Origin of the sequence: Pseudomonas idahonensis, from assembly GCF_037903935.1 — a bacterium.
Lineage (GTDB): Bacteria > Pseudomonadota > Gammaproteobacteria > Pseudomonadales > Pseudomonadaceae > Aquipseudomonas > Aquipseudomonas danubii.
The window spans coordinates 3,439,497-3,497,167 of sequence record NZ_CP149586.1 but is presented as its reverse complement, the minus strand read 5'-3'; the positions used below and the strand labels follow the sequence as shown (position 1 = coordinate 3,497,167).

The 57,671-nt window shown below is 64.7% G+C and carries 45 protein-coding genes (1 of these 45 only partly in view); 13 read left to right on the top strand and 32 right to left on the bottom strand.

What is annotated here, in order from left to right; genetic code table 11:
- The 3 genes in view from WIN67_RS15750 to WIN67_RS15740 are tightly spaced (at most 20 nt apart) and all read left to right on the top strand, a layout consistent with a single transcriptional unit that may run on beyond the window.
- Nucleotides 1–779 carry the 3' portion of an acetyl-CoA C-acyltransferase gene (locus WIN67_RS15750; RefSeq protein WP_339069151.1) on the top strand. It extends 412 nt beyond the left edge of the window, so only the last 779 of its 1,191 coding nucleotides appear in the window; the start codon falls outside the window, past its left edge; the stop codon is at nt 777–779.
- A gap of 12 nt (nt 780–791) precedes the next feature.
- On the top strand, nt 792–1,919 hold the full coding sequence (locus tag WIN67_RS15745) for an acyl-CoA dehydrogenase (RefSeq protein WP_110595731.1): 1,128 nt from the start codon (nt 792–794) through the stop codon (nt 1,917–1,919).
- Between the two features lie 20 nt (nt 1,920–1,939).
- A complete protein-coding gene (locus WIN67_RS15740) occupies nt 1,940–2,713 on the top strand; it encodes an enoyl-CoA hydratase (RefSeq protein ID WP_102863560.1) in 774 nt (257 codons plus the stop codon).
- A 120-nt stretch (nt 2,714–2,833) separates the two neighbouring features.
- Here WIN67_RS15740 and WIN67_RS15735 read toward each other — a convergent pair whose 3' ends face one another.
- A complete protein-coding gene (locus tag WIN67_RS15735) occupies nt 2,834–3,598 on the bottom strand; it encodes an SDR family oxidoreductase (protein ID WP_339069148.1) in 765 nt (254 codons plus the stop codon).
- Between the two features lie 271 nt (nt 3,599–3,869).
- Here WIN67_RS15735 and WIN67_RS15730 point away from each other — a divergent pair, with 271 nt between their 5' ends.
- A complete protein-coding gene (locus WIN67_RS15730) occupies nt 3,870–6,035 on the top strand; it encodes a T6SS effector phospholipase Tle3 domain-containing protein (protein ID WP_339069146.1) in 2,166 nt (721 codons plus the stop codon).
- Nucleotides 6,035–7,621, top strand: a complete 1,587-nt coding sequence (locus WIN67_RS15725) for a type VI lipase adapter Tla3 domain-containing protein (RefSeq protein WP_339069144.1) — start codon at nt 6,035–6,037, stop codon at nt 7,619–7,621. The genes WIN67_RS15730 and WIN67_RS15725 overlap by 1 nt, the downstream gene beginning before the upstream one ends.
- A gap of 398 nt (nt 7,622–8,019) precedes the next feature.
- On the opposite strand, the gene WIN67_RS15720 is transcribed toward WIN67_RS15725, so the two are convergent.
- The gene (locus WIN67_RS15720) at nt 8,020–9,171 is read right to left on the bottom strand and encodes an acyl-CoA dehydrogenase family protein (protein WP_110595727.1); all 1,152 of its coding nucleotides are present in this window, start codon (nt 9,169–9,171) and stop codon (nt 8,020–8,022) included.
- A 4-nt stretch (nt 9,172–9,175) separates the two neighbouring features.
- Nucleotides 9,176–10,282, bottom strand: coding sequence for an enoyl-CoA hydratase/isomerase family protein (locus tag WIN67_RS15715; RefSeq protein WP_339069142.1), 1,107 nt, complete (start codon nt 10,280–10,282; stop codon nt 9,176–9,178).
- Nucleotides 10,283–10,545: 263 nt separating this feature from the next.
- Here WIN67_RS15715 and WIN67_RS15710 point away from each other — a divergent pair, with 263 nt between their 5' ends.
- Complete coding sequence (locus tag WIN67_RS15710) at nt 10,546–11,409, top strand: LysR family transcriptional regulator (protein ID WP_102879304.1); 864 nt, start codon at nt 10,546–10,548, stop codon at nt 11,407–11,409.
- A gap of 193 nt (nt 11,410–11,602) precedes the next feature.
- Here WIN67_RS15710 and WIN67_RS15705 read toward each other — a convergent pair whose 3' ends face one another.
- The 11 genes from WIN67_RS15705 to arnB form a co-directional block, all read right to left on the bottom strand.
- The gene (locus tag WIN67_RS15705) at nt 11,603–12,307 is read right to left on the bottom strand and encodes an HPP family protein (protein WP_102879305.1); all 705 of its coding nucleotides are present in this window, start codon (nt 12,305–12,307) and stop codon (nt 11,603–11,605) included.
- 287 nt (nt 12,308–12,594) lie between these two features.
- A complete protein-coding gene (locus tag WIN67_RS15700; RefSeq protein ID WP_102879306.1) occupies nt 12,595–13,110 on the bottom strand; it encodes a GNAT family N-acetyltransferase in 516 nt (171 codons plus the stop codon).
- 42 nt (nt 13,111–13,152) lie between these two features.
- Nucleotides 13,153–14,778, bottom strand: a complete 1,626-nt coding sequence (locus tag WIN67_RS15695; RefSeq protein ID WP_339069139.1) for an ArnT family glycosyltransferase — start codon at nt 14,776–14,778, stop codon at nt 13,153–13,155.
- Complete coding sequence (locus WIN67_RS15690; protein WP_110595722.1) at nt 14,779–16,143, bottom strand: UDP-glucose dehydrogenase family protein; 1,365 nt, start codon at nt 16,141–16,143, stop codon at nt 14,779–14,781.
- Nucleotides 16,140–16,553 carry a 4-amino-4-deoxy-L-arabinose-phosphoundecaprenol flippase subunit ArnF gene (gene arnF, locus WIN67_RS15685; protein WP_110595721.1) on the bottom strand — a complete coding sequence of 138 codons (414 nt, stop codon included), beginning with the start codon at nt 16,551–16,553 and terminating at the stop codon, nt 16,140–16,142. Before arnF ends, WIN67_RS15690 begins: the two co-directional genes overlap by 4 nt.
- Nucleotides 16,550–16,894, bottom strand: a complete 345-nt coding sequence (arnE, locus tag WIN67_RS15680; RefSeq protein WP_102879310.1) for a 4-amino-4-deoxy-L-arabinose-phosphoundecaprenol flippase subunit ArnE — start codon at nt 16,892–16,894, stop codon at nt 16,550–16,552. The genes arnF and arnE overlap by 4 nt, the downstream gene beginning before the upstream one ends.
- Nucleotides 16,891–18,540: a lipid IV(A) 4-amino-4-deoxy-L-arabinosyltransferase gene (arnT, locus tag WIN67_RS15675; protein WP_102879311.1), complete on the bottom strand. Its 1,650-nt coding sequence runs from the start codon at nt 18,538–18,540 to the stop codon at nt 16,891–16,893. The genes arnE and arnT overlap by 4 nt, the downstream gene beginning before the upstream one ends.
- Nucleotides 18,537–19,421: a 4-deoxy-4-formamido-L-arabinose-phosphoundecaprenol deformylase gene (gene arnD, locus WIN67_RS15670; RefSeq protein ID WP_296408349.1), complete on the bottom strand. Its 885-nt coding sequence runs from the start codon at nt 19,419–19,421 to the stop codon at nt 18,537–18,539. The genes arnT and arnD overlap by 4 nt, the downstream gene beginning before the upstream one ends.
- Nucleotides 19,421–21,427 carry a bifunctional UDP-4-amino-4-deoxy-L-arabinose formyltransferase/UDP-glucuronic acid oxidase ArnA gene (arnA, locus tag WIN67_RS15665; RefSeq protein WP_110651790.1) on the bottom strand — a complete coding sequence of 669 codons (2,007 nt, stop codon included), beginning with the start codon at nt 21,425–21,427 and terminating at the stop codon, nt 19,421–19,423. The genes arnD and arnA overlap by 1 nt, the downstream gene beginning before the upstream one ends.
- Nucleotides 21,424–22,443 (bottom strand): undecaprenyl-phosphate 4-deoxy-4-formamido-L-arabinose transferase, encoded by a 1,020-nt coding sequence (gene arnC, locus WIN67_RS15660; protein ID WP_102864990.1) that lies wholly within the window; start codon nt 22,441–22,443, stop codon nt 21,424–21,426. The genes arnA and arnC overlap by 4 nt, the downstream gene beginning before the upstream one ends.
- A 5-nt stretch (nt 22,444–22,448) precedes the next feature.
- On the bottom strand, nt 22,449–23,588 hold the full coding sequence (arnB, locus tag WIN67_RS15655; RefSeq protein ID WP_339069129.1) for a UDP-4-amino-4-deoxy-L-arabinose aminotransferase: 1,140 nt from the start codon (nt 23,586–23,588) through the stop codon (nt 22,449–22,451).
- A 477-nt stretch (nt 23,589–24,065) separates the two neighbouring features.
- On the opposite strand from arnB, the gene WIN67_RS15650 reads away from it, so the two are divergent.
- Entirely contained in the window at nt 24,066–25,010 is a 945-nt protein-coding gene (locus tag WIN67_RS15650) for a site-specific integrase (protein ID WP_339069128.1), read from the top strand.
- A gap of 11 nt (nt 25,011–25,021) precedes the next feature.
- Here WIN67_RS15650 and WIN67_RS15645 read toward each other — a convergent pair whose 3' ends face one another.
- The gene (locus WIN67_RS15645) at nt 25,022–25,234 is read right to left on the bottom strand and encodes a FecR/PupR family sigma factor regulator (RefSeq protein WP_339069126.1); all 213 of its coding nucleotides are present in this window, start codon (nt 25,232–25,234) and stop codon (nt 25,022–25,024) included.
- Between the two features lie 224 nt (nt 25,235–25,458).
- Here WIN67_RS15645 and WIN67_RS15640 point away from each other — a divergent pair, with 224 nt between their 5' ends.
- Both WIN67_RS15640 and WIN67_RS15635 read left to right on the top strand, forming a co-directional pair.
- Nucleotides 25,459–25,914: a glucosaminidase domain-containing protein gene (locus WIN67_RS15640; protein WP_242553852.1), complete on the top strand. Its 456-nt coding sequence runs from the start codon at nt 25,459–25,461 to the stop codon at nt 25,912–25,914.
- Nucleotides 25,908–26,378 (top strand): hypothetical protein, encoded by a 471-nt coding sequence (locus tag WIN67_RS15635; RefSeq protein WP_102864995.1) that lies wholly within the window; start codon nt 25,908–25,910, stop codon nt 26,376–26,378. Before WIN67_RS15640 ends, WIN67_RS15635 begins: the two co-directional genes overlap by 7 nt.
- 18 nt (nt 26,379–26,396) lie before the next feature.
- Here the strand turns inward: WIN67_RS15635 and WIN67_RS15630 are convergent, their stop codons facing one another.
- The 5 genes from WIN67_RS15630 to WIN67_RS15610 all read right to left on the bottom strand — a co-directional run bounded on the left by WIN67_RS15630 (nt 26,397) and on the right by WIN67_RS15610 (nt 30,261).
- Nucleotides 26,397–26,714, bottom strand: a complete 318-nt coding sequence (locus WIN67_RS15630; protein WP_102879316.1) for a hypothetical protein — start codon at nt 26,712–26,714, stop codon at nt 26,397–26,399.
- Entirely contained in the window at nt 26,711–27,421 is a 711-nt protein-coding gene (locus WIN67_RS15625; RefSeq protein ID WP_339069119.1) for an AzlC family ABC transporter permease, read from the bottom strand. Before WIN67_RS15625 ends, WIN67_RS15630 begins: the two co-directional genes overlap by 4 nt.
- A gap of 125 nt (nt 27,422–27,546) precedes the next feature.
- Nucleotides 27,547–28,017: a sn-glycerol-3-phosphate transporter gene (locus WIN67_RS15620; protein ID WP_102880054.1), complete on the bottom strand. Its 471-nt coding sequence runs from the start codon at nt 28,015–28,017 to the stop codon at nt 27,547–27,549.
- A 91-nt stretch (nt 28,018–28,108) separates the two neighbouring features.
- Nucleotides 28,109–29,587, bottom strand: coding sequence for an alpha/beta hydrolase (locus WIN67_RS15615; RefSeq protein WP_339069117.1), 1,479 nt, complete (start codon nt 29,585–29,587; stop codon nt 28,109–28,111).
- Nucleotides 29,584–30,261 carry a helix-turn-helix transcriptional regulator gene (locus tag WIN67_RS15610; RefSeq protein WP_180988385.1) on the bottom strand — a complete coding sequence of 226 codons (678 nt, stop codon included), beginning with the start codon at nt 30,259–30,261 and terminating at the stop codon, nt 29,584–29,586. Before WIN67_RS15610 ends, WIN67_RS15615 begins: the two co-directional genes overlap by 4 nt.
- 214 nt (nt 30,262–30,475) lie before the next feature.
- Here WIN67_RS15610 and WIN67_RS15605 point away from each other — a divergent pair, with 214 nt between their 5' ends.
- The 3 genes from WIN67_RS15605 to WIN67_RS15595 all read left to right on the top strand — a co-directional run bounded on the left by WIN67_RS15605 (nt 30,476) and on the right by WIN67_RS15595 (nt 33,966).
- Nucleotides 30,476–31,891, top strand: a complete 1,416-nt coding sequence (locus tag WIN67_RS15605; protein ID WP_339069114.1) for an MFS transporter — start codon at nt 30,476–30,478, stop codon at nt 31,889–31,891.
- 36 nt (nt 31,892–31,927) lie between these two features.
- Nucleotides 31,928–33,268 (top strand): DUF6687 family protein, encoded by a 1,341-nt coding sequence (locus tag WIN67_RS15600; RefSeq protein ID WP_339069112.1) that lies wholly within the window; start codon nt 31,928–31,930, stop codon nt 33,266–33,268.
- A gap of 80 nt (nt 33,269–33,348) precedes the next feature.
- On the top strand, nt 33,349–33,966 hold the full coding sequence (locus tag WIN67_RS15595; RefSeq protein WP_339069110.1) for a class I SAM-dependent methyltransferase: 618 nt from the start codon (nt 33,349–33,351) through the stop codon (nt 33,964–33,966).
- Between the two features lie 108 nt (nt 33,967–34,074).
- Here WIN67_RS15595 and WIN67_RS15590 read toward each other — a convergent pair whose 3' ends face one another.
- The 5 genes from WIN67_RS15590 to WIN67_RS15570 form a co-directional block, all read right to left on the bottom strand.
- Entirely contained in the window at nt 34,075–34,554 is a 480-nt protein-coding gene (locus WIN67_RS15590; RefSeq protein WP_306399546.1) for a copper chaperone PCu(A)C, read from the bottom strand.
- Complete coding sequence (locus WIN67_RS15585) at nt 34,554–35,159, bottom strand: SCO family protein (RefSeq protein WP_102880055.1); 606 nt, start codon at nt 35,157–35,159, stop codon at nt 34,554–34,556. Before WIN67_RS15585 ends, WIN67_RS15590 begins: the two co-directional genes overlap by 1 nt.
- Nucleotides 35,160–35,387: 228 nt before the next feature.
- On the bottom strand, nt 35,388–35,804 hold the full coding sequence (locus WIN67_RS15580) for an NUDIX hydrolase (protein ID WP_339069105.1): 417 nt from the start codon (nt 35,802–35,804) through the stop codon (nt 35,388–35,390).
- A gap of 190 nt (nt 35,805–35,994) precedes the next feature.
- Nucleotides 35,995–36,630, bottom strand: a complete 636-nt coding sequence (locus WIN67_RS15575) for a LysE family translocator (RefSeq protein ID WP_339071716.1) — start codon at nt 36,628–36,630, stop codon at nt 35,995–35,997.
- 85 nt (nt 36,631–36,715) lie between these two features.
- A complete protein-coding gene (locus WIN67_RS15570; protein ID WP_102879324.1) occupies nt 36,716–37,525 on the bottom strand; it encodes an AraC family transcriptional regulator in 810 nt (269 codons plus the stop codon).
- 164 nt (nt 37,526–37,689) lie between these two features.
- Here WIN67_RS15570 and WIN67_RS15565 point away from each other — a divergent pair, with 164 nt between their 5' ends.
- A complete protein-coding gene (locus WIN67_RS15565; RefSeq protein ID WP_265073156.1) occupies nt 37,690–38,514 on the top strand; it encodes an enoyl-CoA hydratase/isomerase family protein in 825 nt (274 codons plus the stop codon).
- A gap of 20 nt (nt 38,515–38,534) precedes the next feature.
- Here the strand turns inward: WIN67_RS15565 and WIN67_RS15560 are convergent, their stop codons facing one another.
- The 7 genes from WIN67_RS15560 to WIN67_RS15530 form a co-directional block, all read right to left on the bottom strand.
- The gene (locus tag WIN67_RS15560) at nt 38,535–39,767 is read right to left on the bottom strand and encodes a hypothetical protein (RefSeq protein WP_339069100.1); all 1,233 of its coding nucleotides are present in this window, start codon (nt 39,765–39,767) and stop codon (nt 38,535–38,537) included.
- The gene (locus tag WIN67_RS15555; RefSeq protein WP_339069098.1) at nt 39,764–40,762 is read right to left on the bottom strand and encodes a DegT/DnrJ/EryC1/StrS family aminotransferase; all 999 of its coding nucleotides are present in this window, start codon (nt 40,760–40,762) and stop codon (nt 39,764–39,766) included. Before WIN67_RS15555 ends, WIN67_RS15560 begins: the two co-directional genes overlap by 4 nt.
- Nucleotides 40,753–41,301: a hypothetical protein gene (locus WIN67_RS15550; protein WP_110651757.1), complete on the bottom strand. Its 549-nt coding sequence runs from the start codon at nt 41,299–41,301 to the stop codon at nt 40,753–40,755. Before WIN67_RS15550 ends, WIN67_RS15555 begins: the two co-directional genes overlap by 10 nt.
- A gap of 67 nt (nt 41,302–41,368) precedes the next feature.
- A complete protein-coding gene (locus WIN67_RS15545) occupies nt 41,369–51,793 on the bottom strand; it encodes a hypothetical protein (RefSeq protein WP_339069093.1) in 10,425 nt (3,474 codons plus the stop codon).
- A gap of 15 nt (nt 51,794–51,808) precedes the next feature.
- Nucleotides 51,809–53,176, bottom strand: coding sequence for a hypothetical protein (locus WIN67_RS15540; RefSeq protein WP_213666383.1), 1,368 nt, complete (start codon nt 53,174–53,176; stop codon nt 51,809–51,811).
- Nucleotides 53,173–56,730, bottom strand: coding sequence for a hypothetical protein (locus WIN67_RS15535; protein WP_339069087.1), 3,558 nt, complete (start codon nt 56,728–56,730; stop codon nt 53,173–53,175). The genes WIN67_RS15540 and WIN67_RS15535 overlap by 4 nt, the downstream gene beginning before the upstream one ends.
- Before the next feature lie 2 nt (nt 56,731–56,732).
- Complete coding sequence (locus tag WIN67_RS15530) at nt 56,733–57,662, bottom strand: hypothetical protein (RefSeq protein WP_339069085.1); 930 nt, start codon at nt 57,660–57,662, stop codon at nt 56,733–56,735.
- Nucleotides 57,663–57,671 lie beyond the last annotated feature (9 nt).

Genomic DNA, 57,671 nt, shown 5'->3' with positions numbered 1-57,671 from the left:
TGGGCCACGGCAAGGTCCTCGACCACATGTTCCTCGATGGCCTGGAAGACGCCTACGACAAGGGCCGCCTGATGGGCACCTTCGCCGAAGACTGCGCCGAGGCCAACGGTTTCACCCGTCAGGCTCAGGATGAATTTGCCGTGGCCTCCCTGACCCGTGCCCAGCAGGCGATCAAGGACGGTCTGTTCAAGGACGAGATCGTTCCCCTGCAGGTGATGATCGGCAAAGAGTCGAAGCTGATCAGCGATGACGAGCAGCCGCCCAAGGCCAAGCTGGACAAGATCGCCACCCTGAAGCCGGCGTTCCGCGACGGCGGCACGGTCACCGCGGCCAACTCCAGTTCGATCTCCGACGGCGCCGCGGCCCTGGTGCTGATGCGTCGTTCCGCAGCCGAGCAACGTGGCCTCAAGCCCTTGGCGGTGATCCATGGCCACTCGGCCTTTGCCGACACCCCGGGGCTGTTCCCGGTGGCGCCGGTGGGTGCCATCGAGCGTTTGATGAAAAAGACCGGCTGGTCCTTGCAGGACGTGGACCTGTTCGAGATCAACGAAGCCTTCGCTGTGGTCAGCCTGGTGACCATGAACAAGCTGGACATTCCCCACGCCAAGGTCAACGTCCACGGCGGCGCCTGCGCCCTGGGCCATCCCATCGGCGCCTCCGGTGCGCGGATTCTGGTGACCCTGCTGTCGGCCCTGCGCCAGAAAGGTCTTAAGCGTGGCGTGGCCGCGATCTGCATCGGCGGTGGTGAAGCCACGGCCATGGCCGTTGAATGCCTGTAACGAGGAATCCCGATGTTGCCCAATGACGAACAACTGCAGATCAGCGACGCGGCCCGGCAATTTGCCCAGGAACGCCTCAAGCCTTTCGCCGCCGAGTGGGATCGCGAGCACCGCTTTCCCAAGGAAGCCATTGCCGAGATGGCCGAGCTGGGTTTCTTCGGCATGCTGGTGCCTGAACAGTGGGGTGGCTGTGACACCGGCTACCTGGCCTATGCCATGGCCCTGGAAGAAATCGCCGCCGGTGACGGCGCCTGCTCCACCATCATGAGCGTGCACAACTCGGTGGGCTGCGTGCCGATCCTCAAATTCGGCAATGACGAGCAGAAAGAGCGTTTCCTCAAGCCCCTGGCCAGCGGCGCCATGCTCGGCGCCTTCGCCCTGACCGAGCCCCAGGCCGGCTCCGATGCCAGCAGCCTGAAGACCCGGGCCCGTCGCGATGGCGATCACTATGTGCTCAACGGCTGCAAGCAATTCATCACCTCCGGGCAGAACGCCGGGGTGGTGATCGTGTTCGCGGTCACCGACCCGGCGGCCGGCAAGCGCGGCATCAGCGCCTTTATCGTGCCCACCGACTCGCCGGGCTATAAGGTCGCGCGCATCGAGGACAAGCTCGGCCAGCACGCCAGCGACACCTGCCAGATCCTTTTCGAGGATGTGAAGGTGCCGCTGGCCAACCGCCTGGGGGAGGAGGGCGAGGGCTACAAGATCGCCCTGGCCAACCTTGAAGGCGGGCGCGTGGGCATTGCCTCGCAGGCGGTGGGCATGGCCCGGGCGGCGTTCGAAGCGGCGCGTGACTACGCTCGTGAGCGCGAGACCTTCGGCAAGCCGATCATCGAGCACCAGGCCGTGGCGTTCCGCCTGGCGGACATGGCTACCCAGATTGCCGTGGCGCGCCAAATGGTGCACTACGCCGCCGCCCTGCGCGACAGCGGCAAGCCGGCCCTGGTGGAAGCCTCGATGGCCAAACTGTTCGCCTCGGAAATGGCCGAGAAGGTCTGTTCGGCGGCGTTGCAAACCCTGGGCGGTTATGGCTACTTGAGCGACTTCCCGCTGGAGCGCATCTACCGCGACGTGCGCATCTGCCAGATCTACGAAGGCACCAGCGACATCCAGCGCATGGTCATTTCGCGCAATCTCTGACTTTTAGCAGGAGCTGATTCATGAGCTACGAAACCATTTTGTTGGACATCAAGGACCGCGTCGGTCTGATCACCCTCAACCGTCCCCAGGCGCTGAACGCCCTCAACGCGCAGATCGTCGGTGAAGTGAACCAGGCCCTGGACCGCCTGGAAGCCGACCCGCAGATCGGCTGCATCGTCATCACCGGCTCGAAGAAAGCCTTCGCCGCCGGTGCCGACATCAAGGAAATGGCCGAACTCACCTACCCGCAGATCTACCTCGACGACCTGTTTAGCGACAGCGATCGCGTGGCCAACCGGCGCAAGCCGATCATCGCCGCGGTCAACGGCTTCGCCCTGGGTGGCGGTTGCGAACTGGCCTTGATGTGCGACTTCATCCTGGCCGGCGACAACGCCAAGTTCGGCCAGCCGGAAATCAACCTTGGCGTATTGCCGGGCATGGGCGGCACCCAGCGCCTGACCCGCGCCGTGGGCAAGGCCAAGGCCATGGAAATGTGCCTGACCGGACGCTTTATCGACGCCGTGGAAGCCGAGCGTTGCGGCATCGTCGCGCGCATCGTCCCAGCGGACGACCTGGTGGAAGAGGCCCTGAAAGTCGCCGCCCTGATTGCCGCAAAATCGATCCCGGTGAGCATGATGATCAAGGAAAGCGTGAACCGCGCTTTCGAAGTCAGCCTGTCCGAAGGCGTGCGCTTCGAACGCCGGGTGTTCCACGCGGCGTTCGCCACCCAGGACCAGAAAGAGGGCATGGCCGCCTTCATCGCCAAGCGTGATCCGCAGTTCAAGGATCAGTAAGCGCACCGCCCCTGGCAGGACGCGGCGTTCATCCAGCGTCCCTGCAGCCTCAACCGCAGCGCCTAGGGGCTGTTCCCGTTTGGCCCAGCAACGCGGCTCGTCACCAAACGGGAACAGACCCTAGCTGCGGTTGATGGAGGCTCCCCCCTCAACCAGCATCGCCGTCCCGCTGACGAAACTGGCGGCGTCCGACGCGAGGAACAGCGCCGCACGGGCAATTTCCTCGGGACGGGCGAGGCGCTTGAGGGCATGCAGGTTTTCGACAAAGGCGCGTTTCTCTGGCGTGTCGGTGGCTGCTCGGCCCATTGGCGTGTCGGTGCCTCCGGGCAGTAGCGCGTTGGCGCGAATGCCATGGGGGCCTTCTTCAGCCGCGATGACCTGGGTCAAGCCGATCAGCGCGGCCTTGCTCGCGGCATACGCCGCCATGCCGGGAAAACCGACGTGGTGCCCGACAAAGCTGGAAGTGAAAATGATCGACCCTGCGCCCCGGCTGCGCAGAGCAGGCAACTGGTACTTGGCCCCAAGAAAGGCACTGGTCAAGTTGCAGTCGAGCACGGCCTGCCACTGGCCCAGGGTCAACTCGGAGACGGACCGGGTTTCACCGGTCATTCCGGCGTTGTTGAACGCGATATCCAAGCCACCGAAACGCTCCAGCGCTAGCGCCACAAGACGTTCGGCCAGTGCCTCGCTGCGAATGTCACCGGCAACCCCGAGTGCCTCGCCACCGGCTTGCTGGATCTGGGCGACCAACGCATCCAGGGCGTCGCCCCGACGGCCGGTCACTATCAGGCGCGCGCCCTCTTGGGCGAACAGCCGGGCGGCAGCCTGACCGATTCCCGACGTGGCCCCCGTCACAATCGCGACTTTGTCTTGCAGTTGTTTCATGATTGACCTCCTTTGCATGAGCGTTGGGCCAACCCTAGGCCGCGGCGAACGGCGCTGAACTCCGGATCTTGCGTTGAATATTTTTTTCAACGCACCGCGCTGATCGCCGGCAAATCGATGTTTTTTGCCTCGGCGGCACCGGTGACAATCAGGCGCCCCGAGTCCGAGCGCCTTTCAGAGAACTCCTAGATTTATCGTCCTGGTCCTTTGTTATGGTGCGGCGCCGGCTTTGTTTTGCGCCGCATCAGTGCCATCAAGGAGGACTAGCACGATGAATGACGCCGTTCGGATGAGGACCATTTGCACCGCTGAAGCGATCACCCTGCCAGGCGGTGGCGATGTGCACCTGATCGCGCCGCCCCCCAAGCCCTGCGTGACCATCGTGGTGCACGGCGTCAACGACCTGGCCGGTTGCTACGAGCGCATCGAGCGCGGCCTGTGCGAGGGGCTCAACGAGCGCCTGGACATGGCGCCGACCCTGCCCAATGGCGTGAGCAATCCGGGCTTTCTGCGTCCGGCCAGCTACAGCCTGCCCGAGGACGATGAGGGCAAGGCCCGCAACCCTGACGCGGTGTACTACCGGCGCAAATTCGCCGCCGCGGCCAATGGCACCGACGCCCGCAGCGTGGTCATTCCGTTCTACTGGGGCTTTCGCGAGGAAGAGCGGCACATCATCAAGGATGCGCCCCACGGCGAGTGGATGGATCGCAACAGAAACCGCCTGGACAAGGCGGGCACCCTGGAGGGTGGGCACTTCGTCAATGCCACCACCAACCTGCCGGACATGTGGGGCAAGGGCTTCAACGGCAAGTTGTTTGGCTTCATCTCCCTGAATCTGCTTGCCGGCGAGCTGACTCACCCATTGTTCTCCGCCCCTGGACGTCGCTACATGGTGCTGGCGGCGATGCGCCTGGCGATGCTGATCAAGATCATCCGCAAGCGCTACCCCAACGACACGGTGAATGTGGTGGGCCACAGCCAAGGCACGCTCATCACGTTATTGGCCCATGCCTTTCTCAATGAAGACAAGGTGCGGCCGGCCGACGGCGTGGTGATGATCAACTCGCCCTACAGCCTGCGCGAACCCAACATGGAGAAGCTTCAGGGCTTCGGCGCGCAGCAGACGGCCGAGGCCCGCCTGGCGACGCTTGACGCCATCCTGAAGTTCATTACCGCAGCGCCCAATCCGTACCCGGCCTTGTCGAGCATCGCCCTCAAGAACTGCCAGGGTTATGGCGCTATTGGCGGGCCTGGCTGGAGCGGTGGCAGCGCCTGCGAAACCACGATTGACGCCAAGCGCATTGCCTTCAACGAGCGCGATAACCGAGGCAGTGTCTACCTGTATTTCACCCCACAGGACCAGACCGTTGGCCTGGCCAACGTCCAGGGAATCGGCTGGCAGGGCGTTGACGAGCAGCTGTATGGCAAGCCATTGCGCCGGACCTTACCGCTGAGTTTCCACCAGCGAATCTTTACCCTGCGCAAGCGCGGTGGCGAAAAGGAACTGATCGGTTTGCACACGCCGCCCCATGCCTACCCATTGCTGCTTCAGGGGGAGGACACCTGGGAAGACACCGGTCTGCCTTGCCTGCAGCGGATGTCCGTGGCCCGCGCCTCCCTTGAGCAAGGGAAGTCGGTGATGCTGACCGCACCGTTATTGCCAGTGCCCGTTGAAACCAACTTTGACGCCGATGGCACAGTGGTCATGCCGGGAGCGGACTCCAACAGCGGTGTCTATCAGATCAAGGACAAACTGGCGCCCATCGACGCCGCCATTGCGATCAGCAATAAAGCCTGGACCCCCGAAAGCACCCGGCACAGCCGGCTGGAGGCGATCGACGAGGCCGTCGCCTTCAAGCACGGACGCGACATTGGTAGCGTTCAAAAGGCCCTCAACGAAGGCAAGGAGATATCTGAAACCACCCACGTGTTTGCCGCCCGAGCGACCGATGACGGCAAGGTGCTGGTGACGCGTTCGGAAACACCCTACGAGGCACGCATGCGCCTGCAAAGTGGCGGCAAGGACAAGGAGCACGAAGAAGCGCTGTCTTTCCACTCGGCCATTCCAAACAACCCTGAACATAGCCGGCGAGTGCTGGCGTATGACGTGGCGATAGGGGCGGGGGAGAGTGTGGATGATGTGACGTTTTATGCGTATTTGTGTCGGGTGGCGGATTGGCGGTTGGATTGGGAGAGAACACGAGCTAGTGCCAACTCTCAGTTTGAGACAGAACAGGACCTTCCAGATGAAGCGGTATCGGAATTCTTTCTTCAAGAAGACGCTAGTAGCCGCGAATTGATTAACTCCACAGTAACGTACCGTAAGAGTGGTGCATTGCCGATGGCTGTCGGAGATGACATGCCTTCCTTGGTAGCAGCACAGTCTCTAAAGGAGCAAAGAGCGGGACACTCCGTTCGTTTTGGGGGAAGCGCCTGATGCGTCGAGAGCTTAAATTTTGGTTTTTCACTGCTGTGTTGCTGACCTGCCACTTGGTTCAGGCAGCCGAAACTTCACTGACATCGACTCGTTGTTTTGCCAGTGCGGCCACGTCTGTGACTACTTATACCTCGTCCAGGAAGGACTCAATCATGACCGTTGAACCTCGTTACCGTGCCCCCACTACGTCGCCTCGTTTGGAAACCCTGGATGTACTCAGCATTGGCATAAGTCTGGATGTGTTCAGGCAGGGGCAGATTTGGAACGAGTTGCAGAAAAAAAACTTAAAACAAGAGGAAACACTACATGTAGGGAGCATCCTACCTATGGATCCGAAGAAGTATCCAATAACCGCCGATGATAAGGATATGGCCTATGACAAGCGGGAAACGGATGCACTGGAGCTGGGATTAAGGGATTTTTTAGAGAAGTGGCCGATTCCCACTATTACTGTGGTTTCAGGTTGGAGTCCTAAAACTCCGAACCTTCGTTTTACACCTGAAAGAACCCGGGGCAGCTTATCTGTCATGGTTAATGACATGCGAATTCCTGCGGGACTTCATTGGCATCGTATTCGTAACCTGCAGGATGGCATCATCTGTAATGACACTCCTGAAACTTTGCTGGAAAACCTGTTCCAACTGTTCGAGCGTAACCCTGACCTTCCTGCTGTATTGGTCTACACCAATGAAGGCTTCAGCATGTCCTATGCGCTTTCTGCCAAAAAAGCCCCATTGATCGGTGGACCAGGGCCACGTAAGCCAGGTGAACTCACAGATTCAATGGTCGCCCTGGTCGTCGGTCGCCCCGAACGTGTCGAATGGCTGCGCTATTACGCCCCCTTCACCAAGGTCAACCAGAACAAGATCGATCCTGAATTCAGCGGTTGGGGCTGGCGTAAACCGGCGGTGGAGTTCCAACCTTCGGAGTTCATCCCGCAGCCCTGGACCGAGCGCGCTTTTGAACAATGGGACGCCTTGCCAGTGCTGGCCAGGATTCATCGCCCGGTCACGGTTTCCCTGCAGCGCCCGGACAACGGCGAGCGCCTCAAGCGCGAAGCCTTGACCACTCAACTGGCCGCTGGCTGGAAAAAAGCCACTGATGCCGTTACGCCCGCACCGGCCCGGGTGTTCTACGACGGCGGCCTGAACAGCACGCCACTGGCCGAGCTGCTTCCTGCTCTGACGGCTGCCCACAGCTCTCTGGATTTGCTCGACTCCCGCGAGGGTTACGACCTGACCCTGCGCCTGGGCGATACCGGCGCCGCCTCGCCGTTCGTGGGTATCGCGTTGGCGACCATGGCCAGTTACCAGAATGCCGACACCAGCGTGGTCATGCCTCTGCGCCGCAAGGATCAAGCGACCCTTATCACCATCACCTCGCCGACACCTGGGCAAAAGCCCGTTGGCAACAAATTTGGCATCAACCTGATGCCCCAAACCGCCAGCAGCGATGACGGTGCCTCGGTAAAACCTGCAACGGCTGCTCCTGCCACATCGCGGATGCCGGTTGTGGAAGAGGATTACACGCTGGAAGAGTTTCTGGCTGAGCTGAGGCCCAAGGACAACTGGATGGATGATCTCTAGCGCTGGCTGATCAAGCTGCGCTGAAGACCCGGGTCAAAGGGAGAGGGCTGTTTCGATGCACCGCATATTGTTGTTTATTGGCTGCCTGTCGTTACTCAGTCACTGGGTTCAAGCCGCTGAGCAGCCTCTGAACTATGGACGTTGCTTTGCCAGTTCGGCCCCGCCCGTGACGGCCTGTACCTCAGCCAGAAAGGCTTCCGCCATGACCGTTGAACCTCGCTTGTTGTAGAAAGCCGCTTGCGAAGGGGCAGGCTTGTGTAGGCGCTGGCTTGCCAGCGATGGCGTCCAGCAGGGCGACGCCACGCTCAAAGGCTTCTTCGCCGGCAAGCCGGCTCCGGGGGAGCAGCCACAAAAAAATCGCAGCCTGGGCTGCGATTTTTTGTGGTCGCCACTGGTGCCTAGAGCTGATAGTGCTTGAGCTCGCGGGCAATCAGCAGGCGCTGGATCTCGCTGGAACCTTCGTAGATCTGGGTGATCCGCGCATCGCGGTAGTAGCGCTCCACCGGATAGTCCTCCAGATACCCGTAGCCGCCATGGATCTGCATCGCCGAGGAGCAGACCTTCTCGGCCATTTCCGAGGCGAACAGCTTGGCCTGGGAGGCTTCGGACAGGCACGGCTGGCCGGCGCTGCGCAGGCGCGCGGCATGCAGGATCAGCAAGCGTGCGGCATTGAGTCGGGTGTGCATGTCGGCCAGCAGGTTGGCGATGCTCTGGTGTTCGATGATCGGTTTGTCGAACTGCACCCGTTCCCGGGCGTAGGCCAGGGCCGCTTCAAAAGCCGCACGGGCGATGCCCAGGGCCTGGGCGGCGATGCCGATGCGGCCGCCTTCGAGGTTGGACAGGGCAATGGCCAGGCCCTTGCCCCGTTCGCCCAGCAGGTTGGCTTCGGGGATCGTGCATTGGTTGAGGGTCACGGCGCAGGTGTCGGAGGCGCGAATACCCATCTTGTGTTCGGTGCGGTCGACGATGAACCCCGGGGTGTCGGTGGGCACCAGGAACGCCGAGAGGCCTTTCTTGCCCAGTTCCGGGTCGGTCACTGCAAAGACGATGGCCAGTTGGGCGCGCTTGCCGTTGCTGACGAACTGCTTGGCGCCATTGATCACCCACTGGCCATCGCGAAGTTCGGCGCGGGTGCGCAGGTTGTGGGCTTCGGAACCGGCCTGGGGCTCGGTCAGGCAAAAGCAGCCGATGGCTTCGCCGCTGGCCAGTCGCGGCAGCCACGCGTGCTTCTGTTCCTCGCTGCCGTAGTTGAGGATCGGCCCGCAGCCCACCGAGTTGTGGATGCTCATCAGCGCGCCGGTTGCGCCATCGCCGGCGGAGATTTCCTCCACCGCCAGGGCATAGGCCACGTAGTCCAGGTAGCTGCCGCCCCATTCTTCGGGAACCACCATGCCCAACAGGCCCAGTTCGCCCATCTTGCGCACCAGGGCGTCGTCGATCCAGCCGGCCTTTTCCCAGGCCTGGGCATGGGGCGCGATCTCGCCCCGGGCAAAATCCCGGGCCATGTCGCGGATCATCACTTGTTCTTCGGTCAATTCGATGTCGTGCATGAGTTCAGCTCCCGCTGCCGTCGAAACCGCTGAAGAAACTCGCTACCCGTTCGGCCTCAAGGGCTGCCAGGGTCGGCGGATTCCAGCGGGGGGTCTTGTCTTTGTCGATGATCAGGGCACGTACGCCTTCCATCAGGTCACCCCGCTCGAACCATTGACGGTCCAGGTGCAGCTCCAGGGCGAAGCACTGTTCCAGGCTCAAGTGGCGGCCGTGGCGCAGCATCTGCAAGGTCACGGCCATGGCCAGGGGCGAGCGGATTTCCAGCAAGTCGGCGGTGGTCTTGGCCCACTCGTGGCTGTCGGCAATCGTCACGCTGCGCAATTGCTCGACGATGCTGGCCATGTCCGGCAGGGCGAAGAAGTGGTCGATGGCCGGGCGCAAGGCTTGCAGTGGCGCATCGGGCAAGGTCTGTACCGCCAGCTTGGCCAGCAGGCCCTGCAGGTCCTTGAGCGGTGAGTCGCTCCAGTGCAGGCGATCCAGGCGTTGGTCCAGCAGGCTCAGCTTGTCGCTTTCCAGGTGCCAGTCCGCGAGGCCGCAGTACAGGGCATCGGCGGCGCGGATCTGCACGCCGCTGACCCCAAGGTAGATGCCCAGTTCGCCGGGAATCCGTGAGAGGAAGTAGCTGCCGCCCACATCCGGGAAGTAACCGATGGCCACTTCCGGCATCGCCAGGCGGCTGCGCTCGGTGACCACTCGCAGGTCGGCGCCTTGCACCAGGCCCATGCCGCCGCCGAGGACAAAGCCGTCCATCAGGGCCAGCACTGGCTTGCGGTAATGGTGGATGGTCAGGTCCAGGGCGTACTCCTCGACGAAGAAATCCTCGTGCAGGCTATCGCCGCTCTGGTAGCTGTCGTACAGCGAGCGGATGTCGCCGCCGGCGCAGAAAGCCTTTTCACCGGCGCCGCGCAGCACCACCGCGTGAATCAGCGGGTCCTGGGCCCAGGTGTCCAGTTGTTGCTGCAAGGTACGCACCATCGACAGGGTGATGGCATTGAGACCGGCGGGGCGGTTGAGGGTCAGGTGACCGATGTGGTTGCGCACCTCGACCAGCACTTCGTCGGGGGTAGCGTCGAGGTCCTGTATCGCCTGGGATGAAACCTGAGCAGTCATCACTAACTCCCTGCTTTTATTGTTTTTTATATGAGGCTCGCGCGCGAGCATCGACGGATCGTAACAGTGCAATTTTGCCCAGTACAACCCCGAAAACTGCAGGTTGACTGTGCATTTTTGCATGTTGAAAAAGCCGCCCTCAATCTTGCGCCAGCGCTCTGGCCCGCAGCGTCGGTGCCGATCCGGCGAATGTCCGCGGCCTAGGGGCACGACGGTGCGAGCGCCGCTACAATGGCGCTCGAATTTTTTGCCGGCGAGGCACCATGGACATCGATCTGGCCCGCACCTTCCTGGAAATCGTCCGCAGCGGCAGCCTGATCGCCGCCGCCGAACGCCTGCACCTGACCCAGACCGCCATCAGCGCCCGGGTGCAGAACCTGGAAGGCCAGCTCAACTGCAAACTGCTGGTACGCAACCGCGCCGGCGCCCGACCCACCGCCGATGGCGAGGCCTTTATCGCCTATGCCAATCAGCTGGTGCAGACCTGGGAGGCCGCCCAGCGCGACCTGCCGTTGCTGGCGGGCTATCGCAACGTGCTGCACATCGGCGGTGAGTTGAGCCTGTGCAATCCGCTGATGCTCAATTGGGTACGAGGCCTGCGCCAGGCACTGCCCAACCATGCGGTGCGCACCCAGATCGCCGAAGGCGCGAGCCTGCAACGGCAACTGGAGTTGGGCGTGCTGGACGCGGCGCTGGTGTTCCAGCCGCTGTATTGCGCGGGATTGCAGGTCGAGCAACTGCTGGAGGAGAAATTGATCCAGGTGCGCCTGGCGGGGCGTCCCGAGCCTTATGTGTACATCGACTGGGGCGATGATTTTCGTCGTCAGCACGACGCCGCATTGCCGGAACAGGCCAAGGCCGCGGTGGGCTTCAACCTTGGGCCCCTGGCGCTGCAGTTCATCCTCGACGCCGGTGGCAGCGGCTATTTTCGCACCCGGGTGGTGCAGAGCTACCTGGACAGCGGTGTGCTGGAACGGGTGGAAAAGGCCCCGGAATTCAGTTTTCCCACTTACCTGCTGTATGCCCGGGAGCGCGACTCGGCGCAGCTGCAGCAGGCTTTTGCGGTATTGCGCGAGGTGATTGAACAAGACCACGACTGGTCCCAGCGCTGGTCGCCGATGGTTTGAACCCACTGACTTGAGCCTGGCACCGCACTTGAGCGCGCCTGCGCTGGCCAGCCAGTGGCTGCGCCTGGCGCGCAATCGACGATGCCCTTGCAGGAACCGGCTTGCCAGCGAACAGGCCCTTGACGCGTGCGCCGCTTCTGAAGCGGTCTTGGCTGGCAAGTCAGCACCGGCGAGGGCGAAGGTTGGGGCGCTATCAGGGCCGCGAGGACAGGACCTGGCCAATGCTGCGCCGGCGGGCGTGGGCTTCGCTGGCGTGGATCAGTTGCTCAAGGTCTTCAGGGGTGACGTCGAAGAATTCTTCCATCTCGGCCAGGGCCTGCTTGAGGTCTTCGGCGGTGATCGCCAGGCTGTCGGCGGGGGCCGCCGAGGGCAGCAGCACCGGAGTATCGCTCGGGCCCTTGGGGTAACGAATCCGCGTCAGGTTGTTGTAGGCCAAGGCACTGGCCAACAGGCTGGCCGCCGCGAGCATCACCGGACCCAGTTCCCGCCACTCCAAAGCCACGCTGGCCGGGTCTGCCAGCACCAGGGTCAGGGCCAGGGCGCCAGCCGGGGGATGCAGGCAACGCAACCAGCACATCAGCACCAGGGCCATGCCAGCCGCGAGGCAGGCGCTGCCCAGGGTCCGGCCCAGGACATGAGCCACCAGCAAGGCCACGACCCCGGCGCACAGGTAGCCGCCGAGGATCGACCAGGGCTGGGCCAGGGCCCCGGAAGACACGGCAAACAGCAGCACCGCCGAGGCCCCCAGCGGACCGATCAGGTGCAGCGCCACCGGCATGCCGAACACCTGGGCGCAGAGCCAGACACTGAACAGGGTGCCCAGGGCCATGCCGATGGCGGCGCGGCTCCATTCCAGGGGGCGGGTATTGATGGCGGCGGGTTTCCAGCGGGCAAACATCGGCAAGAAGGGTCCAGGGCTAAACGACGGGCAAAAAGAAGGGCTTGCCTGGATCACCAGAAAGCCCTTGAACGTTCCAACATTTGGGGGAGGAACGGGCACAGTGTGCCGAGCATTGGTGCTGCTGACAAATTCATAATAATGCCGTTTAAGTGCATTTATTTTGTTGTATTGCACCCCGCGTAGGAGCCGGCTTGCCGGCGAAAGGGGCTTTGAGTCGAGTGCTGGGTCTTGAGGGCGCTTTCGCTGGCAAGCCAGCTCCTACAGCCAGCTGTGGCAGTGCGTTTTTACAAGCTCAGGCGCATGGCGCAGCGGCGTGATTCGGGCAGGCCGTGCTGTGTTTCATCGGCCAGGACCTGGCGCAGGCGCGGGCTCAGTTGTGCAGGTTGCAGGGTGACAAAGCCCTGGCGCTGGTAGAAAGGTTCGTTCCACGCCAGTTCGCGGAAGGTGCTGAGGGTCAGGGCCGTGAGCTGCTGTTCCAGGGCGAACTCGCGTGCCGCCTGCAACAGGCGCTTGCCAATGCCTTGGCCCTGGTGGCCAGTGGCAACGGAAATTTCCCACACATGCAGTTCCAGGTCGCAGACCTGGGCATTGAGAAAGGCGCAGCGGGTACCGTCCTCTGTCAGCGCAACCCAGACCGGGTGGTGTTGGATGTTTTCTCGATGGCTCTGGGCATCGGCCACCTCGGCGTCGGCCAGCCAGGCCAGTTGCGGATCACTGCGGAACAATGCCGCAGCCGAGGTTTCAATGGCGGGGAGGAAGGCCGCGTCAGCCACCCGCGCCCGGCGGATCTGAATAGTCATGGGCGCGAGTGTAAGGAGCCGCCAGGGGGTTGCGCAACGCTTTCAGGGTGGCGTGGCAGCGCTCTTGGGCAGGTGCAGCAAGACGAAGTCGTTCTTGTCGAAACGCCCGCTCAGCACCGGAGTCAGCCCGGCCAGGGGCGTGCCTTGCAGGCTGGGCAGATCGCTCTGATCAAGAATCACCCAGGCCGGGGCCGGCACTTGGGCCAGGGCGGCAGCCTGATCGGTGAACTGTGGCTGCAGGTCCCGATCCAGGTTGACCATGAACTTGATCGCCTTGGCGTCCTTGCCCATGCGGTGCAGGACTACCGGTGCCGGGTCGGCCTCGATCAGTTGCATGGCGCCGAGGCTGAAGGCGCGAGTGTCATAGAGACGGTGCTCCACCGGTTCGAAGACCCCGATGTAACAGGCCCAGACCGCCAGCACCGCGCTGTAGGCCAGGCCCACGGCGCGCCACTGGCGCTTGAACAGCAACCCCAGGGACAGCGCTTGCAACAGGCCGAGGATCAGCAGCATGGGCAAGAGGTGGGTGAGCTGTTCAGGGAATTTGCGCCGCAGTACCAGCAGTCCCACCATCAGCAACCCGGGCAGCAGCAGCCACAGGCCCTGGATCAGCCCCCGCAGCCAGCCTATGACCCGCCCGCGTCCGGCCTGGAATGGATAAGCCGCAACGATCGCCGCCATGGGCAGCATCGGCAGCAGGTAGCGGGCCTTTTTCGCCTGGGGAATCGACAAGCCGATCATCACGATCAACCCGGCGGCGGTGCACAGACGCAGCAGTTTCAGGGCCGGGCCCTGTTCCGCAGGGCGATTGAGCAACACCGCAACCCAGGCGAGGATCGCCAGGGGATAGGCCAGGGCGTAGTTGCCCAGGGAACTGGTGAAGTAATAGAAGACGTCGCTGGAGCCTTCGCTGCCGTCCATGCGTCCCATGAACTGCATGCGGATCACCTCGTCGACAAAGGCCTGGCCACCGCTGAGCTTGGCCAGCCACAGCAGCAGGCCGACGCAGGCCACCAGCAGCAACAGCGCGCTGAAACCGACGCCGAACAAACGGCGCCATTGACCGCCCAGCAGGTAGTAGCTGCACAGCATGCCGGTGGGAATCACCAGGCCGATGGGGCCGCGAATGGCAAAGCCCAGCACCAGCAACAGGAAGATCCAGCCCAGGTGCCGGCGGGCACCGAAATGGTCGTGGGCATAACCCAGGTAGAACACTGCCAGGGATACCGCGGCGAGCATCTGGTCCAGGGAGACAGCACGGGTTTCGCTGATAAAGGTATTGCTCAGCAACAGCAAGGCGACGCTGAGCAGGGCCCAGGTGCGGGAGTAGGGCGCCAGCAGGCGATAGATCAGGCTGACGATCAGCGCTGAAGCAATGGCCGTCGGCAACCAGGCGGTAAAGCTGGTGACCTGCCCGGTGGGCAGGGAAAACAGCCACACCAGCAGGGTCGAGGCGCTGGAATAGTCAGCGTAGGGCTGGCCATAGGTGGTAGGAAAGAACCCCGGCCCATGGCGCAGCATCTCCTTGGCGAAAAGCACAAAGCGCGAGTCGAAGCCGATGACCGAATCGTGGCCGGCGCCGGCGCAGAACAGCAGCAAGGCCAGCAGCCCCAGCCCCAACGATTGCCAAAGTAATGTGTTCGCAGGGGAACTGGAGTGCGGGTTCATTCAGGCCTCGGTGGACCACTGCTGGTGCGGAATCGGCAGGTTGCGCGATTCACCGCGACCGATCGGGAAGTAGGTGAAACCGTTGCGCGCCAGGCGTTCGGCGTCGTACAGGTTACGGCCGTCGAAGATCACCGGGGCCTTGAGACGCTGCTGGATCAGGTCGAAATCCGGCGCCTTGAACTGCTGCCATTCGGTGCAGATGATCAGCGCGTCGGCGCCATGGAGCACCGATTCCGGAGTGCCCATGAGCATCAGGCGCGATTCGTCCGGGTACAGACGCTGGGTTTCCTGCATGGCTTCCGGGTCGAAGGCCCGGACTTCAGCACCGGCCGCGAACAGCGCGTCCAGCAGCACCCGGCTCGGTGCGTCGCGCATATCGTCGGTGTTGGGCTTGAACGCCAGGCCCCAGAGGGCAAAGGTCTTGCCTTCAAGGTCGCCTTTGTAGAACGCCTTGATGCGTTCGAACAGCTTGTGTTTCTGCCGCTCGTTGATGGCTTCCACCGCTTGCAACAGGTCACTGGAGCAGTGGGCTTGCTCGGCGCTGTGGATCAGGGCACGCATGTCCTTGGGGAAGCAGGAGCCGCCGTAGCCGCAACCGGGGTAGATGAAGTGATAGCCGATCCGCGAGTCGGCGCCGATGCCCAAGCGCACCGATTCGATGTCGGCCCCCAGGTGCTCGGCCAGCTCGGCGATCTGGTTGATGAAGCTGATCTTGGTGGCCAGCATGCAGTTGGCCGCGTACTTGGTCAGCTCGGCGCTGCGCAGGTCCATGAACATGATGCGGTCGTGGTTGCGGTTGAACGGCGCGTAAAGGTTGCGCATCACGTCGCGCACTTCCTCGCGTTCACAGCCGATGATGATCCGGTCCGGACGGCGGCAGTCGGTGACGGCCGAGCCTTCCTTGAGAAATTCCGGGTTGGAAACGATATCGAACTGCAGCGGGCGGCCGTCCAGGACCTTCTCTATGTGCGCCTTCAAGGTGTCGCCGGTGCCCACCGGCACCGTGGATTTTTCCACCAGGATCACCGGCTTCTCACGGTGGCGGGCCACTGCGTCGCCTACCGACAGCACATAGCGCAGGTCCGCCGAGCCGTCTTCGCTGGACGGCGTGCCCACGGCAATGAACAGCACCTGGCCGTGTTGCACCGCGAGTTTTTCATCGGTGGTGAAGTGCAGGCGCTTGGCTTCGAGGTTTTCCTTGACCAGGCTGGCCAGCCCCGGCTCGAAGATGCTCACGTAGCCTTGTTGCAGCTGTTTGACCTTTTGCTCGTCGATGTCCATGCAGATGACATCGTGGCCGACTTCAGCCAATACGGCGGCTTGTACGAGGCCGACGTAACCACTTCCAAATACACTGATTTTCATGGGGTATTCCTGGGACTTGTCGCGGGTGCAGATCGAGAGTTGATGGTGATGACCCCAAGGATGACCAGAGCCACCCCGAGGCTTTTGGCAAGCGTGAAGGGTTCGTTGAACAGCGGCAGGCTGGCGGCCAGCAGGTAGACCAGGGCGTAGCTGATGCTGAGCAGCGAATAGGCCCGGCCCAGGGGCAGGTCGCGCAGGGCCAGGAGCCAGCAGAGCATCGACAGTGCGTAGGCACCGATGGCTGCGATCACCACCCCCAGGGCGGCCAGATCGACGCTGCCAGCACTCAGCGCCGACAGCCACTGATCCGGGGCGGGCAGGCGGGTCATGCTCCAGCGCATGCCCAACTGGGCGCCGCTGACCAGAGCCACACTGCCCAGGGCGAAGGCAAAACCCTTGACCCGGCTCATGCGTGGCGACTCAACAGCAGCACGCCACCGATTACCAGGGCCACGCCGAGCCAATGGCGACGGTCGATGGGCTCATGGAAGACGAAGCGGGCGATCAGGGTGATAAACACGAAATTCAGGCTGAGCATCGGGTAGGCCACGCCCACCTCCATGCGTTGCAGCACCAAAAGCCACACCAGCAGGCCCAGGCCAAGGCTGAACAGGGCCAGCCACAGCCAGCCGGAACGCAGTTTTTGCAGGATGCCGGAGGGCTGGTCACGCCAGCTTTCCACGGCAAACTTCTGCGCCACCTGGCCCAGGCAGGTCAGCCCGCAGGCGAGCAACAGCAACAACAGGCTCATGGCTGACTCTGGGGAATGATGAAGATCACGATATTGCCTTGCTCGTAGCGCTTGGCATCCTTGGGCAGCAGCTCGACTTCATGTTCCTCGTCGCTGCTCTTGACCCGCATCACCACGCCGATCGAGCCTTGCTTACGGGCTTGCTCGATCCACGGCTGGACTTGGTTCAGGTCGACCTTGCGCGCCGCAGTGTCCTCGTAGCCCAGGCCGTACTTCACTTCGCCCTGGGTGTTGTAAAGGGTCACGTCGGGGCGACGCAGGCGCCAGGCCAGCGCAGCGGCAGCGCCCAGGTCGTTGCTCAGCAGGGCCTTGGCCTGACCCAGTTCGGCCACGTGATCGATGATGAACTGGTCGGGAATCTTGTTGTAGACCACCTTGTTCGGCAGCGCCGCCGGGGCCAGGGCCACCAGCAGGAAGCTGCCCAGGGCCGGGGCGGCCCACAGGCTCAAGGGGCGCATGGCCTGCAACAGGTTGCTGATGATCCAGCCCAGCAACAGGATGTACACCAGGACCAGGTGCTGGGGTTCGTCCACATACACCGGCTTCTTCAGCTGGAAGTACACCAGGGCCAGCAGGGCCAACAGGCCGGCCAGCAGGTTGAGCACACCATTGAGGCTGAGGATCCGGGTCGTGCCGGTGGCCAGACGGTCCATCAGGGTGTGGCCCATCAGCAGGGCCACAGGCAGCAGGCAGGGCAGAATGTAGGCCGGCAGCTTGCCTTTGCTCAGGCTGAAGAAGGCCAGGGGCAGCACCAGCCACAGCAGCAGGAAGCCGCTGCTGTTCAGCCGCCGTTGTTCCCAGGCCTGCTTCAGGCTGGCCGGCAACAACAGCACCCAAGGCACGCAGAAGCCCACCAGCAACGGCAGGTAGTACCACCAGGGCGAGGCGTGCTGCGCGTCTTCACCGGCAAAGCGGCGGATGTGCTCGTGCCAGAAGAAGAACCGCCAGTAGTCCGGCTCCTGGGCATGCACCGCCAGGGCCCAGGGCAGGCTGACCAGGATCGCCACCAGCACGCCGATGCCGCCATAGGTCAGCAGCGAGCGCAGGCGCTTCTGCCAGATGGCGTAGGGCAGGGCCACCAGCACCGGCAGCAGCCAGGCCAGAAAGCCCTTGGTCATGAAGCCCATGCCGCAGGCCAGCCCCAGCAGCACCCAGGCGCCGATCTGTCCGCGTCGGCTCTGGCAGTCGAAGGTGAACCACAGTGCCACCAGGCTCAGGTTGACCCAGAAGGTGAACTGCGGATCGAGGTTGGCGTAGCCGGCCTGCAGCGCCACCACGGTAAAACTCATGTAGAGCAGGGCGCTGGCCAGGCTCTTGCGCGGGTCGTTCCACAGGCGCCGGGCCAACAGGTAGGCCAGGACCACGCTCAAGCCGGTGCTCAGGGCCGACGCCACGCGCACGCCAAACAGGTTGTCGCCAAACAGCGCCTGGCCTATGGCGATCATCCAGTAGCCGGCCACGGGTTTTTCGAAATAGCGGATGCCCATGAAGTGCGGCGACGCCCATTTGCCGGTCAGGAGCATTTCCTGGCTGATCTGCGCGTAGCGGGTTTCATCGGGAATCCACAGGCCGTGGGTGGCCATGGGCAACAGGTAGAACAGACCGAAAGCGATCAGCAGCAGCGGCAGAGCCCAACGTCTGGTCATGCGCCTTGCACTCCCAGCCAGCCTTCACGACCTTGCAGCGCGCCACGCACGACCTTGCCCGCCGGCAGGCTGGCCAGATCCGCCGGGAGCATCTGCCCCAGGGGTTGAAAGTGGATGTCGCGTTGCTTGGCGCTGGCCAGCAACTGGCGGAAATCATTGGCCATGAGAATCCCTTCTACTTCTGCATGCACGGTGTAGACATTGAGTTTGTCCGGACTGAACCGGTCGAGGATGTAGCGGTTGAAATCCTTGGCGGCCACCACCGGCCCGACCACTTCGTCGAAGGTCGGCAGGTCCACCGGAATCTGTGGGGCGCCCAGGCTGCCGTCCGCCAGTCGTGGCTGGAACAGGCTCTGGCCGCGGCAGTCGCTGTTGTAGCGAAAGCCGAACTGTTGCTTGGCTTCGATGACGCGTTCATCGGCGCGCCAACCGGCAGACGCCGAGCAGCTCACCGCTTGCCCGAGAATATCGTTGAGGCTGTCGACGCCACGGCGGATCTGTTCGATCAGCTGTGCCTGACTCCAGCGCCCGGTGTTGGCCTGCCAGCCGTGATGATCCCAGGCGTGCAGGCCGACTTCATGGCCGGCGGCCAGGGTCTGGCGCATCAAGTGCCCCAGGTCGCGGCCGATGGGTTTGCCCGGCCAGGCGGTGCCGGCCAGGAGAATGTCCCAGCCGTACAGGCCCGCGGCATTGGAGCGCAGCATTTTCCAGAGGAACTGCGGACGGATCAGGCGCCACAGGTGGCGCCCCATGTTGTCCGGCCCGACGCTGAAGAAGAACGTGGCCTTGACCCCGGCTTCGTCCAGCGATTCGAGCAGCCGTGGCACCCCCTCCCGGGTGCCGCGGTAGGTATCGACATCAATGCGCAGACCTGCTTGCATCAGCGAGCTTCTTCTTTGGAGCGATCGGCGATTTCCAGCATCGCTTCACGCAGGAAGAAGTCCAGGGTATTGCCGATGGTTTGGCTCATCTCCACGGTCGGCTCCCAGTTCAGCAGGCGCTTGGCGTTGGCGATGCTGGGCTTGCGGTGTTCCACGTCCTGGTAGCCGGCACCGTAGAACGCCTTGCTCTCGACGTCGCGGAAACCGGCGAACGGCGGGAAGTTGCTGCGCAGCGGGTGCGCTTCGAACTGACGCAGCAGTTCTTCGCCCAGCTGGCGGATGCTGGCTTCGTTGTCCGGGTTGCCGATGTTGATGATCTGGCCGTTGCAGCAGTCGTTGTCGTTGTCGACGATGCGCGCCAGGGCTTCGATGCCGTCGGCGATGTCAGTGAAGCAGCGCTTCTGCTCGCCACCGTCGAACAGACGGATCGGCGTGCCTTCCACCAGGTTGAGGATCAGCTGGGTGATGGCGCGGGAGCTGCCGATACGGGCCGAGTCCAGGCGGTCCAGGCGCGGGCCCATCCAGTTGAACGGACGGAACAGGGTGAAGTTCAGGCCCTTGGCGCCGTAGGCCCAGATCACCCGGTCCAGCAGCTGTTTGGACACCGAGTAGATCCAGCGTTGCTTGTTGATCGGACCCACGATCAGGTTGGAGTTGTCTTCATCGAAGTTGTTGTCCTGGCACATGCCATAGACTTCCGAGGTCGACGGGAAAATCACCCGCTTGTTGTACTTGACGCAGTAGCGAACCAGCTTGAGGTTCTCTTCGAAGTCCAGCTCGAACACGCGCAGTGGGTTGCGGGTGTATTCGATCGGGGTGGCGATGGCCACCAGCGGCAGGACCACGTCGCACTTCTTGATGTGATATTCGATCCACTCGGAGTGGATGCTGATATCGCCTTCGACGAAGTGGAAGTTCGGATGGCTGCGCAGGCGCTCGATGGCGTCCGAGCCGATGTCCAGGCCGTAGACGTCGTACTTGTCGTCACGCAGCAGGCGCTCGGACAGGTGATTACCGATAAAGCCGTTGACGCCGAGGATCAGCACACGGGTGCGGCGTGGCTTGCGGCCGGACTCGGCACCGCGCAGCAGGGAGCCGTCCACCAGACCCAGCTCATTGGCCAGTTGCGGGCCACCCAGGTACAGGCCGTTGGCGTTGCGCTGGCCGGAGGTGATCACCAGGGAGTCTTCGCCACAGGCGATGCGCAGCGGGTCGACGCTGATGACCCGGCCCGGGGCCTGGCCTTCGTTGCCTTTGGCAACTTCGGCGCTCCAGACGATCAGCTTGTGCTCGCCGACGGCGCAGAAGGCGCCCGGGTAAGGCTGGGTCACTGCGCGTACCAGGTTGAACAGCTCTTCGGCGGGGCGCTTCCATTCGATCTTGCCATCGGCTGCAGTACGGCGACCGTAGTAGCTGGCCTTGGATTCGTCCTGGGCGGTCTCGGTGATCTTGCCCTGGGCCAGCGCCGGCAGGGTGTCGCGTAGCAGGCTGGCAGCGGCGTCACGCAGTTTGTGGTGCAGGCTCAGGGCGGTGTCGCTGCGTTCGATGGCCACGCGCTGCTGGGCGATGATGGCCCCGGCGTCGGCACGCTTGACCATGCGGTGCAGGGTCACGCCGGTTTCGGTTTCGCCCTTGACCAGCACCCAGTTGGCCGGAGCACGGCCGCGGTAGCTCGGCAGCAGCGAGCCGTGCAGGTTGAACGCACCCTTGCGGGCGGTGGCCAGCAGGGGTTCGCTCAGCAGATTGCGGTAGTAGAAGGAGAACAGGTAGTCCGGGTCGAGTTTGCTGATGCGCTCGATCCACAGCGGGTGGTTGGCATCTTCCGGGGCATGCACGGCAATGCCTTTGCGGGCGCACAGCTGGGCGACGGAGCCGTAGAAGGTGTTCTCCTTGGGATCGTCGGCGTGGGTGAACACGGCAGCGATCTCGTAGCCTGCATTGAGCAGGGCTTCGATGCCCGCACAGCCAATATCGTGGTAGGCGAAGACAACAGCTTTATTGCTCATGGCGAAACCTGATCAGTATGAGTGGAAGTTAAACCGTCGACAGTGACAGCCGGGGCGGGGACCGCCGGCTGGCTGCGCAAGACTTTTTCGATGAAGAAGCGCGGGCGGGCCCGTACGTCGCTGTACATGCGTCCCAGGTATTCACCCAAAAGACCCATGCCGATGAACTGGCCACCGGTGAACACGAACAGCACCGCAAACAGCACGAAGGTGCCGTCGCCGGCCCAGGTGGCGCCGAAGATCAGCCGCAGGATGATCAGCATCAGGGCGAACAGCGCGCCGACGCCGGCCATGCCGAAACCGATGATGCTCAGCAGCCGCAGGGGGGTGGTGGTCATGCAGGTGATCAGATCGAACATCAGATTGATCAGGCGCATCGGGCTGTACTTGGAGTCGCCGTGCTCGCGCTCGGCGTGCTCCACCAGCACCTCGGTGGTGTGCCGGGCGAAGCTGTTGGCCAGGATCGGGATAAAGGTGCTGCGTTCGGTGCAGGCCAGCATCGCGTCGATGATGGTGCGGCGGTAGGCCCGCAGCATGCAGCCGTAGTCGCTCATGGCCACACCGGTGGAGCGCTGCACAGCGAGGTTGATCAGCTTCGACGGCCAGCGACGGAAGGCCGAGTCCTGGCGGTTGTTGCGCACAGTGCCGACCACGTCGTAGCCGAGCTCGGCCTGGGCCACCAGGCGCGGGATTTCTTCCGGCGGGTTCTGCAGGTCGGCGTCGAGGGTGATGACCACGTCACCGCGGCACTGCGCGAAGCCGGCCATGATCGCCGCGTGCTGACCGTAGTTGCGGTTGAGGATCACCGCCACTACGGGGCTGCCTTCGCGCTCGGCGGCTTCTTGCAGGAGGGTCGCCGACTGGTCGCGGCTGCCGTCGTCCACCAGGACGATTTCAAAGTCGTGCTTGAGCTGGCGGCAGGCCGCTTCGGTGCGGCGCAGCAGCTCCGGCAGGCTCTGTTCTTCGTTGTAGACCGGAATGACGATCGACACGAACTGGATTGGGTAAGGTTTCAAAGGCTTCAGTCCAGGAGGTTGGCAATGGCATCGGAGACCCGTTCGACATCGTCGAGGGTCATGTCCGGGAACAGTGGGATCGAGCATAGACGCGCCGAGTTCCATTCGGTGTGTGGCAGCCGCACATCGGCGAAGCGCTGTCGATAATAGGTATGCAGGTGAGTGGCGATGAAGTGGATGCCGGTGCCGATGTTCTGCTCCTGCAGGCCCTTCATGAAGGCTTCACGGTCCAGGCCGCAGCGTTCGGCGTCGATGCGCAGGATGAACAGGTGCCAGGCGTGCTGCTGCGGGTACTGGGGCAGTTGCAGGGGTTGTACCGGCAGGCCTTCGAGGCGCTCCAGGTAAGCCTTGGCCAGCACTTCGCGCTTGGCGTTGATGTCGTCCAGGCGCTGCAGCTGTACCAGGGCGATGGCGGCGTTGATGTCCGCCAGGTTGTACTTGAATCCGGGCTCGATCACTTGGGCCTGGGGCTTGCGACCGTGGGTCAGGCGATCATAGGCGTCCACCCCCAGACCGTGGAACTTGAGCATGCGCACCCGGTCGGTCAGGGCTTGGTCGTCGCTGACGAACATCGCACCTTCGGCGCAGGTCATGTTCTTGATGGCATGGAAGGAAAAGATTGCTGTGCCCCGCGCGCCAATGGCGCGGCCGCGATAGGTGGTGCCGGCGGCGTGGGCGGCGTCTTCGATCACCGGGATGCCGTGCTTGTCCGCCAGGGCGTACAGCGGGTCCAGGTCGAAGGCGGCGCCGGCGTAGTGCACCGGGATGATGGCCTTGGTCCGTGGCGTAATGGCCGCCTCGATGGTGGCGGCGTCGCTCATCAGGGTGTCGGGATCGACATCGACGAATACCGGGGTCGCCCCCAGCAGGCAGATCATGTTGGCGGTGGAGACCCAGGTCTGCGACGGGGTGATGACTTCATCCCCCGGACCGATGCCCAGGGCCAGCAGGGTGATGTGCATGGCGCCGGTGGCCGACGACAGGGCCACGGCGTGGCGGGCGCCAACGCGGTCGGCGAATTGCTGTTCAAGTTCCTGGTTTTTCGGGCCGGTGGTGATCCAGCCGGAGCGCAGAACCTGCTCCACTGCAGCTATCTCTTCGTCGCCGATACTCGGGCGCGAGAAAGGAAGGAAAGCCTGGTTCATGGTTACCTCGGGTTTAGCTGATGCCGGAAATACGGGGTGATGCGAACGAACGATTGATGGAGCGCGGGGGAGGTCATGCAGTCATCAAGGCTCATCCAGTTGTTGGGCCGGGGTGGCGATCCATGCAGCGTTTGAGTAAAGAAGGTGTTTGTTAAAAGTAAATGTAGATCAAGGTGTTATCTTGACAACCTGAGAAAGCACTGCGTTCGGCAGGAGGCTTGTTGGTGGCTGAGATTAAGCGGAAAAATGTGAAACGAATATGAAAAATAGGGCAAAAGTCCGTTTTTCTGCGGGCCAGACAGCTAGTGTTCAGTTTGCTGTCAAGGTTGTAGTGCGGCGGGGTGCCGGCAGCCATTTCAAGGGCTTGAAGAAGCACCTTAAGGAGCGCTTGCAGGAGGCTTTGAACGGTGTCTTGAACTTGGCCATGAACGGCGCAGGGAACTGCGCTCCGGCATCGTCTTTGCCTTCGGGGGGAGCATGACTGCGCAGGAACAACCGGCCGTTACCGACAACGCGCACAAGGCCAACCCGTTGCGCCTGTACCTGGCCCGTCTGGCGCCCTCCAGCCAGTCGACCCTGCGTTACGTGCTGCAGGACGCCGCCGATCGCCTGGGGTATGACGAACTCAACCTTGAGGACATCCCCTGGCACCACCTGCAACCCGAACAGGTGACGGCCCTGGTGGCCACATTGCGCCGTGACGGCTATGCCCCGAATACCTCGTCGCTGTACGTCAATGCCCTGCGCGGGGTGATGAACGAAGCCTGGCGCAGCAGTCTGATCAGCCAGGACCATCTGCTGAAAATGCGCTCGGTCAAGGCCATGGGCGGTACACGCCTGTCCCGGGGGCGCAATCTCAAGCGTGGGCTGATCCAGGACCTGATGGCGGTGTGTGCCGCCGACCCGCGGCCCCAGGGCGTGCGCGACGCGGCAATCATCGCGGTGCTGTACGGCTCGGGCATGCGCAAGTCCGAATCGGTGAACCTGGACCTGGCCCAGGTGGACTTCGTCCAGCGCAGCCTGCAGGTGCTGGCCAAGGGCAACAAACAACTGATCAAGTACGCCCCGGCCTGGGCCTTCGACAAGCTCCAGGCCTGGCTGGACCTGCGTCGCGCAGACTTGCCGGCAGGCCTTGAGGACGACGCTTTCCTGTTCAACCGGATTCGTCGCGGTGGTCATATCACCCGTGAACGCATCAGCAAGCACGCCATCTACTACATCGCCCGCCAGCGGGGCGCCCAGGTTGGCGTGCGCATCATGCCCCACGACTTTCGTCGTTCGTTCATTACCCGGGTGATCGAGGAACATGACCTGTCGATCGCCCAGAAGCTGGCGCACCACACCAATATCCAGACCACCGCCAGCTATGACATGCGTGATGACAATGAACGACGCCGGGCCATCGACCGCTTCGACCTGTGAGTGTCAGCCGTTCAATAGGTCGGCCCGGAAGGGGACAGATGCCCGGTCAGGTCCCAGGCCTCGAGCATTTTGGCGTACTCAAAGGCGTGGCTTGGGTCACTCTGCAGCCAGTCTTCGAACGCCTGGCGTTCATCCAGGCTGCAATCGGCCTCACGCAGGCGGATGCACCAGTGGGCGGCCTGCATCATCAAGTATTCATCTGCTTCGCTGGCAGGACTGTTCATCGTGCGGTCCTTGTTCAAAGTGGCGCCGCTCATGAGGAACAGGCGCGGCACGTAGAAATCACTTGCAATCTAGAGTGTATAACGAGAAAAAAGCGTCAATTTTTTGCGTGAAATCAGTCATTGGTATCGGTGCGGAGGCCTGAGGCAAGGCCTGGATGCTGCTCTATAATCGGCATGTTTCACCTGTGGCAAATGGAATCGACCAGTCAAATGAGGGAGCAATCGTGAGCGCCAAACTGTGCAACAACACCAATGCCGTGACCTTTGTCAGCAAATACAAGGCAGCCTGCCAGCCGATCGCCGATCAACTGGACCTGCCGGTGGAAAACATCCTTGGCCTGGCGGCCCAGGAGAGCCAGTACGGCGCCGGACGTATTGCCCGCGAGCTCAATAACTATTTCTCCTTGCATGCCCCGGCGCCCCTGCAGAGCGGGGCCGAGGCGCCCCAGGGCAACGCCAACATCAAGGTGGCGAAGTTCGACTCGTTCCAGAAGTGTGCCCAGTCCTTCGCCTTGCGCTATGGCTCGTCGGTGCGCAGCAAGCGCGACCCCATGGAGTTCGCCCAGGCCCTGGTGCGCAGCGGCTACAACAGTGGCGACGCGGCCTCCGGTGGCCGCAACGGTTTTGCCGAGTACCTGGCGAAGATCATTGTCGCGGTCAGAGGGCGCATGGCGTGCTGAGAAAAAATCCCCACGCATGGCTGCTGGGCCTGCCCCTGGCCTGCGCGGCACTCGTCGCCTGTGCCGGTGCAGTGCTGCAGCCGGATGAGGTCAAGGCCACGGGCCTGACCCGCGAGCAGGCCCAGGAAGTGCTGCTGGTAGCCTTGAAGCATCAGGACTATCAACTGAGCAAACCCGGGGTCTTTGTCGATGGTGACCTGCAGGACGACAGCGGCCAGCCGCCGCATCCGGGCTACTTCGACTTCAGCCTCGGCTACAACGATCCCAAGGCCGGCGCCACTGAGTACTGGGGGCTGTTCTCGGTGAGCACCGCCACCGGCGATGTCTGGGAAATCAACAGCTGCAAGCGTCTGGACGGCAGTGAGTTGCGGGCCTTGCAGGGGCAGATCATGGCCCGTACCGGCAAGACCCTGGCGGATGAAGAGCCCCAGCGCCAGGGACTGGGTTGCGAGGATCAACCATAGTCCCGAAACCGGTCTGCATCAGGCCGCAGCGCTCAGGTGCAGGACCGTAAAATAGGCCGCCGTGCCAATCGCCGCGGTGCTGATCAAGCCCAGGCTGTTGCTCAGGGCAATGAGCCCCACCAGCAACAGGGACACCGAGGCTGCCAGGGGCTCGCGGCTCATCTCGCTGAAGGCGATGTACACCGCGAAGTTGATGAACACCGCCACCGGCAGCACCCGCTCCAGGCAACGCTGCAGGCCGGGTTGCAGGCGGATGCTCACGAACGCCGGAATGATCCGCACCAGGCAACTGGTGGCCAGTAGCGCAGCGATGGTGACCCAGGCCGAATCGTTCATGGCTTGACCCTGGAAAGCAGGACAGTGCTGATCAGCACACTGGGAATCCAGAAGTACAGGGTGCCCAGGAGCATGATCAATACCAGGGTCACCGCGACACAGAGCGCCACGGTCGACAAGATGGCCAGACGACGTTCGTGCGCCAGGCTCAAGCGGCCGCGCAACTGCGCCAGCGACAGGTACATCAGCACCACGCTGGCCGGGTAACCCAGGTTGACCTCGGTGCCGATCCACTGCAGCGGCAGCCATTTGCCCAGCCATGCCCCCAGCACCCCGGCCAGTGCCCAGGTCAGGAAGATCGTTGCGCGTATCACCAGCACCGTGACCGGATTGTCCCGTTCGTGCTCGGTGGCGTAGGCCTCGTCCCCCAGCATATGGGCCGCCGAGGCCTTTTGCAGGAACCCCCGGGGCAACCGTGAGCTGGAGGTGAAGGCAATGGGCAGGTAACGGCTGTTGATCGAAGCCGAGACCAGCAGCAGGGTGAAGAACCCGGCTCCCGACTGGGCCAGGGGCAGGGCGGCGAACTGACCGCTGCCGGTGAATCCCAGCAGCCCCACCAGTGCCACCTCCAGCAGTGACCAGTCGGCGCGACCTGCCAGCAGGCCGAACAGCATGCTCACCGGGACAATGGCCAGCGCGGCCGGGGCCACCCTGCGCAGAGCACCTGACGTGCTTTGTGCGAACGGCATCTGTTGCTCGACCTGCATAGGTTTCCTCACCTTTTGCTCATTACCGAGGCAAAGACCCGGAGCGGCGCCCCAGTCATTGGTCGATGGAGTCTAGGAAAGGCAGCGAGACAGCGTCTTGTACGATTGTGCGAGTTTGCCGGGGCTCAGAAGCGGTAGCCGACGTTGACCATCACTGCGGCAGCGCCCAGCACCACCAGCTCGGTGCCCACCGGTCCGTAGTGCACGCCCACCGCCGGAATCAGCACCGGTGCCACGCCAAAGTGGTTCAACGGGATCTTGTCCTTGTAGTCGCCCTTGTAACCCTGGATCAGGCCGCCGCTGAGCTTGGCGTAGACCGGCCAGTCGGCGTGTTCCCAGGCCTTGCCCAGGTACGCGTAGTAGGAGCGCTGGGAGAAGGAGTTGCGAAAGGTGCTCACGCCCCACAATTGACCGTCGGCGTAGTTGCGCTCCAGGCCGATCAGATCCTGGTGGTTGTTGTGGTCGGGATCATTGCTCCAGTGGTTGGTGTAGACGCTGGTCTGCACGTACCAGTAGTCCTGTTGCGCGGCGGCTTGCAGCGTCTGGCTGGCGGCCGCCAGCAGCAGGGCCAGGCCCGCGGCTTGGGTTCGAAGCATTGCTTTCATCAGGGTTCCCTGCCATCGCGGCAGTCGTGCCCCCTCGGAAATCAAGGGGGGAAAAAGGGGGCAGACGCTAACATCCAGCTATTCAGCGAATCAATGATTGAACTGTTGCTTGATCTATATCGGCTTCGATGCGCTGGATCAGGTAGGGGAAGAACGGGTTGGCGGTCAGGCGCATCAGTTCCTCCATGGGCACCACCAGCACGCCGCGTTCACCGCGGGCGGCGATGGTGCCCAGGTGCACGCCGAAGTCTTCTCCGGGGGTGGGCTGGGTCCCGTACAAACCGTCGTCCACAGGGAACGGCAAGGCCACGTGGGACAAGGAAAACACCCCCGCCGGATAGGCCAGGTCCAGGGGCCGTCGCTGGCTGTCCAGGCTCAGGGCGGGGGTGCTGACTTCGGCCAGGGTCGCGCCGCCGCTGCCTTCATTGGTCAGCACCCGGGTGCTGTAGTTGCGCGGCGGTGCCGGCAGCAGGCTGGCCAGGGAGGTGAGGCTGGCGGGGTCCAGCAGGCCTTCGAAGTCCCGGTCCCGGTTGAGGTCGAAAATCACCAGTTCACTACCGTTGGCCGGCAGTTGCCGGTACAGGCCGGTGACCAGGGCGGGGGTACTGACTGTGGCATCTGTCAGTGACTGGAAGCTGAGGATCGGTGGCAACCGGTTCAGGCGCGGGTTGCCCACCAGGGCCAGCAACTGGCTTTGCAGGGCATCGGTCAGCAGCCACGACTGGCGCGCGGCATTGACCGGAAACGAGTTGTACTTGAATGGGTTGTACTCAGGGCGCAGGTTCAGCCAGGCCGCCTTGCTGAAGGCCGGAAACACCGCCGGCCAGCCGGCCACACCGGCAAAGCGCGCCGACGGGGCCACGCCGATCATCGGCGAAATCAGCACCAGGCGCTGGGCCTGCGGCAACTGCGGATTGTCCAGGGCGTCCAGGGCGTACTTGACCGCCAGGGCACCACCGTTGGAGTAACCGACGACATGCAAGGGCGCAGGCGCCGGGACTTCGGCCCGAGCGGCACGCAGGGCCAGGCGGGTAGCGGCCAGCCAGTCCTGCCAGTGGGCGTCGGTCAGGCCGGCCGGCACCGTGCCGTGGCCGGGCAGGCGCAGGCCGATGGCCAGGTAACCGTGCTCGACGTAGCGCCGGGCAACGTGGCGCAAGCTGTAGGGCGAGTCGGTCAAACCATGCAGCAGCACCACCACGCCCCGTGGCGTGCCTGAGGGCCGCAGCAGGTAGGAGCGGTTCCAGTCGGTGGCAAAGCGGGGCGGGTAGACCCGGCTGTCCACGCGATAACGGTTGAAGGGCGGGACCTGGGTCGGGTCCAGGCGGTCGCTGACTTCACGCCGGACTTCGGCAAACAAACGCTCCTCGGCCTGCATCCAGGCCGCCCAGTCGGCGCGATCGATCTGTTCGATGCTCAGTTCATGGGGCACCCGCAGGTGCCAGGGTTGCAGCGTCGGACCCCGCTCGCTGTCGTAGGCACGCCAGGCCAGCAGGGTGAGTGCGGCAACGCCGAGGATCAGCGCGCCCCCCTTGAGCAGGCGCGACAGGGTCGGGGCGATCACGGGCGGGGACTCGGTTGGAGGGCGCTGATGCGATAAACGCAGCGTCGATCGCCAGTGATCAGGTGCTCCACGCGCTGCACCTGCCCCAGGTCGCCAATGGCGGCCTGGAACACTTGCAGTTCGGAGCGGCAGAAGCCCTGGCACTGCTGGGCCGCGACACAGATCGGACAGTGACTCTCGATCAACAGCCAGCCCTCGCCGTCGGCCTCGACACTGGCCATGTAGCCGGCGACTTCACGGATCTGCGCCAGGGCCCGGACCCGTTCTTCCAGGGTCGGTAGCGGGGCGCAGACGTCGAGGTACTGCGCGGTGTTGACCCGCTCCATATCAGTGACGATGCGTTCCACGCCGTCGGCCCCATAGACCGCGCGAATCGAATCGATCAGTTGCAGGGTCAGGTGGGCATGGGTGTCGGGAAAACGGGCCTGGGCCTGCTCGGTCAACACCCATTTCTGCGACGGACGCCCGGCGCCCTGGGCCGGCATCATCTGCCCGGCGATCAGTTCAGCGTCCAGCAGTTTCTGTAGCTGCTGGCGGGTGGCTTCCAGGGACACCTTGAGCAGCGGGGCCAGGTCGGCGGTTTTCAAGGGGCCGCGGGTTTTCAGCAGAAACAGAATTCGCTCGGCGGTGGCTCCGGGGTTCTTCTTCTCGGCAGGGGAGGATATCGAGGACATGCTGGGCCATTAACCAATGCGCAAGTGGGGTATCAAGGGCGTGCAGGACGCTGCTAACCGCGCAAGCATAACAGGCTCCGGCCAAGGGACCCGGCGATTGTCGCGCTTTGAACGACGGATTGGGCAAGAGAGCGAGACGATGAAAAATTAATTATCAAAGTAATTGCTTGTGTAATACAGTGCGGCTTTATCGAACACCCTAAGGGAGCAAGGCATGGCTTCGACAAACGGATGGTCAGCACTGTTACTGGGCAAGAACGGACTGCGCTCGGCAGCCCTGGCCGGTGGCGTGGCGCTGCATGCAATCAATGTGTACCTGGTCACCACGCTGTTGCCTTCGGTGGTCAAGGATATCGGCGGCCTGGACTACTACGCCTGGAATACCACCTTGTTCGTGGTGGCCTCGATCATAGGTTCGGTGCTGTCCACCCGGGCCTTGGGGATACTGGGGCCGAAGTTCGCCTATGGCCTGGCCGGCCTGGTGTTCATGCTCGGTTGCGGTCTGTGTGCCCTGGCCCCGGACATGGGCTGGCTGATCTTCGGGCGCAGTGTCCAGGGCCTGGGCGGAGGGCTGCTGTTCGCCTTGCCCTACGCGATGATCCGCCTGGTGTTCGACGAGCCGCTATGGCCCCGGGCGATGGCGCTGATTTCCGCCATGTGGGGCGCGGCCACCCTGATCGGCCCAGCCGTGGGCGGGGTCTTCGCCGAACACGGCGCCTGGCGTGCGGCGTTCTGGGTGCTGCTGCCCTGCACCTTGCTGTTCATGCTGCTGGCGATCGCCCTGTTACCGGGCAAAAGCCGCGAAACGGCGCCCCGCAGTCCCATTCCCGGGCTGCAACTGGTGTTGCTGACCGCGGTGGTGCTGGCGATCTCCATTGGCAGCATCACACCTTCGCCCGGGTACAACGCACTGGGCCTGGGCGTCGGTCTGGGCCTGTTGCTGCTGGTGGTGGTGCTGGAGAACCGCTCCGGCAAACGTCTCTTGCCCCGCGACAGCCTGAAGTCCGGTAGCCCCTTGCTGGCGCTGTACCTCTCCATGGCGCTGCTGGTGGTGGGCATGACCAGCGAGGTCTTTGTGCCGCTGTTCCTGCAAGAACTGCATCAGCAGACGCCCTTGCTGGCGGGTTACATCGCCGCGCTGATGGCGGCCGGCTGGACCCTGGGGGCGATCTTCAGCTCTGGCCTGAGCCCCCTGGGCGCGGCCCGGGCCATCGCCAGCGGGCCGTTTCTGGTGGTGGCCGGCCTGCTCCTGGCCTGTCTGTTCATGCCTGCCACGGCCACGCCGCTCCTGAGCCTGGGGGCGGTGTGCCTGGCCATGTTGCTGGTGGGCACAGGGATCGGCCTGGCGTGGCCCCATCTGTTGTCCCGAGTCCTGGAAAACGCGGCCGATGACCAGAAGGAGCTGGCGGGCGCCTCGATCACCACGGTGCAACTGGTGGCCACGGCCCTGGGCGCGGCGCTGGCGGGGATGATTGTCAACCTGGCCGGACTCAGCTCCAGCGCCGGTGTTGCCGGTACGGCCCAGGCCGCGGCCTGGCTGTTCGGTCTCTACGCCGGGGTATCGGCCCTGCTGTTTATCAGCATGCGTCAGGTCCGGCGCCACCATACCCGGGCGCTGGCCGAGGCCTGAGGCCTGCCTGACTCATCACACTTCAAGGACATACAGATGAACAGCCTCAATACCGCTTGCCAGGAACAGGGCTTCCTTTTCGATCCGGGAGTCGCCCCATTGTTCGCGCACCTGGACCTTCGCCTGCTGGGGGGACGCGCCATCGGCATTGCCGACAATCAGTTCACCGATCTGCTCAGCGTCCTCGGCGGCCCGGGCTGCGGGGTGTGCAATGGCAACCCCCGGGACCTGCGCCGGGAGAACCTGCGCCAGTTCAGCTATCGCCTGGACGGTTCGGGCGAACTTAGCAGCGCAACGCCGGCGCTGCGGGGGCTGCCCGGGCAGTTGCATCAGCGACTGGCGCCCGGCGCCGGCGAAGCGCCGCTGGAGCTTGGCTTGCAACCCTGGCGCCTGGGGCCCCACAGCCCCTATGGATTCCTGCCCCTGGGCCAGACCCGCAGACGGTCCAATATCTCCCTGGATTCCATCGACAATCCGGCCACCGTGCTGACCTTGTCCCATTGGCCGGCCAACAAGACTCCCAGCGCCTACAAGGCCAACCTGTCCACCACCAGCGCCCTGATCTTTCTCCAGCAGGGGCTGAGGGTGGAACAGGCGCAGGTGATCACCAGCGATCATTTCGATCTTGACGGGCTGGCCTCGGTCTACGCCTTCCTGGCCCCCGAGCAGGCCCTGCGGCACCGTCAATTGCTGATCGATATCGCACGACTCGGTGACTTCACTCGGGGCACTTCGTCCCAGGCCCTGCACTGCGCCTTTACCCTGCATGCCCTGGCCGCCCGAGTGCGCAGCCACAGCCAGGGCGGCAACGACCGGCAACTCATGGCGCGTTTCACCGCACTGCTGCCGCAACTGGCCGATGTGCTGGATAACACCCGGCGTTACGCCGAGCTGTACGACCCGGCCATGCAGGAGCTGCAGCGCAGCACGGCGCTGGTGGAGCATGCCGCCACACGGATCGAAGAGTACCCGGACATCGATCTGGCGATCTTTCGCCTGCCTGACGGCGCATGGCAGGGCGAGGGCGAGTATTTCGGCCTGTCGCCGGTGGCGTTGCACAATCGCAGCCGCTGCGCGGTGCTGGCCATCGTCAATCAGGGGCGTATCGAAATCCGCCAGCGTTATGAAAGCTGGGTCGAGCGCAGCAGCGGCATTCCCCGGGCCCGTCGGGACCTGGCGATCTTCGCCCGGGCCTTGCAGGAAACGGAGCGCACTCCTGGGCAGTGGCACTACGACGGGGTGCAGGCAATCATGCCGGGCCTGAGGTTTGTCGCCGACCGGCCCAGCAGCCACTCCAGCGACAAGTTGCTGGCCGAACTGCGTCAGTTCCTTGGCCACGCCCCGGTGGCCTGGGATGCCAACGGCCAGGCCACATAACGCAGCACCGCCAACTTCGCTTTGCCTGGCGCCCTTGTGCTGTAATTCGCGGCCACCGAACAGCACAAGGAAGCCTGTGGATGCACGAATCCGCCCGTCACATCGTCGATCTGTACCAGCGTCATGCCCAGGCTTGGGACCGGGCGCGCCGGGCCAACACCCAGGCATTTCACAGCGAACAGGCCTGGTTCGAACGCTTTCGCCAGGTCATGGGGTCTGGCCGGCAGGTACTGGACCTGGGGTGCGGCGGTGGCGAGCCGGTAGCGCGCTATCTGCTCGAACAGGGATACGCGGTCACTGGCGTCGACAGCAGCGCCGCCTTGCTGGATCAGTGTCGCCAGCGCTTTCCCCAACAGCAGTGGATCAATGCCGACATGCGCGGTCTGACCCTGGACCAGGACTTTGCCGGCATTCTGGCCTGGAACAGCCTGTTCCACCTGAGCCCGGACGATCAGCGCGCCATGTTTGCCGTGTTCGAACGCCACGCCGGCCCCGGCTGCGCCCTGATGTTCACCAGCGGACCAGCAGCAGGGGAGGCCATCGGCGAGTTCGAAGGCGAGGCCCTGTACCACGCGAGCCTGGACCCGGGGGAATACTGCACCTTGCTCGACACCCATGGTTTCGAGGTGGTGCAGCAGGTCAGTGAAGACCCGGAGTGCTGCGGGCTGACGGTGTGGTTGGCGCGGGGGATTTACTGAGGCTCAAGTCGCCCCGTCTCTTGGCAAGGTGCGGGGCAAAAAAAAGCCGGTTTCTGCTGAACAGAAACCGGCTTTTTCAGATCTTTGGAGCGCTGTCGTTTACCGCACTTAGTGCTTCATCATGCTGTGGTCCGGCGCATCCAGCGCCCGGGCCTCGGCTTGAACCTTGATCGACTCCTTCTCGCCTTTGGCGTTTTCCACGATCAGGGTCAGGGGCACCTTGTCACCCACCTTGATCTGGCCGGTGAGCTCCATGAGCATCACGTGATAGCCGTGGCTGTCCAGGCTGACCTTCTTCCCGGCCGGCAGGGCCAAGGCGTCCACTTGCTGCATGCTCATCACGTCGTTGTGCATGCTCGACTGATGGATCTGCACGTTCTTGGCCACGGGCGATTGCACTTCAACCAGCTTGCTGTCGCTGCTGGCGGTGAGGTCCATGAAAGCGCCGCTGGCGTGCTGGCCAGGGACGGTGGCGCGGACCCAGGCGTTGTCCACCTGGGTCGCGGCGCTGGCGGTGCCGGCCAGGCCCAGCAGGGAGAGCATCAGCAGGGCGGATTGGATCCGGGATGGGCGACGTTGCGAGTTCATTAACAGACCTCCATGACGGTGAGCAGATCTTCCGCGCACTCTTGGGCGTTGAGGGACTGGGACAGACCCAGGCGCAAGGTGCCCCTGGAGTCGTAGACGAAACTGGTGGCGGTGTGGGACAGGGTGTAGGTCGAGCCGCTGGGGATCTTTTCGTAGAACACGCCAAATTCCTTGGCGGTGGCCGCGGTTTCTTCCAGGGTGCCGTAAAGCGCCTCGAAGCTCGGGTCGAAGGCTTTGACGTAGGCGTCCAGCACCTCGGGCGTGTCGCGCTCGGGGTCCAGGGTGATGAACACCACTTTCAGGCGGTCGCCGTCGCGGCCCATGAGTTTCTTGGCCTGGGCGGCGCGGGCCAGGGTAGTGGGGCAGACCGCCGGGCACTGGGTGAAGCCGAAGAAGATCATCGGCATCAGGCCACGGTAGCTGGACAGCGACTTGGTTTCGCCCTGGGAATCGGTGAGTTTGAAGGTGCGGCCGAGAATCTGATTGCTCAGGTCCTTGCCATATTTGAAGGACAGTCGGGGACTGTTGTCGCAACCGGCGAGCAGGCCCAGGCCAAGCACCCCGGCGCTGGTAAGCAGGGTGCGGCGAGTCAGCAAAACACTCATGAAATAACGCCCTTTGAACAGCCAGACAGGCAAAAACCCGCGCATGGTAACAAACAGACGAAAGCAGCGGCGGGCTAATTAGACCAATGCCTGCGGCCATCGGTCGCAGTTTGGGTTGTGGATTGAGCCGGACTCACGGCCAAGTGTCGAACGCTGCCCGGAGGCGGGTCCTGCTGTTGCAGCCATGCCCCGGACAATCAACCTCTGGGCCTTGGGTGATATGCGCGTTCAATCTTCCAGCGCCGCGATCTGCACCAGCGCCCGCACGGCGGCGCGGGTGGCCAGGGTCAGGGGCTTGGGCAACCGGTCCAGCTCGAACCAGGCGATGTCGCTGTGCTTGTGCGGCTCGTTGTTACGCGGCGCCATGGCCGGGGCGGAGGCCAGGTACACCGGGCAAACCCAATGTTCCTGCCGTTCGGCGTCGATCTGGTCCGCCAGGCATAACAGGCTGACGCCTTGCAGGGTCAGTCCGAGCGCTTCGAGGATTTCACGGCGCATGGCCTGCTCCACCGGCTCCAGCCAATCGACCTTGCCTCCGGGCAATCCCCAGCAACCGGCCTCGGGGTCCCACAGGCGCTTGACCAGCAGTAACTGGCCATCGCGGACGATAGCGGCGCCGCATCCCAGGCGAGGCTGTTGTGACATGGCTGTACTCCTGTGCGTTGGGGAGAAGGGCAAGGCCCGTGGTCCTGCCCGGCAGCTGATGTGCGCTTCGCACACTATCGACTGTCAAGGATGACAACCGCGTGTTGCTTTGTTGTTTATTTGTAACTTTCAACGTGCAGGACGGCCGTCGATTCGGTGCCCGGTTTAGAACCTGACTCAAGTGCCCGGCTCAGTGGCGCAACAGGGTGGCCGCGATCACGGCCAGTGCCATGAGGATCAGGATCACCCCGGTGATTCGTTCCAGCCAGGGCAGGGCGCGAGAGAAGCGCTGCCGTACCCGGCCATTGCCAATGACCAGCGCCACCAACACATCCCACAGCAGCACCACGCTGAACATCCATACGCCATAGACCAGCTTCCAGGCGGTGCTGGTCTGGGCGCCCACCAGAGAGGCCAGGCTGACATAGAACAGGGCGTTCTTCGGGTTGAGCAGGCCCGAAAGCAGGCCCGCGCCCAGGCCGCGCCACCAGGTGGCCCGGTGCAGCGCCCGGCTGTCGCCCTGGGCATCCACCGCAGCCAGGGAACTGGTGCCAGCGTGACGGATGAACAGCCAGCCCAGGTAAAGCAGGTAGCCACAACCGGCTAGTTGGATCGCCAGGAACAGCCAGCTGTCGGGGCGCAATACCGAGACCCCGCCAAAGGCCAGGATAATGAACAGACCGTTGGCCAGGGCGATGCCCAGGCAGGCGCCGGTGGCCGGTTTCCAGCCGCTGGCCATGGACAGGCGCGCCACCAGGAAAAAGTCCGGCCCGGGGGAGAGCAGGGCGAGAAAATGCGCGGCGGCGACCAGCAGGAACTGTTGAATCATGAAGGCAGACTTCCAGAGGCGAGAAGGGGCTGGAAGTCTGCCGGGCGTCAGCGCTGGGGTATTGAAGAAAATTGCGCGGCCTTCAGCGCTTGTACAAACCCGGGGTGACCCCGACATGGGCCTTGAACACCCGCTGGAAGTGCGCCTGATCGGCAAAGCCCAAACGCTGGGCCAGGGCCGCCGGGGCCTCGCCGGCCTGCAGCGAGGTGCGGGCCTGGATGATGCGCTGGTTCAATTGGTAGGCGTGGGGCGTCATCCCGGTGGCGGCGCGAAAGGCCCGGATCAGTTGGTAGCGGCTGAGGCCCGCCAGCGTTGCCAGGCGCTGCAGCGGGTGAGCCTGTTGCGCCCCCTGTTGCAGAAATTGCATGACCCGCCGGACCCCGGCGCCGGCCAGGCCCGGATCGGCGGCCAGGGCAATCACCGGCTGCCCCTGCAGCGGAAAGTCGCCAATGAACTCGATCAGCGCTGCTTCCTTGTCTTGCCAACTGGCGGTGGAGAACAGCAGGTCGTTGAGGCGGCAAAAGCGCTGGTACAGATCCCCGTCGTGACTCAACAGCACCTGGCCAGGCGCCAATGCCGCCTGCTGCTGTGCTTCCAGGCGCACGCCTTCGACCCAGCGCGGCTCCAGGTGCAGCATCTGGTAGCTCCAGGCCGTGTCGGGCTGGGGATTGCAGGCATGGGCGCAATGGGCCGGGACGAACACCACGCTGCCGGCCTGGATCAGGGTGGGCCCCTCGGCGCCGCCACTGAACAGGCTGACGCCACGGTCCACGGCGCCGATGGACACTGTCGGGTGGCTGTGGGCCCTGTAGTTGGCGCGGCTGTCACAGGCTCGACGGCTTTCTACGTAAGGCAGGTTCGGGTCGCGCCAGAATTGCGCTGAAGGCGTCATGCTGCAGCTCTGCGGTCAGGGGACGGATGAGCAGGCTAACAGGGTGGATTGCAAGGGTGCCAGTTCGAGCTGAGCGCGGATGCCGGACGGGAGCGCTCGCCAGGGCTGCCTATACTGCACTCGGGTTTCGCTCAACCGCGCCACGACCTGCAACAGGAGCTGCCATGAACTTCAAGGAAATCGCCTACGAGCAGCACGGACCCGTAGTGGTCATCCGCTTCAATCGCCCCGAGCAGCGCAACTGCATCGGCCCTGTGACCCACCTTGAATTGATCGACGCCTGGACGCGTTTTCGCGACGACGAGACGGCCCTGGTAGCGATCATTACCGGCACCGGCGACCGGGCCTTTTGTGCCGGCGGCGACCTCAAGGCCGCCGCGCAACTGGTGCCGTCGAGCGCCGAAGAAATGGCCGCCCATGATCGTGGCGAACGTCCCGGAATCATCGGCCCCAGCCGTTGGGTCGACGTCTATAAACCGGTGATCGCCGCCGTCAATGGCGTGGCCTATGCCGGTGGCCTGGAGTGGGCCTGTTTTGCCGATATGCGCATTGCCGAAGAGCATGCCTCGTTTGGCGTCACCTGCCGCCGCTGGAACATCGGCCTGGCGGACGGCGGCACCCAGCGCCTGCCGCGGATTGTCGGCATGGGCCGGGCCATGGAACTGATTCTGACGGGGAAGGTGATCGATGCCCAAGAGGCGTACCGCATCGGCCTGGTCAACGAAATAGTGCCCAGCGGGCGCTCCCTCAAGCGCGCGCTGGAACTGGCCCAGGTGCTGGCCGGTCTGCCGCAACCGGCGATGCGCTCGGACAAGGAAGCGGCCATCCGGGGATACGGATTGCCCTTGGCCGAGGGCTTGAAGATAGAAGCCCAGTGCTTCAATCGCTCGATCCACGCCCCTGAAACCCAGGAAGGACTGCGCCGCTTCATCGAGCGCGATCACCCTGATCGTGGAGGCCGCCCCGCGACAGGCATGGTCAAGCACTGAGCCCCGTCCAGCCCCGGGACTCAGGCCTGGCCGTGCAATGGCCGGCAGGCTTCTGCCAGGGCGGCGCGCAACGCCTGGCACAGACGCTGGGGTTCGCCGCCCTGGCGAAACCCCTCGACCTGGCGTTGCAGTTCGGCGAAACACCGGCCCTCGGCACTGCGTGCCAGGCTCAGGCGCGGATCGGGCTGGACGTAGCGCGGATCGTCCGGCGCCAGGTACAGGCCGTTGAGGTTCTGGTAATCGGCGTCGATCCAGGCGTACAGGTGATGTTCGAATCTTTCGGCAAACTGATAGCGGCCAAAGTCCATCACCTGCAGTTGCAACGGCGCCACGCTGGACACCCCCGCCAGTTGCACATTGACCCCATCGATCAGTAACGGCGCACCCCGGTTGGCGCTCAACAGGCGGTGCAGCGTCGCGGCCACCTGAGCACTGACCGCCAGCCTTTGCTCATCGCGCCTGACTTGCAGCTCGCCGTTCTCCTGGCACAGGTGAAAGCGCACCGCGCCGCAGCTGCTGGCGGTCAAGCCATAACGCCGCAGCAGAAGCTCGGCCTGCATCAGGGCCCCGGCCAGTTCGGGGCCCTGCCAATAGCGTTGCCACTGGCAGCGCGGGCGGGTGCAGGCCCGACGCAACAGCAGCACCGCCGGTTCCGCCGCACGCCCGTCATGCCACAAGGCATCGAAGCCCAGGTCGATCAGGGCATAGGCCGGCAATGGCGTGATCGCCGCGCCGGCGTGGCTCATGGCGGCGAACACCAGGTGCTCCATCAGCACTTCATGCACCGCCTCGGCCAGGGTCAGCAAGCCGTTGGAATGGGGCAACTGCGGAGCTTCGTCCGGCGGCACGCCAATGCCCTTGATGTCGAACAGCACCTGCTCGCTGGCCGGCGCGCACAGCACCGCGGCGCGCCCATAACGCGGCGGACGCCAGGCCGTTACCCGTCGGTCGTCCAGGGCAATCGGGGTGTTGATGCCCTGGGCCGCTGCCTGGCTGGTGGATATATAAGCGGCGTGGTCCAGCAGCCAGCGGTCGATGGCCTCCTCCGTTGCCCCCTCCCAGGGGGCATCGAAGTCGGCACGCAGCGCCGGGTAGTTGGCGAACAGCACCCGCGCACCGGCCACCCCGAGCAACTGTTCCGTACTCAGCGTCTGACCGCTCTGGGCGTAGTCAGACAGTCGTTGCACCCGTGGGCCTGCGGCGAAAGGCTGGTTCAGATCGTGCTGGGGTTGCCAGGCGGCGGGACTGTTCATCGAGTGTCTCCGGCCCAGGCATCCAGGCGCCCGGGGTGGTCGAGGGCGGCGATTGGGTCCAGCAGGACCCAGTTGCGGCGCAGTTCCAGGCTGGCTTGTGGCCCCTGGGCCACTTCGCTACGGCCGCGCAGCATGGGCAGCTCCCGCAGCGCGCCGGCCGCCGGGGCGCAGACCCCCAGGGCGTCGGCATGGGGGCTGTGGCGCAGGCGTTCGAACAACTGCGGTTCGCGGGTGCGGATCGCCAGGTATTGACCGTTGGGCAGCGCCGATCCGGCCGCGGTCCAGGGCTCCAGGCCGGCATCGCGCAGGCGTGCCAGCAGCCCGGGCATCTGCTGCCGCAGGCGCTGGCTGCGGGCCTGGGCCCTGGCGACGGCGGGTATCAGCGCCGGCAGGGCATGAATCGACAGGGCCGGGCTCAAGGCCGGGCAGGCGCGGGAACGCTGGCCCGGCGACCAGACGTCGATATCGCCATCCACCGCGAGGTCACCGAACAGCGCGCCACCGCCGCCAATGTCCAGGGCCTTGCCGTGGCCCAGGGAGGTGACCACCAGCGATGCGCCGGGACAGCACAGATCCCAGGCACCGGCGCTGTCTTCGATGATGGGCAGGCGCGGGCCGAGCAACTGGCGCAAGGCCGGGATGTCGCAAGGCAAGCCGTATTGATGGACCGCGATCACCGCGTCCAGGCCAGGGATATGGGGCGCCAGCGCCTCGCTGCTGAGCAGCAGGTCGGCGGCGTTTTCGATAATCACCGGTATCGCGCCGGCATTGAGGACGGCGGCCACCACTTGATGGCAGGTGGCGGCCGGAACCGCGACCCGCCAGGTGCCGGTGACCCCCAGCTGGCGCAGCGCCAGTTCCAGCGCCGCGGTGCCGGAACCGACCAAGGCACCGTGGCGCCGCTGATAAAACTGCGCGAGCCAGGACGAGCACGGCAGCCGATCGGCCTCCCGTGCCCGCCACTGGCCATCGGCAGGACCTGGAACTACTTGCACTTGTCCATGGCGCAAGCGGTGAGGGCTTCGACCTTGCACTTGTCCATGGCACAAGCAGTCAGGGCTTCAACTTTGCATTTATCCATTGCGCAGGCGGTCAAGGCTTCGACCTTGCACTTATCCATGGCGCAAGCAGTCAGGGCCTCGACCTTGCACTTGTCCATGGCACAAGCGGTCAGGGCTTCGACCTTGCACTTGTCCATTGCGCAAGCAGTCAAGGCTTCCACCTTGCATTTATCCATGGCGCAAGCGGTGAGGGCCTCGGCCCGAGGGCCGCCGATGCGCCAGCTGGTGAACTTGCTTTCCGGCAGCGCACCGCGCTTGACCACATCCAGGTGCAGGGTGCGGGCTTCATGGTCGTTGCATTCGAGCAGGATCTCGTCCTCGGCGACCGCGAAGTGATCGTGCAGCAGGCAGAGTCCGAAGCGATCCAGGTTGCCGTGGCGCTCCAGTAGCTCATGCAGGTCATTGATGAATTGCGCATCAGACACCCCCAGTGGCATGGCTTCGTCAAAGGAGGGATTGGTGTGTCCGTTCATGTGGTGTACTCCAATATGTTTGATTTAAACCGGTCATCTTCATCAACAGTGCGCGGTAGTGGTGGCCTCATGCACCTCCTTGTTCCGGTGGAACCTTGCTTGCGGATACCCAGAGGGTTTCGATGCTCAGCAGCGGTGGCTGGTTGTCCGCGGCCACCGCGCCCCGTGCCAGTTGCGCCGGATCGTCGGCGCTGAAGGCCCGCAGGGTCAGGTCGACCCGGGCGTTGCCCTGGAGCGTGACCTGTTCGGCCAGCCGCCAGCGGTCGATGGCCTGGCTGAAGGCGCTGGTGAAGGCCGGCGGGCTGTTCAGCGAGGTCGCCACCGGCAACAGCAGCGCCGCCGGCAGCACGGTGCGCGCGACCACGCCCGGCGCTGCGACCTCGTAGCTGTAGCGGCCCTCCATGCCGACCTGCACCGTGGTGCCATTGCTGCCGGCGCCCAGGGCGGCGAAAAACACCTCCAGGTAGTCGTCCAGGCTGGCGTTCGGCACCGGCAGGTTGTCCAGGGAGAAGGTGCCTTGGCTGATGTGCGGGCTGATGCTTTCGACAAAGCGCACCACCGGCGTCGAGAAACGGAACAGCGCATTGGTCTGCAGGGTGCCGATATCCGCTGCGGGGAACAGGATGCGGTTGCGCTCCACCGACAGCGAGGCCCAGGCGTTCTGGTGGTCGAACAGGTTGAGGGCCGGCAGGCTGGTGCGGCGCTCGTCGATCAGCAGTGCGTCCGCGTAGTCGAGCCAGACGGCCGGCTGGCTGCCCTTGAGTTGATAGCGATAGGCGATCAGCCCCGGGTTGCTCGGATCGACCACGCTCACCGCGTCGTACTGTTGCGGCGCGATCTGCACCAGTGGCACCGGCAGGCTGACCTTGCCGAACTCTGGCAGGGTGGCGCTGATCTGCCCGCTGGCCGGATCGTAGCTGGCCGCCACCTGATTGATGCTGACATCCAGCAGCAGGGTTTCGGCCCGCTCCTGGCCATCCACCGTCACCGGTGCCAGGACCTGGCTGAAGCTGCAGGTCAGGGCCTGGGGCGCGACAAATGCCGCGGCGCTGCGCAACAGCGGCCGGGCCCAGGCATCGTAGGCCTCGGTGACCTGCTGGACGATGTAGACGAAGGCCTCCACCGCCTGTTGCGCCGCGGCAATCTGCACTGCGGTGGGCTCGCCGAAGTTGATCGCGCTGAGGTTGTCCTGCATCGCCACTTCAATGCTCGGGTACACGCTGACGAATTGCGCCAGGGCGGTGACCAGGCTCTTGTCGACACTGCGCAGCGCAGCATCGACGGTCGGCGTGTTGAGGGCGATGGCCACGTTCAGGCTGTCCTGGGCCGTGCCGCGCACCAGTGAGTCGAAGGCGTAGGTCCACTTGCTCAGGTCCGAGACTTGCTGCGGCACCTGGGCCCAGGCCGTCGCGGTCTGCCCCTGGATGGTCGGCGGCTCGGGCAGGGCCCGCAGCAGCACCGGTAGGTTCAGGGTCTGACCGTCGGCCAGGGGCACCCGCAAGGGGCCGGAGATCAGCGAGATCCAGTTCGACTGGGTGTAGCCGCTGATGCCCGGCACGTTGCGCACGTCATGCTCCAGGTGGCTGATCTGCAGCTCCAGGTCCAGCGGCACATAGCTTCTTGCCGTCTCGTTGCGCGAATTGAAGACAAACGCCAGGGCGCTTTCCCCAGGGGCGTCGGGCAGGCCGATGCGACCGCTGCCAAAGGCATAGTTGTCGTTGCCGGCCTCCGGCGCTTCGCTGTTGCCCGCCACTTTGGCGGCGCTCGCCACCGTTGGCTGGCCGTACAACGACAGAGGCTCGCCGGTGGCGCTGCCTTGCACCGAGAAGCCGACGATGGCGGTGGTGCTGTAGGCCGAATACAACTGGTTGAGCAAGGTCTGGCGCAGCTTCTCGCCCGCGGCGGCCCGCGCCGGGCCATCCTGCGGGCCCGCCGAGAGCACCGGCTTGATGGTCGATGCAATAGCGTCGGCCAGGGTCTGCTTGGCGCTGAGGATTTTCCCCAGGTTGCCGTCCTTGAGCGGGTCCTTGCTGCCCAGCAGGGTGTCGAGCAGAAACACCGAGGGCGCGTAGGTCGGCGCGAGGAAGCCGTCGATGGCCTTGAGGGCGGTTTCGAACCACAGGTTCTGATCGACCCCGGTGAGGGTCAGGGTCACTGGATCGCCGCTCGGGAATGGCTGGTCCGGCTGGTAGTTGGGGTAGATCTGCACGCTGTCCGAGGTCAGGCTGCGGGCGATCGGCTGGGCGGCGAAGTAGCCCGGGGCCGGATCGATGCGGTAACGGATGCCGTCGTTGCCGTCGCCGAGGGCGAAGCGCGCAGCCCACAGGGTCTGGCTGCGGCCGTCCGGGGTGCTGCCCGGGTCCGCGGTGCCGCTGCCGACCCGGGTCATCCAGGCCCCGGCCCGCTGGAACAGGGCCTCGAAGGCCCGGGCGAACTGGCTGTAGCCGCTGGTGCTGGCGCTCAGCGCGTCGGGGACCGGCAGCAGGGTGCTGGTCACCGCCACGCCACCTTCCAGGCCGGCGACATCCGGCTCCACCAGCGCCGCCACCCGGCGCAGGCTGAGGGTCAGGCTCAGGGGCAGGATCGAGCCCGGAGCCAGGGCGTCGATGTCCACCGCCAGCTTCAGTTGCACCGTGGCCGGCGCGGCGGGGCGGGTGCCCTGGACCACTTGGGCGAGGTACAGGATCACCCCGTTGACGTAGTCCAGCAGCGGCTGCGCCTGGCTGTCGTCGAGTCGGCTCAGGGGCTGGGCGAACAGGCTGTTGACCAGTTCCACGCTGACCGCGCGGCCCTGGCACCAGGGCAACTGCAAATCCTTGTAGGACTGATTCAGCTGGTAGTAGATCAGGTTGAACATCCCCAGGTCCTTCTTGGCCTGCTCCTTGACGTTGTCACCGCCGGCCGGGTCATAGCTGGAAGTGTCGAGGCTCAGGCTGATCACCAGTTGCGCGCCACCGGCAACGGCTTCGTAGGTATAGAAGCTGCGGGTATTGGGCCAGGCCGACAGGGCGATCAGCCGGTCGCAGTAACGCAACGGCAGCGGCGGGTGATTGAGGCTGCCGGGATAACCAGGCGTGGGGGCCTGGAAGGGGGTGACGGTGATGTTGCCGAAGATGTCCAGCCAGGTCAGGTTGACCTGGGCGAAGCTGCCCACGCCACGGTAGGGGTTGTCCGCGGCGCTCGGCAGCCCGGGCCGGGCTGGCACTGGCGCGGCATTGCTGGTGGCGCGCCGGGCCAGGCCAAGGGTCTGCTGGTAGCTGTACTGGCTGTCTTCGGCCAGGGCATCGAGGGCCCGGGCGCGGCTTTGCGGATCGCGCATGGCCTGGCGGTGGGCCTGGGCCTCGGACGAGTCGACGCCACTGTCCGGCCGCTGCGGGCCGAAGGGCAGGGCCAGCTCGCTGGCGCTGAACCAGGGCGAACCGTCGAGCCCGGCGGACAGCACCGAGTACAGGTTGTACAGGTAGGCGCTGGCGTAGCCGTCCGGGTCCAGGCTTGGCGAATCCACCGGCGGCGGGTTGTTGCGCAGCACACTGAAGGCCGCGTTGCCCTGTTTGAACACCGCTTGCAGATCGAAGGTCTGGGTGTCGATGCTCAGGCTGCTGCCGACGCTGAACAGCCCGGTGACCTGCGCGGCGCTCACCGCCAGGGCGTCCAGGTCAAGGCCGTAGTAGGTTGCCAGAGACTGCAGGCTGTTGCCCGGCGCCAGGCTGGCGTCGACGACATAGGTCAGGGCCGGGATGAACAGCGCCACGCCGCCGGCGGCGCTGACCCCGGGGTTGAGGTTGGCGATCTGCGTGGCGCTGATCGGTTGCAGCGCGCCCACCGAGTAGTAGCGCGCCAGGTTGTCGAGAATGCTCGCGCTCTGGCCGTTGCCGGCGCTGGCCTCGGCCGGGGTCACCAGGTGAATGATGCCGTCCACCGGCACCTGCGCCGCCTTGCTCAGCGTTACGCCGGCATTGAGCTCGGCGATGCGTCCAGTGCCGATGCCGTAGAAGGCCGCGAGGCTGTCCAGGCTGTCGCCGGCGCTGGTCGGTTGGCTGCTGTCGGCGGTGGCGGCCGAGCGCAGGGTCATGTGGCTGCCTTGCTGGATCACCGTGTCGGTGCTGACGAAGGCGTTGACGAAGTTGCACAGGCGGCCGTCGAGCGCGTCGCGGGGGTAGGTCACCACCAGGGTCAGGGTGGCCGTGCCGCTGTCGTCGAAGATGCTGTCGGGCAGGCCGGCGGCGGCGATCGCATCGTAGTAGCTCAGGTAGTAGCCGCCGGAGCGCACGGTGGACAGTTCCCAGAGCAGCTTGACCACTTCCTCGGGCGGATTGAGGATGCCCCGCGGCCCGGCTTCTTCGGCCAGGCGCGCGGCCATCAGGGCCGGCGGCGGGTTGGTTTCGGTGGACAGGTTGGTCTGGGTCAGGAAGGCCAGGAAATCGCTGGCGGCCTGGCTCAGCAGGTTGCTGGCCTTGGCGTTGCCCTGGGGCATCAGCAGGAACTGGCCGCTGATGATCCCGCTGCCCAGCTCGCTGACCGCGATCAGCAGGCGTTCCAGCAATTGCGCGTCGGTGGCCGACGGGCCGAGCAGTTCATAGGTGTAGGACAGGTTGCTGCCGCTGCCGGCGATGGCCCCGGGTTCGGCCTGGGGCAGGCGCTTGATGGTGAAATCGACCCGGGTCGCGTAGCTGTAGGCCGGGATCTCGCGGCGGGTGGTTTCCAGGGTCGCCGGGTCGGTGGACACCTCGCACGGGGTGAACGCCGGCAGGTAGGGGATTTGCTGCGTCAGCTTCGGCAACTGCCGGGCGAGGTTGCCAACCCGCTGGTTGATCAGCTGGATCAGGCCGTCGGGCAGGGACCAGAGCATGGGCTGCACGCTGGCGCCGCCCTCGCTGCTGGCCCGCAGCCCCGGCTGGCACAGGTTGCGCAATTGCTGCAGGTCGGCGGTCGACCACAGGGACACGCTTTTCACCGCGTAGTCTTTCGGGCTGCGGGCCACAGTGGGCAACAGGTCGATGCGCGGCGCCGGCTGGAACTTGCCTTGCCGGGCGTAGGCCAGTACCCCGCTGAGGTTGCTGTAGGCCTGATTCAGGTTCATCGAGCCGCTGCTGGCCCCAGCGATCTGCACGAACGACAGATCGACCCCGTGGCTGGTGGCGGCCCGGCTCAGGCTGATGGGCAAGTCGCTGCCGGGCAAGAGGTCGGCCGGGGTCGGGAACTGCTGCCCGGTCAACTGGTACAGGCCATAGGCGTTCTGCTGGGCGGGGTAGAGAAACGCCGGGCTCAGGCTCAGGCCGCCCATGCCCGCCGGGTTCGCCGGCAGGCGCAGGCCGTAGGCCAGAAAGCGCGAGAGCATGCCCGCCAGTTGCGACAGCTGGTCGGTGGTCACCAGCAGATTCCACAGGTCCTCGGTGTACAGGCTGTTGAGTGAGGTCAGGGTGATTTGCGCCTTGGCGAACAGGGGCGCCACCCTGAAGTTGGCCGACGCCGGGTCGCTGAACAGGGCCATGGCACTGACGCCGAAGCGCGCGCCGGCGCTGTTGAGGCTGTCGCCGGCGGTGCGGTACGCCAGGTTCGGCAGCAGCAGCGGCTGGCCGGCCAGCAGCAGCCCGGGCATGGCGTAGAGCGCACTGTCCTGGGCCAGTTGCGCCAGCGTCACGCCCAGGGTCCGGGCCAGGCTGTTGAAGGTTTCCCCGGGGCCGGTGGTGCACTGGTGGATGTCGTTGCCCACCGGCAGGCTGATCACCTGATTGGCGGCGATCACCAACGAGTTGCCATTGGCCAGGATCAGCCCCGAGGCGCTGGTGCTCCAGCGCGCCGGCACGCTGCTGTCGGACCAGGCCGCGGCGACCTTGGCCAGGGTGTCGCCGCTCTGCAGGGTGTAGGCCGGCAGCGGGATATCCAGGCTCAGGCCGTCGCTCAGGGCGACTTCGGCGTTGGGCCGGACGATGTCGTCCAGGGTCAGGTTGTTGCCGCGCAGGTCGTTGGTCCAGCTCAGGATCGCGCTGACGGAATTGCCATTGGCCGTGGTGTAGGCGTAATCGTCGAAGGCGTTCAGCGCGACCTGCAACAGTTGCCGGCCGATAACCATGAAGGCGTCGGTGAAGATCACCGCGGCCATGGATTCGCTGTCGTCCGCCGCGGCGCGCAGTGCCGGCGTCGGCGTTTCCTCACTGGTCACCAGCGCCGCCAGTTCCTTGAACATCTGCGCGACATTGCTGCGGTAGGTGCTGTTGGTGCCCACGTAGTGGGCGAAATCCACGGTGGCGCTGCCGGCATTGGCCAGGGGCACGCCCAGGGACAGACCGTCGAACACCGGAAACAGCACCGAGCCGGCTTGCAGTACCTGCTGGATCTGCGCCTGGTTGGTGGCGTCGGGCAGGGTGATGCTGACCTCGAAGGACGACAGGAAGGTCAGCAGTTCGCTGATGCCGAACGGCGGGTTGGCCAGGTCGGCCAGGCGTTTGATGTCCTCCACAAGCATGGCCTTGTCAACCAGGGTGCCGAGGATGTCGGCCAGGGTGTCCTGCTCGCTGCTGGCCGAGCCCAGGCTGCCCACCAGCCAGGGCAGGTAGTCGGCACACAGGCGTTCGAAGCTGCTGTTGCCGGCGCTGTCGGCCGAGGCCCGGGTCGGCGAGGGCGCGTCCATGGTCAGCAGGAACACGAAGGCTCCTTGCTGGTCGGCGTAGTCGCTGGCGCCCTCGTTGCACAGCACGGTGAATTGCGGCGTGGCGTAGAGGTTCAGCAGCGGTTTGCCGGCGGCGCGCAGCAGCGTCATCGGTTGCGGCGTGGTGGCCCGCCGCGCACTGGCCAGCTGGACATGGCGGGCCTGGCGCGCCAGCAGCAGGCCGGGTTCGGCCCAGGGCGCCGGGCCGCTCTCGATGGCGTTGATCTCGAAGCGCGCCGAGACGTCGGCATGGAAGGAAAAACTGATGCTGAAGCTGAACAGGCCGAGGTCGATCTTGACCTTGACACTGACCTCCACCGTGGCCCGGGCGGCAATTGGAATCGGCTTGTAGCTCTCGTAGGTCAGGGACAGCGACAGGGTGATGCGCACGTTGACCGCGGCCGAGATGATGGCGAAGTCGATGCTGCCGTAGAGCAGGCCGATGACCCCGACCGTGCCCTGGATCTTGAAGTAGTAGTCGTCCTGCACGCTCTTGCCGGCCGACACCAGGGCGGTGGACGGACGATAGGCGTGGAAGGCGGCGATGGTGCCTTCCAGGATACCGAACACGGTCAGGGCGAAACCGGCCTTGAGCGGCCCCTTGACGAAGTTGTAGCCCAGGCCCAGCTGCAGGCCGAGGCCGAAGACGATCACCGGGTCGAAGGTGCCCTGGGTGGTTTTCGGCACCTGGGTGGCGGTCACCGACGACAGCTTGCCCAGGTAGAAACCGCCGGCGCCGAGCACCGGCACGCCGTAGACGATCGCGGAAATCGAGAACGAGCGGGTGAAGTCCAGGTTGTAGGGAAAACCGATGTCGATGAAGAAGTCGCCGTTGGTGTAGATCTTCACCCCGATCTCCGGCAGCACGATGGACACCGCGCCGAAGTTGAGGTTGCGGATGCTGTCGGGGAAGGTCCATTCGATCTGGTACACGCCGACGTCGTCGGTGATCTTCTTGTACAGGATGTCCAGCACCAGGTTGCCCAGGGCCTTGGCTTTCTCCCCGGCCAGGGCCAGGCGCAGGCCATAGAGGTTGGGGTCGTTGAACACCAGCATCAGGTCGACGGTCCAGTCCTTGCCGGTCTTGAGCAGCAACAGTTGCCCGGCGATCAGCCAGTCGCTGTTGCGGTTGTAGTAGGGCACGCCCTTGCTGCCGCTGTCGCTGGGGTTCAGCGGGTTGGTGTAACCGGTGGTCGACGGCACGTCCTTCAGGGCGTCGATCACCGCCTTGGTGTTGGCAAAGCTGTCGTAGCCGCTGATGGCCACCCGCTGGCCGAGGACCAGCAGCGGCAGGCTGAAGTAGTCCGTGCCCTGGCCCGGCACCGTAGGCAGCTTGTCCACTGGCTGGCCTTTGCTCGGGTCCAGCAGGTTGCTCCAGTCCTGCTGCTCCTGGGGGTTGTTGCCCTTGAACACCGAAGAACCGTCGATGCCCAGGGTGATCTTGTCCACGCCATTGACCTTTTTGCGCTCGAACACCAGGCCGTCGATGCTCATGAACCCCAGGTCGATCTTGCTCGCCAGGGTGTACTTGGCGCTGATGCTCGGCACGCTACTGCCGCTGCTGTTTTCCAGGTTGATGATCAGCGACAGGCCGTCGAGGGAAATCTGGTTGAGCACGTCCCAGGGCGAGCTCAGGGTGAAATACGGGTCGCTCAGCGATTGCATGAGTTTCTGGATCAGCCGGCCCAGGCTCCAGTTCTTCAGGGTGAAGGTCAGGGCCTTTTTGTCGACCTGGTAGATCGCCGTCAGGCCTTCCCAGGACAGGGTCAGCTGGGCGTTGCTGCCCTGGTTGTCGGGGGCGAAGCTGTAGCCCAGCAGCACGCTGTCGTTGAGAAAGCTGAAATCCCACAGGGTGGTGGCGCTGCCGCTGTACTGCTGGTTCGCCGGCTTGCTGGCGTCGTAGCTCAGGCTCAGGGTGGCCAGGGTGTCGACGCTGAAGGCCTGGCCCAGGTTGAAGGTCCAGCGCAGGCTGCCGGCCACCGTGTAGCTGTCGAGCGGGGTGTTGCCGGTGCTCAGGCTGGCGTCCACCTCCAGAGTGTTGACCAGCAGTTGGCCGGGCAGGAAATCCGGAAAGCTGAAGGTCCCGCCGAAGCTGAGGAACTGGCTGACCAGCTGTTGCACGTCCACCGGCTGCGCCAGTTGCGCGGCGACTTGCCAGGTGGCCGGGGTCTTGCTGCCGTCGTAGTCGAGGCTGGCATTGGCGAAATACGGACCGATGCCGACCAGGCCACCGATCCCCGCCTGGTAGGTGGTCACCGCCGGGGCATTGTTGCCGCTGGCGCTGGTGGGCGTGGTGGCCTTGATGTACAGCTGGCCGTCGGTGACCGAGAGAATCGGCTTGCCAGCGAAGGTGAACAGGTTCAGGTCGAGCTCGAAACCAGCGTTGAAGGCGTAGCTCTTGGCACCCACATCCAGGCTCAAGCCGACGTCGGACAGCGAGGCGTCGACGAAACTCTTGGGGATGCGGATCAACTGAGCGGTCAGGGTGGCGATCAGGTCATTGAGGTTGGCCGTGCCGTCGAAGCGCGCCAGCAGCTGCAGGTCGGAATTGAACTGGACAAAGAACAGGCCGTTTTCGTCCGCGGTCTTGCCCTTGAACACCTCGGGCAACAACAGGAAGCGGGTCTGGAACAGAAAACTCTGGGCGTTGCCCTCGGGCAGGAAGTTGATCCCCCACACCAGTTCGAAATCGGTGACGCCGAACACCAGCTGGTTGGTCGGGTCCTGCAGGGGCACCCAGGGATGCTCGAGATTGATCACCGTGGGGTCGGCGCCCAGGGTCACGCTGGCGGTGCTCAGGGCCAGTTTCGGCTGGGTGACGCCACTCAGGGCGAGGCTGCGCAGGCCGATTCCGGAGAGAAACTGTTGCAGCACCGGCGGCGTGCCGCTGAAGAAACTGCCGTTGTTGTCCAGCAGGCCGATGATGGTCGCCGGGGTCAGCAGGGCGCTGCCGTCGTCGCTGTGGCCGAGGTAGAAATTGAAGGCGCTGCCGTTGTTGATCTGGGCCAGGGCGCGCATCTGGTAGTCGACGGACTTGCCGTTCTGGTCGGTGAGGCTCAGGTTGAGGCCGAAATACAGGCTGACCTGCTGGTCGTAGAAGGCTTCGGCCGGGTCTTCGCCGTCCTGCAGTTCCGGCGGGCCGATGATCAGGCCGAACACCGGGGTATCGACGTTCAGGTACAGCAGCTTCAGGCCGCCGCTGACGTTGAGGAACGGCGCCTGCAAGGTGGTGGTGGGCATGAACACCTCGACCCCGTCGACCTTGGCGAAGTCCATGCTGCCGGTAAAGGGCAGGGCCAGGGTCGGGAATCCCAGGTTCTGCACCACCGCGACCGCGGTGCTGAGCTGGGGCGGCGGCGTCAGCTGGGCGGCGAAGCCCTGGCGCGGGCCCTGGCTGGCCTTGAAGGTGAAGACCGCGTTGCTGATTCCGGTCCACTTGAAGGGAATGCCGGTGGCGAAGCTCGACAGGTCGGCCCAGGTCCAGCTGGCCGGGGTGGTGACGATTTCCAGGCTCAGGCTCTGGGCCCCGACAGCGCCCGTGAGGCCGAAGGTCAGTACCAGCCCCTGCTGGATGTCCTGTTGCAGGAAGCGCGCGCTGACCCCGGTGACCTTGAAGGTCTGGGTGGCGGGGTTCAGCGGCTGCACGCTCTGCGCGGTGAGGTTGACCGTGAGCCCGGCGACCGGCGACTGGAAGGCCGCCTTGAGGTCGTTGTCCAGGGTCGCGGACACGCTGACCGTGGCGTCCGCCAGGCCGGCGATCAGGTAGTCGCGGGTGAGGACGAACGGCGCGCCGGCATCGCCGGTCAGGGCCGCGGCGAGGTTGCTCAGGGGGCTGTTGGCCATCTGTCTTCTCCTTGTTCAGACCGTCACAAACAGGGCCAGGTGATCGCTGGTGGAGCGGATGTGCCCCAGGTTGCGCCAGCCGCGGTAGCGTTGCCGATCGCCCGCGGCGAATGCCGGGGCGGGGGCGGGGGGCGCCGGGATCCAGGCGAGCGGCGGCGCCTGGAAATCGCTGGCCATGGCCACCAGGCCCATGGGCGCACCGCCGGGCGCGGGGTTGACCACGTTCAGCGGCACCCCGACCACGGTGTTGGCAATGGTGAAATTGCCCGCCGCGCCGCCGCGCACCAGGATGTTGTCGATGGAATACAGGCTGCTGCTGTTGGACGAACCGATGTAGCGGTAGCCCGGATAGGGCACGGCCCCGGCGTTGGTCGACCAGAAAATGCTCGCGTTGCGACTGCGCAGGTGGGTGGCGAAGTAGCCGGTGTAGGCCTCCAGCGCCGGCGGCGGGGCCAGGGCCGGAGGTTGCAGTTGCAGGCCGTAGCCCAGGGCGGTGAGGGCGCCATAGCGCCCCGGATCGTTGCCGTTCTGGCTCAACAGGTTGACGTTGAAGTCGCCGGTGATGATCCGGGTTTCCAGCGCGCCCAGGGCGGCGCTGATGTCGCGCACATTGGCCAGGGCGTTGAGGTAGGCGTTGGCCGCGACATATTGCGGCGGCGAGTGGATGGCAAACAGCGTGAGGTTGCGCTGCACCACCTCCGGTGGGCCGTCGACGGTTTCGCAGAAGGTCACCATGTAGGGTTCGCGCAAGCCGCCGTAGTTGATCGCGGCGCCGAAATTGTCGACGAACGCGACCCGCGCCGCGCAGCGGCTCTCGTTGAGGTTGCCCGGGTTCAGCGCCGTGGGCGGAATGGCCCGGTTGGGCACGCTGAAGCAGGTCTGGGTCTGCAACGCCGGGTAGTTGCCGGCGGCCGGCGGGGCCAGCACCTGAGGGTTGAAGCTGATGCCATTGCCCGCCGGCGACCAGGCGTTGGGGCCGGTGAACAAGCGCTTGCCCGCCGCCACGCCGCCGCCCGCCGGAATCACCGGCTTGTAGAACACCGCGACGCCCTCGGCGCGCCCGGCCTGGCCGACCACCAGGGGCGGCACCAGGTTCCAGGGCACGCCGGTCTGGTTGCGGATGCGCAGCAGCAGTTCGGCGCAGCCCTGCCAGCCGCCGGTGGGGGAAATCAGCGATCCGGGGCCATGGCTCGGACCGCTGGCCGTCTCCACCACGACGAAGATGTCCGGGTTGAACGCGGTGATATGGGCCAGGATCAGAGCCAGTCGGTCGGCGGCGTCAAGGTCGGGAATCAGGGCGCCGTTGCGATCGCGCTTGGTGCTCAGCGGGCGGATCTTGTTGTAGCCGAAGCTCTCGATGTTCCAGTACAGGACCCGAGTCATGGCGTCACCTCCGATGGTCCGGTCAATGCCGGTTGCGTGGACTGGCCCGACTCCACGGCGAGCAGGCTGGCGGTCTTGCTCTGCGGGTCTTTGACGTAGGCGGCGTACCAGCCCAGGCTGCCGGAGGATTGCGGGTCGCCGAACAGGAAGAACTGCAGGGTGGCGCCCGGCGGCAACTTGGCGATGCCGAGGATCTTGATGCCGATATCGGTCAGTTGCAGGTTGAAGAACCTGGCCTGGGTGTCGGTCTGACCGGGGATGGTCTGGTACAGCAGTTTGATCGGCCCGGTGGAGACCTTGATGATGCCCTGCAGGGAAAACACGCTGGCCGACGGCGCGGCGCCGGGCAGGCTGAGGCCGACAAAAAGCATTGGGCTGGCGTCGCTGCTCTTGCTGCCGGGCGACCAGGCGATCAGCAGGTCGGACTCGAAACCGGTGCCCGACACCAGGGACCCGGGGGAGCCCATGGTGACCTTGTAGACGATGCCCGACCAGGCGCCCGACAGCGCCTTGAGCGCCAGGTCCTGCGGCAGCACCGGGAGGAAGCCATAGTCCGCGGGCTTTTTCTGCGCCGGTGCCTGGATGAACTGCTTGAGCTGCAGGGTGAAGCCCTTGTACAGACTCTGTCCGCGCACCTGGCTGGTGGCCGGGTCGAACCCGAGGTTGTCGGGGTTGAAGGCAAAGCCCACGGCATTGGGTGTGGCGCTGGGAAAGGCCATGGCGATTTCCAGGTTGGTGTAGGCCAGGCCCTGGTTGCTCGGGCTGCCGTCGGCGCTGCCGAAGGACAGCAGGTCGAAGGGCCCGTCCGAGGTCTTGAGCAGGGTGAAATCCAGCTTGCCCCAGAGCAGAAAGCGGCTGGCAGTGGTGACCCCGCCGTCCGGGCTGCCCAGGGTGTTGAACTGAATGCGGTTGACCGAGGCGGCCGGCAGCACGTTGCTGTCGAGGTTGAACAGGTAGCTCTGGCTCTGCTCGAACACGTAGGTGGTGGTGTCGTTCTGTTGCAGGGCGCTGCCGTCGAGCACCATGGCGTTCACCGCGCTGGGCTGGCCGGCGCGCAGGGTGGCGCGGATCGGCGAGCCGAACAGCAGGTCCAGGCTCAGCTGGATGCGGCTGTTAAAGGTCACCAGCCGCGATTGGCGGAACAGCGCCTGCAGCTGCAGGACACTGAAGGCGTAACCGTTGCTGGTGCTCAGGGCCACCGGCATGTCCGGGGTCGCGCCGTTGGCCTGGGCCTGCTCATAGGCGGGGTTCTGGTAGTCGATCAGACCGAACAAGGTGGAGATGCCCTGGATATCCAGGGTGTCGCCCTGTTGGCTGATGCGGCTGACACTGGCGCCAAAATGGTGGGCCAGGAAGCGGCTGTAGTCGATGCCGGCGGCGATGCCCGCCAGCTGCTCGGGCAGGCTGTCCAGGGGCAGGTCGGCGTTGAGCACCATGAAGCCGTTCCAGGCCGGGTCGCTGACCTGGGCGACGAAGTCGGCGTAGAGGCTGTCGGGGCTGGCCGCGGCCTTGGCCTCGGCGACAGCGATGAAGTCCTGCAGCCACTGGGACAGACCGGTGTAGGCCAGGGTTTCCAGGCCCGGCGCCAGGTCCGCGGTTTTCGAGAACGTCTCGGGCATGGTCCAGCGATTGGGGTTGTCGATGCGCTCCTTCAGGCTGCCGGCGCAGTACTTCATGATCAGCACATTGCGGTAGCTGGTGGTTTGCACGCCGACGCCGATGTTGGCGATAAAGCGCCAGTCGGCGATGTCCATGCGGTTGCTGAAGCTTGCGCCCTGGGTGAAGAACGGCAGCGGATTGACCCCCACCAGAAACAGCTGGTTGGTCTGCAAAGCCTCGTGCAGGGCCTCGCTGGGCTGCACGAAGGCAAAGTCCAGCGGTCCCTGGATGGATGGCGAGCGGGCCAGCAGCACCTTGGCGTAGCCGATGCCGTCGGCGTCCAGGTCCACCAGCAGGCCTTGCGGGGTGGTCGCCCGATTGGGTTGTGCCGCGTCGGCGGTCAGCAGCCGTTGCAGGCGCCGGGCCCGCGCGGCTTGTTTGCCCGGCAGGGTCGCGGCGCTGATCAGGCTCTTGCGCGAGGCAGCGAGGATCTCGCTTTCGAACTGGGTCAGGTTGAGGCTGGCATTGCTGCTGGCCCCCGCGTAGGGCACCAGTGGGAAAGCAAACCCGGCGTCCTGGGGCAGGGGTGTGCTCGGCGCGGCCGGGGCCAGCAGCGGTGTGGCGCCGTTGCTGCGGCTCTGGCCATAGAGCGGGCTGCCGTCGGGCTGGGCGCTGTAGGCCGGGGTGGAGGCGCCGGCCACCAGGCTGCACCAGGAGGTCCGGTGCGCGTCGTTCAGCAGGGCGCTGACCGCGCCACTGGTGGGCGTGACCAGGCTGCTGGTCTGGAACGGAAACACCGGGGCATAGGCCGCTTGCGCCGCCAACAGGCGCAAGCGGTCGTTGTCCTGCGGACTCAGGGAAGAGTTGTAGGCGGTAAAGCTCAGCCACTCGGTGCCGAAGATCCCGCACAGCAGGTTCTGCCCGGCGCTGGCGGCCGGCAGGCTCAAGCCAAAGTCGCCGGCCAGGGTCAGGCTGTAGCTGCCGCCTTGGGCACAGAACACCAGGCTGGCGGCATAGGGCCGGGGCCAACCGTTGGCGTCCAGGCCATTGAGCGGGATCAGGCTGATCGGGTTGCCGGCGGTGCTGCGCCACTGGCTGGGCAACGCGGTCGTACCGGTGTTGGCGAAGCTCATGGCAGTACGGATCAGACCGGCGGCCAGTTGCGCCGCGGCGATGTTCTGATTGAGCGGGTCCAGCGGGTCGAGCACGCCGCCCATGGTCAGTTTGGCGGGCATGCCGTTGGGGTTGAACACCGGGTAATTGAGCACGCTCTGACCGCCTGTGGTGTTGGCCACATAGGTAAAGCCGGTCGGGAAATACTTGAGGGCGGGCTGGCTGCTGTAAGTCAAGGCGTAGGTCAGGCTGCCGGCCTGATTGCCGTCCAGGGGCACGTAGGCCAGCGGCTGTTGCGGCGGTGTCAGCTGCAGGCCGCTGTCGGCCGCCAGCTTGTCGATCAAGCCCATGGTGATGCCGGCATTGGATTTGAGGCGCAGGGCGTTGAAGTCCGGGTCGTATTTGACGTAGGTGCCGAAGTTGATGAAGAACGTCAGGCGATCGCCAAGCTGCAGGTTGAGGTTGTTCTGCACCTGGCTGGGGGCCGTCACGCTGATGCGCAGGCCGTAGCTGTTGAAGGCCTGGGGCGCCGGCAGGCTGGAGCCGGGCAGCCACAGCAGCGCGCGGCCGACGAAGTTGCGCTGGTCGACGGCGAATAGAAAGTCGTACAGGGCGTTGACGAATGCCGTGGGGTCGCTGCGCAGGGCAGCCGGTTCGCTGGGGGCGAACAGGTAATGGCCGGCATATTTGTCGAAGGCGTCAGCCGGACTCAGGCTGGCCGGCAGGCTCCCGGTCGCGGTGCCTTTGGGCATGACATAACCGCGCCAGCCATAGCCGCTGGCATCCGGCAGGGCGTAAGCGGCGCTGTGGGCGATCTGCTGGTAGTCGGACGTGCTGGTCATGTCTATCCCCTGCAATTGTCGGCGCGGCCACGGATCCACGACCAGTCGGCGACACTGCCGACGTAGTGGTTCGGTGGGTTGTGACCGGACTGGAAAGTGCCATCCAGGCTGAGCTGCCCTTGCTGCTCCTGGGTGGCGGGACGAAAGTCCAGGAGTCCGCCCTCGATTCGCACCGGCCCGACGCTGGACTGTCGCAGGCTCACCGGGGTGGCGGTGGCCATGAGGGTGTAGCGGTCGATCAGATCGCTGGCGTAATAGAAACTCACCTGGGCGGTCAGCGCGTTGCTGCTGTCGGCCTTGTAAGGGTCCAGCAGCTCCACGATCACTTGCAGGTCCGGCAGCAAGGGCTGGCGGTAGCGGGCCAGGACGCTGGTGATCGGGCTCTGCCAGCGGATCAGGTCGCCACGATAGGCCTGGGTCACGGGTTTGCCGCTGTCGCGCAGGTTCTCGATGGTGAAGTCGGCCAGCAGGTGCGAAGTGTTGGGCGGTGCGCAGAAAAAGGCGCCCAGGCTGCCCCAGACTCGCTGGCCATCGCCGTTGGCCAGATTGAAGTCGGCGGTGGGAGCGGCGGCGGTCATGTTCAAGTCGGTCAGGGCGGCGTTGCCCAGGGAAACCTGGGCATTGACCCGGGCCTCGTTGCTGTCCACCACCAGCACGAACATCACCGGACCGACCTGGCGATTGACCTTCATCCCGGGCAGCAGCACGGGGCCCGGTATGCAAGGATCATTGGTGGTGGCAGAGGAGGAGGGCGAGAGGTCGACGCAATCCGCGGCTGGCGCGATGGCATCGCTGCTGGAAAGGGCCTGGTCGTGGCTGCTGGATACCGTTGGCAAGCGGCTGCCGGTGGTCATCAGCCACATTGCAGTCGCCAGGATCGCGCCGAGGGTTGCCCAGAGAATCCGGGTGTAGAGCATCCGTTGCCTGGTCACGCGAGGGTA

Bases quoted from the DNA above. Each gene is read 5' to 3' on its own strand.
- WIN67_RS15745 (WP_110595731.1), top strand. From the start codon at position 792: ATGTTGCCCAATGACGAACAACTGCAGATCAGCGACGCGGCCCGGCAA.
- WIN67_RS15740 (WP_102863560.1), top strand. From the start codon at position 1,940: ATGAGCTACGAAACCATTTTGTTGGACATCAAGGACCGCGTCGGTCTG.
- WIN67_RS15735 (WP_339069148.1), bottom strand. From the start codon at position 3,598: ATGAAACAACTGCAAGACAAAGTCGCGATTGTGACGGGGGCCACGTCG.
- WIN67_RS15730 (WP_339069146.1), top strand. From the start codon at position 3,870: ATGAATGACGCCGTTCGGATGAGGACCATTTGCACCGCTGAAGCGATC.
- WIN67_RS15725 (WP_339069144.1), top strand. From the start codon at position 6,035: ATGCGTCGAGAGCTTAAATTTTGGTTTTTCACTGCTGTGTTGCTGACC.
- WIN67_RS15720 (WP_110595727.1), bottom strand. From the start codon at position 9,171: ATGCACGACATCGAATTGACCGAAGAACAAGTGATGATCCGCGACATG.
- WIN67_RS15715 (WP_339069142.1), bottom strand. From the start codon at position 10,282: ATGACTGCTCAGGTTTCATCCCAGGCGATACAGGACCTCGACGCTACC.
- WIN67_RS15710 (WP_102879304.1), top strand. From the start codon at position 10,546: ATGGACATCGATCTGGCCCGCACCTTCCTGGAAATCGTCCGCAGCGGC.
- WIN67_RS15705 (WP_102879305.1), bottom strand. From the start codon at position 12,307: ATGTTTGCCCGCTGGAAACCCGCCGCCATCAATACCCGCCCCCTGGAA.
- WIN67_RS15700 (WP_102879306.1), bottom strand. From the start codon at position 13,110: ATGACTATTCAGATCCGCCGGGCGCGGGTGGCTGACGCGGCCTTCCTC.
- WIN67_RS15695 (WP_339069139.1), bottom strand. From the start codon at position 14,778: ATGAACCCGCACTCCAGTTCCCCTGCGAACACATTACTTTGGCAATCG.
- WIN67_RS15690 (WP_110595722.1), bottom strand. From the start codon at position 16,143: ATGAAAATCAGTGTATTTGGAAGTGGTTACGTCGGCCTCGTACAAGCC.
- arnF (WP_110595721.1), bottom strand. From the start codon at position 16,553: ATGAGCCGGGTCAAGGGTTTTGCCTTCGCCCTGGGCAGTGTGGCTCTG.
- arnE (WP_102879310.1), bottom strand. From the start codon at position 16,894: ATGAGCCTGTTGTTGCTGTTGCTCGCCTGCGGGCTGACCTGCCTGGGC.
- arnT (WP_102879311.1), bottom strand. From the start codon at position 18,540: ATGACCAGACGTTGGGCTCTGCCGCTGCTGCTGATCGCTTTCGGTCTG.
- arnD (WP_296408349.1), bottom strand. From the start codon at position 19,421: ATGCAAGCAGGTCTGCGCATTGATGTCGATACCTACCGCGGCACCCGG.
- arnA (WP_110651790.1), bottom strand. From the start codon at position 21,427: ATGAGCAATAAAGCTGTTGTCTTCGCCTACCACGATATTGGCTGTGCG.
- arnB (WP_339069129.1), bottom strand. From the start codon at position 23,588: ATGAACCAGGCTTTCCTTCCTTTCTCGCGCCCGAGTATCGGCGACGAA.
- WIN67_RS15650 (WP_339069128.1), top strand. From the start codon at position 24,066: ATGACTGCGCAGGAACAACCGGCCGTTACCGACAACGCGCACAAGGCC.
- WIN67_RS15645 (WP_339069126.1), bottom strand. From the start codon at position 25,234: ATGAACAGTCCTGCCAGCGAAGCAGATGAATACTTGATGATGCAGGCC.
- WIN67_RS15630 (WP_102879316.1), bottom strand. From the start codon at position 26,714: ATGAACGATTCGGCCTGGGTCACCATCGCTGCGCTACTGGCCACCAGT.
- WIN67_RS15625 (WP_339069119.1), bottom strand. From the start codon at position 27,421: ATGCAGGTCGAGCAACAGATGCCGTTCGCACAAAGCACGTCAGGTGCT.
- WIN67_RS15620 (WP_102880054.1), bottom strand. From the start codon at position 28,017: ATGCTTCGAACCCAAGCCGCGGGCCTGGCCCTGCTGCTGGCGGCCGCC.
- WIN67_RS15610 (WP_180988385.1), bottom strand. From the start codon at position 30,261: ATGTCCTCGATATCCTCCCCTGCCGAGAAGAAGAACCCCGGAGCCACC.
- WIN67_RS15605 (WP_339069114.1), top strand. From the start codon at position 30,476: ATGGCTTCGACAAACGGATGGTCAGCACTGTTACTGGGCAAGAACGGA.
- WIN67_RS15600 (WP_339069112.1), top strand. From the start codon at position 31,928: ATGAACAGCCTCAATACCGCTTGCCAGGAACAGGGCTTCCTTTTCGAT.
- WIN67_RS15595 (WP_339069110.1), top strand. From the start codon at position 33,349: ATGCACGAATCCGCCCGTCACATCGTCGATCTGTACCAGCGTCATGCC.
- WIN67_RS15590 (WP_306399546.1), bottom strand. From the start codon at position 34,554: ATGAACTCGCAACGTCGCCCATCCCGGATCCAATCCGCCCTGCTGATG.
- WIN67_RS15585 (WP_102880055.1), bottom strand. From the start codon at position 35,159: ATGAGTGTTTTGCTGACTCGCCGCACCCTGCTTACCAGCGCCGGGGTG.
- WIN67_RS15580 (WP_339069105.1), bottom strand. From the start codon at position 35,804: ATGTCACAACAGCCTCGCCTGGGATGCGGCGCCGCTATCGTCCGCGAT.
- WIN67_RS15570 (WP_102879324.1), bottom strand. From the start codon at position 37,525: ATGACGCCTTCAGCGCAATTCTGGCGCGACCCGAACCTGCCTTACGTA.
- WIN67_RS15565 (WP_265073156.1), top strand. From the start codon at position 37,690: ATGAACTTCAAGGAAATCGCCTACGAGCAGCACGGACCCGTAGTGGTC.
- WIN67_RS15560 (WP_339069100.1), bottom strand. From the start codon at position 39,767: ATGAACAGTCCCGCCGCCTGGCAACCCCAGCACGATCTGAACCAGCCT.
- WIN67_RS15550 (WP_110651757.1), bottom strand. From the start codon at position 41,301: ATGAACGGACACACCAATCCCTCCTTTGACGAAGCCATGCCACTGGGG.
- WIN67_RS15545 (WP_339069093.1), bottom strand. From the start codon at position 51,793: ATGGCCAACAGCCCCCTGAGCAACCTCGCCGCGGCCCTGACCGGCGAT.
- WIN67_RS15540 (WP_213666383.1), bottom strand. From the start codon at position 53,176: ATGACTCGGGTCCTGTACTGGAACATCGAGAGCTTCGGCTACAACAAG.
- WIN67_RS15535 (WP_339069087.1), bottom strand. From the start codon at position 56,730: ATGACCAGCACGTCCGACTACCAGCAGATCGCCCACAGCGCCGCTTAC.